Consider the following 55,491-nt stretch of genomic DNA (forward strand, 5'->3'; position numbering starts at 1 on the left):
TTCTTGGCCGGCGCGGCGGTCATGGACGCACCACCACGATGTCGGCCGCTTCCGGGAACTTCATGCCCAGGCGCACGCGCGCGACCTGGTCGATGCGCGTGGCTTCGGCCACGGTGGCCTGCTCCAGCTGCAGGCGACCAAATTCGACGTTCAGTTCGTCCCGCGCGCGCTCCAGCCGCGTCACCTCGTCGAACAGCACGCGATGGCGGTGGCGCGCGTACACCACCCCGATCGCGGAAGCGATGTTGGCCAGCACCAGGACGGCGAGCAGGAAGCGCGTCACGCCGCGGCCTCCAGCTTCTCGGCCACCCGCAGCACGGCGCTGCGGGCGCGCGGGTTGGTGGCCACTTCATCGGGCTCGCCCTTCTGGCCGCTGCCGATGGCGCGCAGCGTGGGCACGAACGTCTCGGCTACCGGCAGCCGGCGGTTCGCCGGCGGCGCCTTGGCGTGCTTGTTGATGAACTGCTTGACGATGCGGTCTTCCAGCGAGTGGAAGCTGATCACCGCCAGCCGGCCACCGGGCTTGAGTCAGGCCAATGCGGCGTCCAGGCCAAGCTCCAGGTCCGCGAGTTCGCGGTTGATGTGAATGCGGATGGCCTGGAAGCTGCGCGTGGCGGGATGGATCTTGTCGCCGCGCGGCATGACCGAGGCGATCACCGATGCCAGGTCGGCGGTGCGGGTGAACGGCTGGGTCGCGCGACGGGCAACGATGGCGCGCGCGATGCGGCGGCTCTGCTTCTCCTCGCCGTAGGTCCACAGCACATCGGCGATCTCGCGCTCTTCGGCACGCGCGATCCACTCGGCCGCGCTCTCGCCGGATTCCGGGTCCATGCGCATGTCCAGCGGACCGTCCTTGCCGAAGCTGAAGCCGCGCTCGGCCACGTCCAGCTGCGGCGAAGACACGCCCAGGTCGAGCAGCACGCCATCGAGCCCCGCGGCGGTTTCATCCCACTGAGCCATCGACGCGAAGCTGCCGCGACGGATCGCCACGCGCGCGTCGCCCGCGAACATCTGTTCGGCATGCGCGATCGCGTCGGGGTCCTTGTCCCTCAACAGCAGCCGGCCTCCCGGGCCGAGTCGTTGCAGCACGCCGCGCGCGTGGCCTCCGCGCCCGAAGGTGCCGTCCAGGTACGTTCCGTCCTCTTTCACCTGCAGCCCTTCCATGACCTGCGTGTACAACACCGGCAAGTGCAGCGCTGGGAGGTGACCGGCCGGCGCGGACTGCCGCTTGCCGTCACCCCGGCTCACAAGCGCAACTCGAGCATGTGTGCGCTCAGATCGTCGTCGGTGAGGGTCTGACGGATCTGCGCGTGGTGCGCCTGTTCGCTCCAGAGTTCGAATTTCTCGCCCATGCCGAGCAGCACGGCTTTCTTCTCGATGCCCACCGCGCTGCGGTGGCTGGCCGGGATGCTGATGCGGCCGTTGCCGTCCAGCTCCACCGGCGAAGCGGCGCCGACCAGCTTCAGCTGCAGGCTGCGATGCGCGCGCTGGGTGCTGGGCAGCTTGTTGACGTCGTCGCGGACCCGCTGCCAGACCTTTTCCGGGTACAGGTACAGGCTGCCGGCCTCGAAGGGGTTGTAGGTGATCACCAGGCGGTTGCCGCACTCGCGCGCGACCAGGTCGCGGTACGCGGTGGGCACCGCGAGCCGTCCCTTGTCGTCCACTGTGATGGCGGTCTCACCCTGAAACACGACGCTGCCTTCCCGACGCCCTGACGAGCGACCCATTGAACCACGAAAAACCACCAAAAACCCGGTTTTCCCTCTGTTGACCACGTTACCACCGCGCACAGGGTTGTCAACAGGAAAACGGGCGGGAAATCACTTGGCGGATCAATGGCTTGCGGCAAACTTCAGAGACTTGTTCAAGCCTTATCCACAAGTTGCTGTTTCGTCTCAAATTTTGAGATTGAGGAATGATTCAGTGAGGTGACCACGCCTTCACGCCGCCCGCCGTGGTTAGGCACCCGCGGGGGTGGAACTGCGCGAACCGGGGGTCCAGAATTCCCCCATGTGCCTGCTTGCGCTCGCCTGGAACGTGCATCCCCGCTGGCGCCTGCTGCTGGCCGGCAACCGCGACGAGTTCCATGCACGCCCGACGGCCCCGCTGGCCCCTTGGGCATCGGCGCCGCACGTCCTCGCCGGCCGCGACCTGCAATCCGGCGGCACCTGGGCGGGCGCGGACCGGCAGGGCCGGATGGCGGTGGTCACCAACGTGCGCGACCCGCGCATCCAGGTGCCGGGGGCTCCCTCACGGGGACAGCTGGCGGCCGGGTTCCTGCAATCGCCTGATGGCGCGGACCACCGCGCCTCGGGACTGCTGGCGGCTGCCGAGGCCTTCGCCCCCTTCAATCTGGTGCTGGTCGATGCGACGACCTGCGAGTACCTGAGCAACTACCCCACCCCGCGCCGGACCGCCCTCGCACCCGGCCTGCACGGCCTGTCCAACGGCGACCTGGACGAACCATGGCCCAAGACCCTGGCCCTGAAGGAGCGCCTGGCGGCCTGGGTGGCGTCGGGCGAGGACGACGTGTCGCCGCTGTGGGATGCCCTGGCCGACGAGACCCGCGCCGACGACACCCGACTCCCCGACACCGGCGTGGGGCTCGAACTGGAACGCATGCTGTCGGCAGCGTTCATCCGCGACGCCCGCTACGGCACCCGCGCCAGCACCCTGATCGCGATCGATCATGCCGGGCACGGCTGGATCAGCGAGCGCCGCTTCGGGCCGGAAGGCGTGTTCGAGGGCGAAACGACATTGCGGATCGGACCCGGCGCGTAGCCCAGCGCCATCGCCGCTGAGGGTTTGCGGTCGCGACTCACGTCGCTCCTACAGAGAGCGGTCGAAGCTCCGCCTTACCAGCCCCCTGAGTCAGGGGGCGATCCGCACCGCAGGTGCGAATGGGGGTATGGCAGCAAGGCTCGGGGCCCAAAGTTTGCTCCCGCAAACTTTGGGGGCTTTCCTACGCCTGCGCAGGAAAGCCAGCGGCGGAGCCGGCCGGTAAGCCGGGTTCTGTCGTGGACAGTCATTCCTCTAGGCGCAACGTCACCGTTACGCTCAAGCAACCTACCCGGAGACACTGCGGGCCGCAGCATAGCCTCCCTATTTGGTCTTGCTCCCGGTGGGGTTTGCCGTGCCGGTCCGTTGCCGGACTCGCGGTGCGCTCTTACCGCACCATTTCACCCTTGCCACGCATTCCGAAGACCCGTTCGGCGGTATCTTTCTGTTGCACTTTCCGTCGGCTCGCGCCGCCCAGGCGTTACCTGGCACCGTGCCCTGTGGAGCCCGGACTTTCCTCGGCATCGTTTCCGATGACGCGACTGTCTGGCCGGCTCCGCCGCATGCATTGTCGCACAGGGCCAGGGACTGGACGCGTTCAGCGCAGCGCAAGCGCCAGCATGCCGGCGATCGGCGCCGCCAGGACCAGCCATGCTGTCGGCACCCGCCATCGCACCAATGCCACGACGCCCACGATCACCACGATCAGGTCGGCGATTCCCCGTACCGCCGCTGCCCTCAGCGGACCGCACAGCGCCGCCAACAGCAGACCGACGACCGCGGCATTGATGCCCGCCAGCATGGCGCGCATGCGGGGCACTCCCGCGATGCGCTGCCAGAACGGCAGCACCCCGACCACCAACAGGAACGACGGCAGGAAGATCGCCACCAGCGCCAGTGCGCCGCCCACCCATCCGCCCCGACCCGCCTCCATCGCGGCACCGAGATAGCCGGCGAAGGTGAACATCGGCCCCGGTACCGCCTGCGCGGCGCCGTAGCCCGCCAGGAAGACCTCCTGCGTGACCCATCCCGGCGCCACCACGCCCTCCTGGAGCAGCGGCATGACCACGTGCCCGCCGCCGAAGACCAGCGACCCCGCGCGATAGAACAAGCCGAACACGTCCGGCATCGAGCCCGCGCCCGCCGCACGCCAGGGAATCACCAGCAGCGCCACGAACACCGACAGCGCGACGATCCCCGTCCGCCGTGATCCCGCCTGCCCGGTGCGCGCGAGCGTTGGCGGCGGCCCGCCCGCCGGCATGCCCAGGCCCGCCAGCGCGCCGAGCACGATCACGCCCACCTGCATCCATGTCGATGGCCAGATCAGCAGCAACGCGGCCGCCCCCAGCATCAGCCCCCAGGCGGCCGGCGTCCGACAGAACGCGCGCGCCATGCCCCATACGGCGTGGGTCACCACCACCACGGCCAGCAGCTTGAGGCCATGCAGCACACCGGGGGGCACCACGTCGCGCCAGTGCGAAAAACTGGCGCCCAGCGCCACCATCAACAGGGCCGACGGCGCGGTGAAACCGCACCATGCCGCGACGGCGCCGCGGATGCCTGCCTGCGACAGACCGATGGCCATGCCCACCTGGCTGCTGGCCGGACCGGGCAGGAACTGGCAAAGCGCGACAAGCTCAGCGTACGCACCGTCCGTCAGCCACTGGCGTCGTGTCACGAACGCATCGCGAAAATAGCCAAGATGGGCGATGGGGCCCCCGAACGACACCAGCCCAAGCCCAAGGAATACGCGGAATACCGTCCAGGCGCTGGCGCGTTGTCGCGGCTGCCCCGCCGTCGTCCCTCGCATGAGCATCACTCCCATCCCTTTTTACGCTATCGCGTCTTCCTCGACACCCCGATGATTCAAGCCAGCGCCACTGCACCATCGAGGACCTGCATGGGAAGCGGCCCCGACGCCAGGATGAAGTCGTTGTAGGCGCGCGTGTCGAACCGCGCCCCCAGGCGTTGCCGGGCCTTCTCTCGCGAAGCAACTATCTGCTGCTTGCCGACCATGAAGCTGCATGCCTGCCCCGGGTAGACGCAATAGCGGTCGATCTCGCGCTCGGCGGCGTCGCGATGTTCGCCGGCGTTGGCCACCATCCAGTCGATGGCCTGCTGGCGGGTCCAGCGCGCGTGGTGGAGGCCGGTATCGACGACGACGCGGCAGGCACGGAACAACTGGCCCTGCAGATAGCCGATGCGCCCGAACGGATCGCTTTCGAATGCACCCATCTCGTCCGCCAGCTGTTCGGCATACAGGGCCCAGCCCTCGGTCCACGCCGAGAAGCGCACCGTGCGCCGGAACAGCGACAGTCCACCCGCCTCGCTCAGGACGCTGTCCTGGAAATGGTGACCGGGTATCCCTTCGTGATGCAGCAGGGTCGGGATGCGCCACAGGGCGTTCTCCGCGACCGAGCGCAGGTTGAGGAAGATGGTCGAAGTCTGGGCGGGATCGCTGCTGGCGCTGTAGAAAGCGCCCGGCGCGCCGTCCTGGATCGCGGGCGAGATGCGCTGCACCTCGACCGGCCGATCCGGAATCACCCTGAAACCCCGCGGCAGCAGACCCTTGATCCGATCCAGGTGTGCGCTGGCGTAGTCGATGATCGCCTGGCGCCCCGCTTCCGTATCCGGCTTGAGGAAGCGCGGATCGCGATCCAGGGCGGCCATGCGCCCACCCACCGATCCGCGTGCCACGCCCTGCGCACGCAGCAGCTGATCGATCTCGGCCGACAGTTCTTCTACCCAGGCCAGGCCGAGTTGATGCAGCTCACCCGGCGCATAACTGGCCGTGGTGTTCGAATGCAGGGCCGACGCGTAGTAGGCCTCGCCGTCCGGCTTGGCCCAGATGCCCGCCCGATCGTCGGCGCGGGGCAGCAAGGCCGCGAGCGCCGCGCTCTGGCGTTGCAGGGCAGGCACGATACGCTCGACGAAGATTGCCGAGGCGCGAGGGTCCAGATCGGCAATCCCGGCATCGCGCGCACGCGCCAGGGCCGATGCCGTCAGTGCATTGCCGGTCGGCGCGGCATCGCGCAGGGTCGCGATCTGCCCCAAGGGCTTGGCCAGGATGAAATCCGGGGGGATGACGCCCAGGCCCGCATCGTGGCGGATCTGTTCGGTCTCCTGGTCCAGGGCCACGGCGAACTGGCCCAGCTTGTCCACGTAGCGGTCGGCGTCCGCGGCGTCCTTCATCGGTGAGCGTCCGCCGATGCCGTCCGGCAGCCAGAAATAGGCGCCGTTCATCTGGCTGACGACATACGGGCTGGGCCTCAGGTTGAGGTCCGAAAATCCGTAGCGCCCGTACTGGTCCGCCATGGCCTCGTAGACGAAGCGGGCCGTGTCGTAGTCCAGCGTCGCGGTAGCCGAAAGCGCGGCACGCTCGATACCGCCCAGTTCCGCCAGGCGCTGTAGCGTGGCCTGCCGGCGGCGCGCGCGTGCGGCCAGCGAATAGTCGGCCAGGCGGTCCAGCCCACCCTCCTCTGCCTTCAGGGCCTCGGCATGGCGTTGCAGCAAGCCCGCCAGACGGATGTCCTCGGCGGGCGCATTCCCCGTCATGTCAGAGACAGGATTCGAACCGGCCATGCGCGCGGCCAGGGGCCACGTCAGGCCGAGCGCCACGGCGCCGACCAGCAGTTCACGACGACGCATCAGGTTTACCTCCAAAACAAGGCGTCCGGAACCTTCCATGCCGAAAGGCCGCAACGCAGAATGCGATCACGCAGTATCTCCGAAGAAGAAGCGCGCCCAGGGCCTACTGCGCCGCCTCGCCCGACATCAGCCAGCGGTCGATCTTGGCTTCCAGCACGTCCAGCGGCAGGGCGCCGGTGTCCAGCACCTGGTCGTGGAAACGCCGGATGTCGAAATCCGCGCCCAGGCGCTCGGTCGCACGCCGCCGCAGTTCCTGGAACTTCAGCTCACCCACCTTGTAGGCGCAGGCCTGGCCCGGGTTGGTGATGTAGCGGTCGATCTCGACCGCCACGTCGCGCGGGGCCATGGAGGTGTTCGCCAGCATGTAGTCGATCGCGCGTTGACGATCCCATTGCAAGGCATGGATACCGGTGTCGACCACCAGGCGCACGGCACGCAGCATTTCCATGTCCAGGTGGCCGAACCATTGGTAGGGGTCGGAGAACATGCCCAGTTCCTGGCCCAGGGATTCGGCATACAGGCCCCAACCCTCGGTGTAGGCGGTGGCCGGCACCTGGCCGAAGCGCAGCAGGTCCGGCAGGCTCTCGTCCTCCTGAACCAATGAGATCTGGTAATGGTGGCCGGGCACGCCCTCGTGCAGTTGCAGGGTCTCCAGGGTCGGGATGGGGCGCGTGTTCAACATGGCCATGTTGAAGAACAGGACGCCGGGCTCCGAAGCGTCCGGCGGACCGGCGCGGTAGTAGCCCGGGCCCCTCTGGTCACCCAGCGCCGGCAGCGGACGCAGCTCGAATGCGGCACGCGGACGACGCGAGAACAGTTCGGGCATCCGCTCCCAGACCTTTTTCTCGATGCGTTCGAAGTGGCCGATGAGGTCTTCGGGTTTGGAGTAGTAGAACTCGGGCCCGGTGCGGACGTGTTCGAAGAAGGCCGGCAGGTCGCCGTCGAAGCTGGTCGCCTGGCGCGCCTGCTCCATCGCGGCGCGGATCCTGGCCACTTCGGACAGGCCGATCTGGTGGATCTGCTGCGCGCTCATCGTGGTGGTGGTGTGCTGGACCAGCAGGGACGCATAGACCCGCGCGCCGTCCTTCATCGCCCACAGGCCTGCGCCCTCGATGGCGACCGGCAGGTAGCGGTCGCGCAGGAACGTGCGCCAGCGCTCGTAGGCCGGCGTGGTGCGGCGCTCGATGATCCGGCGGTATGCGGCCGCCAGGCGGGCGCGGTCTGCCGCCCCGATGGTGTCGGGGAAACGCGTGACCGGGGAGTAGAAGGGATTCTCTTCGACTGGCAGCGTGAGGAAGGCCTCGACCTGCCCGAGGACGTTGTTCACCACCACCTTGGGCTGGTGGTAGCCCTGGGCCATGCCCTGCTCCAGGCGATCCACCGTACTGTCCATGTAGCCGGCGAAGCCCTCCAGCTGGGCCAACCCCCGTTCGTAGTCTTCGACCGTCTTGAAGCGGACGCCCGACAGGTAGTCGGGGAATTCGACGTGCAGGCCGAAGGAGGCGTTCAGCGGCACCAGGTTGCGGATCGCGTGGATGCCGTTGTCGATGTCGCCCAGCGCCTGCTCGGCCTGGGAGCGGAACGCGTCGTAGGCAATCTGGTCCTTCTCGCCCAGGGAGGCGCGGTCGATGCCGGCCAGCCCCGACAGTTCGGCGCGCTTGTTGGTCGCCAGCTGCCGGGCGAAGGCCTCGCTCTGCGGATCGACGAAGACGGCCCCGGTCGGGGGCAGGCCGCGCTCGGCAAGACGCAGCGGATGGAGCGCGTCGTCCGCCTTCTGGCTCTCCGCCCCCAGCAGGCCAAAACGCTCACGGGCGTCCGACGGGGTCCACGCCATCGCGGCGGGCGATGCCGCCACTAAGACCAGCATCGCCACGGCAGCCTTGAGCAGTTCACGCATTCCCATCCTCATCCCCTTTCACTCGAGGCTCGCCAACACGGCCCACTATCGCGCGCCATACAACTCCTTTCTCGGCGCGCCGGTGATCTCGGCAGCCAGCTTGGCCGCCGTCGACGGCGGCAGATGCTCGTTGAGCATCGCATAGACGCGGCGGCCCTCGGACAGGCGCGCCTCCACGTCGTCGCCGGCGCCCTGCACCATCACGACGAACTCGCCCTTGCGCTGGTTCTCGTCCGCGTCCACACGCGCCTGCAGGTCGGCCAGCGTGCCGTCGAGGACGGTCTCGAACAGTTTGGTCAGCTCGCGCGCCAGCACCGCCGGACGATCGTCGCCGAATGCAGCGCGCATGTCGGCCAGCGACTCCGCGATGCGGTGCGAGGATTCGTAGAACCCCAGCGTGCGGGCCTCGCCCGCCAGCCGCTGCAACTGGTCACGCCGCGCGGAGGCCTTGGCCGGCAGGAATCCCTCGAAGGCGAAGCGGTCGCTGGGCAGGCCTGCCACGCTGAGCGCCGCGATGGCCGCACAGGCGCCTGGCAGCGGGCTGACCCGGACGCCGGCCGCGCGCGCGGCACGCACCAGGCGGAAGCCGGGGTCGCTGACCAGGGGCGTCCCCGCGTCGCTGACCAGCGCCAGCGATTCACCCGCCAGCAGCCGGTCGACCACGCGCTGCGCCAGCGCATCCTCGTTGTGCTCATGAAAGGCCACCAGCGGGGTCGAAACGCCGAAGTGGGCAAGCAACTGCCCGCTGCGGCGCGTGTCCTCCGCGCAGATGGCCGCCACCGAACGCAGCACCTCCAGTGCGCGTGGGGTCAGGTCGCCCAGGTTGCCGATCGGGGTGGCGACGATGAACAGGGTTCCGGCAGGCATTCCAGTGGGGTCCGGTGGCTGGGGGTAGAATCGTAGCCGGTTCCCCTGCCCGAACACCGACGATGCCCCTGGATCCGCCTGTCGCACGCACGCTTTCCGCACGCCTCCGCCCCGCGCAACGCCTGGTGGCATTGCTGTTGGTCGCCCTGCTGGCGAGCTGCGCCACCACGCCTAGCGCGGGCCCGGCGACATCGGCGGTGCGGTTCGCCCCCGCCTTCGCGAACGCCGCCACGCTTGCCCGCCAGGACGCCGCCCTCAGCGGCCAGGCACGCACCGACAATGCGCGCGAGATCGACCGCCTGCTGGCCACGCTCGACGACGCCACCCTCGCGCGCGACGCCGCGGCATTGCCGTCGGGCGATCCACTGTACAACTTCGCCGGCCGCGCCCTGCAGCGCCGTGGCCTGCCGCTGCCGCGCCCGTTCGACCGCGGCGCCCAGTGGCGCTTCGATGCCGGCAACCGCCCGCCCGCCGACAGCGATGGCTACCGCCCCCCGGTGAAGCTGGCCGTGCTGCTGCCGCTGTCGGGCAACCTCGCCACGGCTGCCGCCCCCGTGCGCGACGGCCTGCTGGCCGGCTATTACGGGGAGCGCCGCCGGCGCCCGGAGATCCAGTTCTACGACCCCACCGGTACCGCCGCCGGCGCCACCGCGGCCTATGCGCGCGCGACCGCCGAAGGTGCGGACTTCGTGGTCGGGCCGCTGGGTCGCGACGAAGTGAGCGCGCTGTTCCAGCAACCCGAGCTCGCCACCCCCATGCTGGTGCTGAACCGTGGCACCGTTGCGCCCCCGGACGGCAAGGCCGGTTTTTCGCTGGCGCCGGAAGACGACGGCATCGCCGCCGCCGAATACGTGCTGGCCCGCGAGCGCAAGACCGCGCTGATCATCGAGGGCAGCGACGACAACGGACGCCGCGCCTCGCAGGCGTTCCGCGAGCGCTTCGCCGAACGCGGCGGCCGGGTGACGCGCGTGATCAGCGTGCCCGAGGCCCCCGGCGACCTGTCGGCGGTGCTGGCCACCGCGTCGCAGGAGGGCGCCGATGCCGTGTTCCTGGCCGTGCGCGGCAGCACCGCGCGCGCGCTGACGCCGCAGCTGGCGCTGGCCGGCCTGGGCGGCAAGACGCGCGTGGGCACCTCGCAGCTCACCTCCGGCACTGGCAAGCCGGAAGAGGACATGGCGCTTGATGGCATCGCCTTCCCCACCGAAGCCTGGACCTCGCGCGGCGTGCCGGCGCTGCCGGCCGCCAGCGTGACCGGCGAGCGCGTGCCGACCGCGCGCGGACCCGCCGCGCGCCTGTTCGCCTTCGGTTACGACGCCTGGCTGCTGCCCGCCTACCTGGAGAAGCTGGCCACGGGCATCAATACCGATCTGCAGGGCGCGACCGGCCGCCTGCAGCTCGACGGTTTCGGCAACGTGGTGCGCACGCCGTCCTGGTCCACCTTCGCCGGTGGCCGTCCCGCGCCGATCGCGGATGGCGGTTGACCGGCGCGCCCGCGGGCACGCCGTCGAAGTCGCTGCACGCGATCTGCTGCAGCGCGCAGGATTGACCGAGCTCGCCACCAACGCGAACTACCGTGGCGGTGAGCTCGACCTGGTGATGCAGGACGCCACCCGGTCCGGCACGCCGACGGTGGTGTTCGTCGAAGTGCGTTACCGCCAGTCGCAGGCCTTCGGCGGCGGCATGGCGTCGATCGACACCGGCAAGCGCCGCCGGCTGGTGCACGCGGCGCAGCGGTTCCTGCAGGACCATCCCGCGCTCGCCGACGCACCGTGCCGTTTCGACGTGGTCGATGCACAGGGCGATCCGGCCTCGCCGCGGCTCGACTGGATCCGGGACGCCTTCCGCGCGGACGAGGTCTGAGCGCGCGCCTACAATGGCGCCATGGACTCCAGCCTGCCGCGCGCGTTGCACGATGCCATGTCGACCCGGCTTGGGGACGGCTGGCTGACGGGCGAAGGACGGCGCCTCTACGGCGGCGACGATTCGCGCCGCTGGGCCATGCCTTCGGCCGTGGCGTTGCCGCGCACGCGTGAGGACGTGGTGGCACTGGTACGTGCCTGTCGCGAACATCGGGTGCCGCTGGTCGCGCGCGGCGCGGGCACCGGCACCACCGGCGCCGCCGTGCCCACGCAGGGGGGCGTGGTGGTGTCCTTCGCGCGCATGGACCGCATCCTGGAACTGCGCGCCGCCGATCGCTGCGTGGTGGTGGAACCCGGCGTGCTCAATGGCGGACTGCAGCAGACGCTTGCGCCTTACGGCCTGTTCTGGCCGCCGGACCCGTCCAGCGCGGACCTGTGCAGCGTGGGCGGCAACCTGGCCACAAACGCCGGCGGTCCGCGCGCGGTGAAGTACGGCACCACGCGCGACAACGTGCTCGGCCTGGTCGCCGTGACCGGCACGGGCGAACTGATCCGCTGCGGCGGCGCGTACACCAAGGACGCGACCGGCTACGACCTTACCCACCTGATCGTCGGCAGCGAAGGCACGCTCGCGCTGATCGTCGAAGCGACGCTCAAGCTCGCGCCGCGGCCGCACGCGCAAGCCGGCCTGCGCGTGCTCTATCGCGACGCGGCGACCGCAGCCGCTGCCGTGTCCCGCATCATGGCGCGGCCGACTACGCCCACGATGCTGGAGTTCATGGACCGCAGCGCCATCGCGCTGATCCGCCGCAACGGCAGCGACGTACCGGAAGCGGGCGCGATGCTGCTGGTCGAGGCCGATGGCGACGACGACACGCTGCCCTATGCGCTGCAGGCGCTTGCCGAGGCGGCGGAGGGCGACGGCATGATCGCGCTGGATGTCGCCACCGACGGCAGCGCACGCGATCGCCTGTGGGCCACGCGCCGTGCGCTGTCGCCGGCACTGCGCACCATCAGGCCGGGCAAGATCAACGAGGACGTGGTGGTGCCGGTGTCGCGCATTCCCGACCTGGTGGCGGCCATGGAGGCATTGTCGCTTGAGGCCGGCCTGCCCGTCGTCGTGTTCGGCCACGCGGGCAACGGCAATCTGCACGTCAACATCATGTACGACGACGCTGATGCCGCCGAGACGGCGCGCGCCCACGCCGCGCTGCCCCGCGTATTCGCGCAGGTGCTGGCGCTGGGCGGCACGCTGTCGGGCGAGCACGGCATCGGCCTGAGCAAGCGCGATTTCATGGCCGATGCATTCAGCGCCGCGACGCTCGACGCGATGCATGCCGTGAAGGCGGCGCTCGATCCCGACGGCATCCTCAATCCGGGCAAGGTATTGCCGCCGCGGGAACCCCTGTAGGAGCGACGTCAGTCGCGACCGCGCACCGTGCCCGACCAGGAATGCACCGACAGCATGTTGCCTCTCGCTCACCGGCCTGCTGAAGATCGACATGCACTGACGACATACGGTCACGACTCACGTCGCGCCTACAACAGCCTCAATGCTCCGCGAAGTGGTCGTAGCCGCGTCGCGGCGACAACCAGGGCTGGCTTTTGGCATCCACGGGATGCACTCCCTCGCCCGCCACGATGCGGCCGATACGCGTGAACCGCAGGCCGAGCTGTGCCGACACCGCGCCGATGTCGGCACCCGCATCGGCCGGCGCGGTGAAGCACAACTCGTAGTCATCGCCACCACTGGCCTGCAAGGCGATGCGATCTGCTTCTCCGAAGGCCTCCCGCAGCGCGGCCGACGCCGGCAGCGCGTCGACATCGATGTGGGCCGCGACGTGGCTGCGTGCACACACATGGCCCAGGTCAGCCAGCAGTCCATCGGAAACATCGACACAGGCGGTCGCGATGCCGGCCAGGACACGACCGGCGTCCACACGCGGCGTCGGCCGATCGAGCCGTGCGCGCAAGGCGGGGACAGGCTCGCGACCCAACAGCGCCAGACCGCCGGCCGCATCGCCCAGCGTGCCGGTCACCCAGACCTCGTCGCCGACCCGCGCACCATCACGACGCAGCGCGCGGCCCGGCTCCACCAGCCCCATCGCGGTGACCGCGATCGACAGCGGGCCGCGCGTGGTGTCGCCGCCGACCAGCGCGATACCATGCTGCCCGGCCAGATCGAGGAAGCCATCGAGGAAGCCCTCGATCCACGCCGGATCGGACTGCGGCAACGACAGCGACAGGGTGCACCACGCCGGCTCCGCCCCCATCGAAGCGAGGTCGGAGAGATTCACCGCCAGCGCCTTCCAGCCGACGTCCGCCGGCGATGTGCCGCGCGGGAAGTGGACGCCATCGTTCAGCGTATCTGCGGTGACGACGAGCTGCCGCCCCGGCGGTGGCGCCAGCAACGCGGCGTCGTCGCCGATGCCCAGCACCACGTCAGCGCGCGTCGCCACGCGTGCGCGGATGCGGGCGATCAGGTCGAATTCGCCGGCGCCCATCGCGTCAGGTCCTGGCGCGCGCCAGGTCGACGGCCGCCTGGATCGCCGCGCGTGCCTGCGGGCTGTTCTTCCAGCAGGTGGAGGCGGTCAGGCCGGCGGCACTGGCCACGATCTCGGACGGTTCGGCGGCGGCCAGTTGCCGCAGCGAGGCGATGCCCAACTGCTCGAGCCGCTGCACCACCGTGGGACCCACCCCCCTCACCGCGAGCAGCGCCTCGCGCTCTTCCGGAGGAAACCGTGCGTCGCCGCCCGACACGTCAGCGCCGCGCCTGCGCCTCGGCGGGCCGCCATTCGACGGCAGCGTGGTCGAGCACGCCATTGATGTACGTGTGCCCGTGTTCGGAACCGAAACGCTTGGCGGTTTCGATGGCTTCGTTCAGCACCACGCGGTACGGCACGTCGACGCGATGTGTCAGCTCATAGGCGGCGATGCGCAGCACGGCGCGCTCGATGGGGTCCACTTCTTCCACCGTGCGGTCGAGGAAGGGCAGCAACGCCTCGTCCAGCGAGGCGCGGTGCCTCACCACGCCCCGTACCAGGTCTTCGAAATACTCCAGGTCGGCGATCTCGTGCGCCTGCTCGTGCGCGAACTGGGCGATGACCTGGCCGACTTCGCCGCCCGACATCTGCCACGCGTACACGGCCTGCAAAGCGCGGCGGCGCGCGCGGGCGCGCGTGACCGGATCGATGCCGTCCTTGCGGGGGGGATGGGGATGTCGGCTCACGGCGGCTCCTGTGCTGCGTGTTCGTTGCGTACGGATGATCAGGCCAGCTGCGCCAGCAGGTGCGCCATCTCGATGGCGGCGAGCGCGGCTTCCTCGCCCTTGTTGCCATGGCTGCCGCCGGCACGGGCTTCGGCATCCTCGATGCGCTCCACCGCCAGCACGCCGTTGAGCACGGGCACGCCGGTATCCAGTTGCACGCGCATCAGGCCCTCGGCGCAGCGGTCGGCAACGTGCTCGTAGTGGCGGGTATCGCCGCGGATCACGCAGCCCAGGGCGATGATGGCTGCATGGTCGCCGGCCGCGGCCAGGCGCCCCGCCGCCAACGGGATCTCCCATGCGCCGGGCACGCGCACCACGTCGATCGCGTCCTCGCCTACGCCGTTGCCGGCCAGGCTCTGGCGCGCACCGGCCACCAGCACATCGGTGATGCGCGGGTTCCAGCGGCTGGCGATGATCGCGAAGCGGGCGCCGTCGGGCGCGCGCAGATCGCCTTCGTAGTGGGACATGGCGGGTTCCTTGGGGGTGGGGAAGTTTAGCAGGCAGGGCCGGGACGAACGGGAAACCGGGAATGGGGAATGGGGAATGACGCCCTCACTCGATCCGAAAGTGTTTTGGCCTTCGGTGGAAGGGAGGGTCCATTCCCCGTCCCCGGTTCCCCGCGTCGACTCACCCCGCCGCGACGTACTCGACCACGTCCAGGCCGAACCCGGCCAGGCCCACCTGGCGGCGTGGCGTGCCGAGCACGCGCAGGCGCCCCAGCCCCAGGTCGGCCAGGATCTGCGCGCCGGCGCCGTTGCGGCGCCACTGGCCGACGTCCTTGGCGTTGGCGCGTACCTCCGGTTGCTTGCGCAGCCGGGCCAGCAGGGCCTCGGCGTTGCGGGGCTCGGAGAGCACCACCATGACGCCCTGCCCTTCGGCCGCGATGGCGCGCAGGGCATCGGTGGCGTGCACGCCGAAATCGTCGCGCCGCCAGTGCAGCAGATCGCTCAGCGGGTTCTCCACCTGCACGCGCACCAGCGTGGGCGTGGTCCTGTCGGGCGTGCCGCGGACCAGAGCGAAGTGCAGCTCGTGGGCGATGCGGTCCCGGTAGGTCACCAACCGGAACGGACCGAACTCGGTGTCGATCTCGCGCTCGTCGATGCGCTCCACGGTGTGCTCGGTGGCCAACCGGTACGCGATCAGGTCGGCGATGGAGCCCATCTTCAGCCCATGCTCGCGTGCGAACACCTCCAACTGCGGCCGGCGCGCCATGGTGCCGTCCGGGTTCAGCACCTCGACCAGCACGCCCGCTGGTTCCAGCCCCGCGAGCAGCGGCAGGTCGCTGGCCGCTTCGGTATGGCCGGCACGGGTGAGCACGCCACCCGGCTGGGCGATCAGCGGGAAGATGTGGCCCGGCTGGCTGAGATCGGCGGGCTTGGCGTCGGGACGCACGGCGGTGCGGACGGTATGCGCGCGGTCGTAGGCGGAGATGCCGGTGGTGACGCCTTCGGCCGCCTCGATGCTGACGGTGAAATTGGTGTGGAACTGCGCGGTATTGGTCTGCACCATCGGCGCCAGCCCCAGCTGGGCGCAACGCTCGCGCGTCAGCGACAGGCAGACCAGGCCACGCGCGTGGGTGACCATGAAATTTATGTCCGACGGCTTGACCAGCTCGGCCGCCATGATCAGGTCGCCTTCGTTCTCGCGGTCCTCGTCGTCGACGATGACGACCATGCGGCCGTTGCGGATCTCTTCCAGCAGTTCGGGGATCGGGGCGAAGTTCATGCGCCGCTCCTTTCGCCCAGCAGGCGCTCGACATAGCGCGCGACCAGGTCGATTTCCAGGTTCACCGCATCGCCGACAGCCGTCTGCGAGAACGCGGTGTGCGAGACGGTGTGCGGGATCAGCGCGACCTCGAAGCCTTCGCCGTCCACCTCGTTGACCGTCAGGCTCACGCCGTCGACGCAGATCGAGCCCTTCTTCGCGATGTACTTCAACAGCGGTGCCGGCGCGGCGAAACGCCAGCGCTGCGCGCGCGCATCCTCGTGCACCGACAGCACGCGGCCGACGCCGTCCACGGGGCCGCTGACCAGATGGCCGCCGAGACGATCGGTCGGGCGCATGGCGCGCTCCAGGTTCACCAGCGCGCCGTCGCGTAGACGCCCGAGCGTGGTCAGCGAAAGCGTTTCGGTGGAGGCATCGGCCTGGAAGCTGGACGCATCGAACGCGACCACGGTCAGGCATACGCCATTGACCGCGATGCTCTCGCCCAGCTGCACGGCGTCGAAAGGCAGCGAACCCACGGCAACGGTCAGGCGGAGGTCGCCGCCCACGGGTTGCAGCGCGGCGATGCGGCCCACGCCCTCGATGATGCCGGTGAACATCAGCAGGCCGCCGGCAGGAAGACAGGGAAAGCGCTGGGAATCGTGGAAGGCATGGCACGTCTCTCGCGGAAGCAAAGCGGAGACGCCCCCGGGGCGCGAAGGCAGGCGCACGACACCGCGCTTGCGCGCGGTTCGGCGATGCCGTCTTCTTTCATCCGGACTATGACCGTCGGCTCCGGCATCTGACCGGATCTGCTGACCCTTCGGTGGCATTGGAAAGTCCGCACAGGGATGTGCGGGCTCTTGCGAGGGAATCGCATGCCGCCCAAGGCGCTCGCGGGCTCGTCGCTGGGCGACCTACCGCCGGTGGGGAGTTGCACCCCGCCCTGAAGACGTCGTTGGTGGTGTACCGGCGAACCGGCCCGCGCATTCTAACGCCTCGACGTGGCGACGGCCCTGAACGCAGCGTTCCGCGCCACTGTAAGGAGGGTTTGAGCCCCGGCGGGCATTTTTTAGCCCCAGGGCGGCGCTCGAAAGCCTCGGGGCCGAAGCCCCTCCTGCATGGGTGTTACACGGCCTTCCGGCGCAGGTGCAGGATCAGCGGCCAGCGCATCGTGCGCACCCGCTGCGGATCGCCCCAGACCTCGGCCAGCGCCGGGGTGTGCGCGTAGACCGGATCTTCCCCTGTCGCCGCCCGGTAGCTGCCGGTGGCGGACAGGCTGCCGAAATAGCCCAGCAGCGTGGGCAGGTCCCAGTCGGCGGTCAGCCACAGGCGCGGCGTGGGCAGGGCCTCGAACGGCCAGACGTAGTCGCCGTAGCCCATGTCCACGTCGGCGCGCTCCGGCGGCCAGTACGGGTCGATGTCGTCGCGGACCTTCTCGGCCACCTCGGCCAGGTCGTCCTCGAAAATGATGTCCTGGTAGGTCCAGGCGGCTAGCACGCCCCCGGGACGCAGCACCCGTTCGCAGGTGGCGAAGAAGCGATAGCGGTCGAACCAGTGCAGCGCCTGCGCCACCGCCACCAGATCGACGCTGGCGTCGTCCAGGGCGGTGCTTTCGGCGGGTTCGACCGCCAGACTGACCCTGGTATCGGCCTGGCCCTGCGCCCAGTGGCGCGCGATCTGCGCCGCGCTGGGGTCGGTGGCGTGCACGTGGGCGAAGCGCGCGGCCAGTCCGCGCGTGGCCTGGCCACTGCCCGCCCCCGGTTCCCACACCCTGGCATCGGCAGGCACGACGGCGGCGATCGCGTCGTAGAGCGCATCGGGGTAGGTCGGACGCGAGGCGAGATAGACGTCGGCGACGCTTGAGAAGTGATCCTTGAAAGCCACCATGGCGGGCGGTCAGCGGGCAGGTTGCAGCAGGAGGCGGTGATCTTCGCCAATCATGCGGCTGTCCACAATCTCCAGCTTCAACCGGTCCGCCATGGCCTGGATGCCCAATCCACCGAACAGTGGCCGGGCCTGGTCGCCAAGCAGCACCGGCGCGACGTACAGCAGCACCTCGTCCGCCAGGCCCGCCGCGATGAACGCACCGGCCAGCGTGGCGCCGGCCTCGGCGTGCACTTCATTGATGCCGCGCTCGGCCAGCAGTTCCAGCACCACTTTCAGGTCGAAATTGCTGCCCGTGGCAGGCGCCACCATCCGCTGCACGTTGGTACCGCGCGGCGGCTTGGCATCGGCGGTGGGGGCATACAGGGGAGGCGCTTCACCCCGGCGCCCGTTGCCGCGCGCCACGGGGGCGGGCCCCGGATCCAGCACTACCCGCAGCGGCGGTTCGAAGGCGGTGTCGTCGCCGAAGCGCACCGTCAGCGACGGGCCGCCCGCCAGCCCGGTACCCGCCCCGGTCAGGATGGCCCCGGCACGCGCGCGCCAGCGCATCACGTCACGACGCGACGCCTCGCCGCTGATCCACTTGGAATCCCCGTTGGCCATCGCGGTGCGGCCATCCAGGCTGGTGGCCAGCTTCACCCGCATCCATGGCCGGCCGCGCTCCACGCGCGACAGGAAACCCCGGTTCAGACGCCGCGCCTGCGCTTCCATCAACCCGGACTGCACGATGATGCCCGCCTCGCGCAGTCGATCGAAGCCGGCGCCATCGACCTGCGCGAACGGGTCGCGCATCGCCGCCACCACGCGCGCGACGCCGGCCTCCACCAGCGCCTCGGCGCAGGGCCCGGTGCGGCCGGTATGGGCACAGGGTTCCAGGGTGACATAGGCGGTCGCGCCCTTCGCGCGTTCGCCCGCGGCCTGCAGCGCGAATACCTCGGCGTGCGGCTCGCCCGCCTTCTGGTGCCAGCCTTCGCCGACGGTTTCCCCACCCTGCGTGATCACGCAGCCGACCATGGGGTTCGGCCGCGTGGTGTAAGCGCCACGCTCGGCCAGGCGCAGCGCACGCGCCATGCAGTGGTGGTCGAAGGCAGAGAAACGGGTTTCGGTCATGCGTCGTCCACGCGGTGCGGCGGAGCTTCAGTATGCGCCACGCGCTCCGCGGGCACGATCGACATGATCACCACCGGCGTGCCGTGCAGCGACGTGCGCTCCTCGACCTGCCAGCCGAGCGACGCGTAGAAGTCCTCGTGCCACAGGGTGAACAGCCGCAGCAGGGCCACGCCCTCCCGCGCGGCATGCGCGACGGCGGCATCCACCAGGATGCGTCCGCCGCCGCGACCGCGCGCGGCCGGCAACACGAACAGGCTGCCCAGCCAGGGGCTGCCGCGATCCTGCAGGGCGGGCGCGTCCTCGATCAGCAGGCTGACCGATCCCAGCAGATCCGCGCCGTCCATCAGCAGCAGCGTCGTGGGCAGCGACGTGCGCGTGGCATGGTCGGCCAGCTCGGACGCCGCCGCGTCCAGCGTCCAGTCGTCGTACAGGGCACCCCACTCGGCATGGTGCCAGGCAGCCAGTGCGGGGATGTGCTGTGGATGCCGGCCGATCCGGTCGATGCGCACGACTCAGCGCTTCTTGTTCTTGTCCGCGTGCTTGTCGAACGGCACCACGTCGCCGCCGAGCAGGGACAGCTGCCCGGCGCCGGGCGGCAGGTCGCGTTCGAGCTTTTCGATCTCCTCGCGGAAATCGGCCACGTCTTCGAAACTGCGGTAGACCGAGGCGAAGCGCACGTAGCCCACGTGGTCCAGCTTGCGCAGTTCGTTCATGACGAACTCGCCGATCCTGCGCGAAGCGATCTCGCGCTCGCCGCTCATGCGGATGGCATGGATCACCGCACGCACCGCCGCCTCGATCTGCTCTTCCGACACCGGCCGTTTCTGCAGCGCACGGTCGAAGCCGGCGCGCAGCTTGCGCGCATCGAACGTATCGCGCCTGCCGTCACTCTTGATGACCGCCGGCAGCTTGATCTCGATGTTCTCCAGCGTGGAGAACCGCTCCCCGCAGGCCTCGCACTCCCGCCGGCGGCGGATCGTCGCGCCGTCTTCGGAGACGCGCGAGTCGATCACGCGGGTATCGGTGTGCTGGCAGAAGGGGCAGTGCATAAGATCAGAAAAGAGTGGAAAGGAGTGAGGCGCGAGCGAATGCAGCGCCGCGGCGAGAAGTGGGAAGCAAGGCTTTCACTCGTTCCTCACTCCTCATCACTCACTCCTCGCTTTCAGCCGTAAACCGGATACTTCCGGCACTGCGCAGTAACGTTCTCGCGCACCTTCGCCAGCACGGCCTCGTCGCTGGGCGCATCCAGCACGTCGCAGATCCAGTTGGCCAGGTCGATGCAGTCCTGCTCGCCGTAGCCGCGCGTGGTGACGGCGGGGGTGCCGATGCGCAGGCCAGACGTGACGAAGGGCTTGCGCGGGTCGTTCGGCACGGAGTTCTTGTTGACGGTGATGTGCGCCTTGCCCAACGCTTCTTCCGCATCCTTGCCGCTGACGTCCTTGCCGATCATGTCCACCAGCATCAGGTGGTTCTCGGTACCGCCGGAGACGATCTTGTAACCGCGGGCGATGATCGTCTTCGCCATCGCCTGGGCGTTCTTCACCACCTGCGCCTGGTAGGCCTTGAATTCCGGCTCCAGCGCTTCCTTGAACGCGACGGCCTTGGCCGCGATCACATGCATCAGCGGACCGCCCTGGATACCGGGGAAGACGATGCTCTGCAGCTTCTTCTCGATCTCCTCACCGGCGCCCTTCGCCAGGATGATGCCGCCGCGCGGGCCGCGCAGCGTCTTGTGGGTGGTCGAGGTGACCACGTGCGCGTGCGGCAGCGGGTTCGGATAGACGCCGGCGGCGACCAGGCCCGCGACGTGCGCCATGTCGACGAACAGGTAGGCGCCCACCTTGTCGGCGATGGCGCGGAAGCGCGCCCAGTCCACCACCTGCGAATAGGCGGAGAAGCCGGCCACGACCATCTTCGGCTTGTGCTCCAGGGCCAGCCTTTCGACTTCGTCGTAATCGATCAGGCCCTGGTCGTTCACGCCGTACTGGACGGCGTTGAAGAGCTTGCCCGAGGCATTGACCTTGGCGCCGTGGGTCAGGTGGCCGCCGTGGGCCAGGCTCATGCCCAGGATGGTGTCGCCGGGGCTCAGCAGGGCGAAGTACACGGCCTGGTTGGCCTGCGAACCGGAATGCGGCTGCACATTGGCGTAGTCGGCGCCGAACAGCTGCTTCACGCGGTCGATCGCCAGCTGCTCGGCGATGTCCACGTACTCGCAGCCGCCGTAGTAGCGCTTGTGCGGGTAACCCTCGGCGTACTTGTTGGTCAGCACGCTGCCCTGGGCCTCCAGCACGCGGGGGCTAGCGTAGTTCTCGCTGGCGATCAGCTCGACGTGATCCTCCTGCCGGCGCGCCTCATGGGCGATGGCCTGTGCCAGTTCGGGATCGTAGGTTTCGATGCGGGCGTCGCGCGGGAACATCGGGTCTCCGGGGGCAAGAGCGGGCGGGATGGCCGATTGTAGCTCGCCCGGCCTCCGCCGACCCGGCCCCGGAAAGCGAAAAGCGCGCCGGAGCGCGCTTTTCTGGGCCTCGAGCCTGCTCAGTGGTGCAGCAGCAGGTCGGCGATGATGCCGGTGGCGATGGCCACCATCAGCAGGTTGCCGCGGTCGTCGCGGACCCAGTGGTAGCCACGGGGCGGACGGCGCACGTGGTAGTGGCCGTAGTCGTTCACCACGTAGACCGGGCCGCGGTAGTAGTCGCGGTAGCGCTGGCCGACGGCCCAGCGATGGTAGTGGGGGGCCGGACGGTAGACCACACGCGGCGGGGCGTAGTACCGGCGATCGTCATAGCGACGATCGTAGCGGCGATCATCCCGGCGCCCGTCGTGATAGCCGTGGCGATAGGCCTGGCGCTGGTCGCGGCGGTCGTGCCGGTCGTCCCGGCGGTCATCGCGCCAGTCGCGGCGGTCGTCCCGCCGGTCGTAATGGTGCGAGCGGCCCCGGTCGTGGCCGCGATCGTCGCGCGCCAGCACGGGAGCGGTGACGGCGAAGGCCAGGACGGCACAGGCGATGCCCTGGAAAAGACGCTTGGTGTTCATGGAAAGCCCTCTGTGTGGCACGTGAGCCCATCATGCCGATTGCATCTGAACCGATTCCCGCTGGAAAACGGTTACGGCCACGTCAAGGGCAGGTTAGCGGAACGTGTTCAGCCGCCGGTGGGCACGGCCGGAGCGGCTATAATCGCCGCCTTCCCTTCTGCCTCCCCGCCCGCCGCCAAACCGGCCGGGCGCCGGGGCCTGCGTACCGGAGCCTGCATGTCCTCGCAATACATCTACACCATGAACCGGGTCAGCAAGGTGGTCCCGCCCAAGCGGCAGATCATCAAGGACATCTCGCTGTCGTTCTTCCCGGGCGCGAAGATCGGCCTGTTGGGCCTGAACGGTGCCGGCAAGTCCACCGTTCTGAAGATCATGGCCGGCGTGGACAAGGACTTCGAAGGCGAGGCCCGCCCGCAGCCCGGCATCAAGGTCGGTTACCTGGCGCAGGAGCCGGAACTGAACCCGGAGCACACCGTCCGCCAGGCCGTCGAGGAAGGCGTGGGCGAAGTGCTGCAGGCGCAGGCCGCGCTGGAGGCGGTCTACGCCGCCTACGCCGAGGAAGGCGCCGACTTCGATGCCCTGGCCAAGGAGCAGGAACGCCTGGAAGCCATCCTGGCCGCCGGCGACGCGCACACGCTGGAGAACCAGCTGGACGTGGCCGCCGACGCGCTGCGCCTGCCGCCGTGGGATGCCGTCATCGGCAAGCTGTCCGGTGGCGAGAAGCGCCGCGTGGCGCTGTGCCGGCTGCTGCTGCAGAAGCCGGACATGCTGCTGCTCGACGAACCGACCAACCATCTGGACGCCGAATCGGTGGAGTGGCTGGAGCAGTTCCTGGCCCGCTACACCGGCACCGTGGTGGCCGTCACCCACGACCGCTACTTCCTCGACAACGCCGCCGAATGGATCCTGGAACTGGACCGTGGTCGCGGCATCCCGTGGAAGGGCAACTACACCGAGTGGCTGGTGCAGAAGGACGAACGCCTGAAGCAGGAAGAGAACCAGGAAAAGGCGCGCCAGAAGGCCATCCAGAAGGAACTGGAATGGTCGCGCCAGAACGCCAAGGGCGGCCGCTCGAAGGGCAAGGCCCGTCTGGCCCGCCTGGAAGAACTGCAGTCGGTCGACTATCAGAAGCGCAACGAGACCAACGAGATCTTCATTCCGCCGGGCGAGCGCCTGGGCAATTCGGTGATCGAGTTCAAGAACGTCTCCAAGAAGTTCGGCGACCGCCTGCTGATCGACAACCTGAGCTTCCTGGTGCCGGCCGGCGCCATCGTCGGCATCATCGGTCCCAACGGCGCGGGCAAGTCCACGCTGTTCAAGATGATCACCGGGCAGGAGAAGCCGGACTCGGGCGAGATCGTGATCGGCCCGAGCGTGAAGCTGGCCTACGTGGACCAGAGCCGCGACAAGCTGGAAGGCAACCAGACCGTGTTCCAGGAAGTGTCCGGCGGCCTGGACATCCTCAACATCAATGGCGTGGAAATCCAGTCGCGCGCGTACATCGGCCGCTTCAACTTCAAGGGCCAGGACCAGCAGAAGCTGGTCGGCTCGCTGTCCGGCGGCGAGCGCGGGCGCCTGCACATGGCCAAGACGCTGCTGCAGGGCGGCAACGTGCTGCTGCTCGACGAGCCCTCCAACGACCTGGACATCGAAACCCTGCGTGCGCTGGAAGATGCGCTGCTGGAATTCCCCGGCAACACCTTCGTCATCTCGCACGACCGCTGGTTCCTGGACCGCATCGCCACGCACATCCTCGCCTTCGAGGGCGACTCTCACGTGGAGTTCTTCCAGGGCAACTACCGTGAGTACGAGGAAGACAAGAAGCGTCGCCTGGGCGAAGAAGGCGCGCGTCCGCACCGCCTGCGGTTCAAGGCGCTGAAGTAGGCGTTCGCTCGCAAGCCTGACGACATGCCCGCCTCACGGCGGGCATGCTCGTTTCAGCCATGGTTGAACAGCAGGAACAGCGCGATGACGCCAGCGCCGACCATCAGGCTCTGGGCCACCATGAACATCCCGAGCCCCACCAGGGCCCGCAGCGCCGATGTCCACCCGGAGTGCCGGTCGAACAACTGGACGAGCGAGAAGACCGCGTAAACCACGACACAGGGCAAGGCCCATGCCTGCGCGCTCGGGATCCAGCGTTGCGCCACGATGGCGATCGCCATGAAGACAAAGGACTGCACGGTCAGGAACGCCGAGACGACCAGCCACTCGGGATAGTTCAATCCCCGCCCCTTGAAGGCCAGCCAGAAGGCGGCCGCCTCAAGCGGCAGGCACAGCAGGGTGAATGCGGTCATGTGGCCGTTGAGCCAGTCCTTCGCTGCGGCAAACGTCGCGGCCAGCGCAGTCGGGTCCAGACCCGCGCCCGCCTTCGGTCCGCCGCCGCCCGCGAAGCCCAGCTCCATCGCCGAACCGACGATATCCCCGTCCAGCAGGAGTTTCCCCAGCAGCAGCACAGTCGCCGCGGAGATCATCAGCAGCAGCAACGGCTTCACCTGCTTCGCACGGCGTCCCTCCAGGTAGCTGCGCATCAGATGCCCCGGCCGCAGCATCAGCTCCTTCAGCGAATACAGGATGCCGCGATCCATGTGGAGCACGCTGTGCTCCAGCTCGTGGCCGAGGAAATGCCAGTCGATGCGGTGCACCGGCGTGGGTTGGCCGCAGGCGGGACAGAACTTCTGCTCGGGATGGGCGACGGCCAGGCCGCAGTTGATGCACATGCTCGCGTCGCCCATTCCGGTCCCCTGTCGGTGGTCGGCGGATTCTAGGGAAGCCATGCGGACGCGTCCAACCTCATGCTTTCAGGCCCGCCCCATGGAGCGAAGAGTCCGCATTGCGGAAGGGCGGATCAAAACGAGGGCACCGCGCCGATAGCGCCTCGACGACGGGATCGATTACTGATACCAGATACGACGCTCAGGCCAGCCACACCTCGCCGTCGCGCACCTGCACCTGCACGGCGCGCAGGGCGTCGCCGCGACAGGGGCCGGCGATGCAATCGCCGCGGTCCAGTTCGAACGACGCGCCATGCGCGGCGCACACCAGGTGCCCGTCCTTGCTCTTCAGGAACTGGCCCGGCGCCCAGTCCAGCCGGCGCCCCGCATGCGGACAGACGTTCAGCCAGGCGCGCACTTCGTCCCCCAAGCGATAGAGAACCAAAGATTCCGCATCGCCATCGATCGTGGCCTCTACTTCGGCGAACCCGCCGTCGGCGATGTCATTCAGTGCACTGAGTCGCATGGCGCTTAACGAAGTCCTCACACGGTCACAGAACCGTCATCCGATACTGGGCGCATCGGCTCCGGCCGCATTCTGTCACGACGCACCGCCATGTACGCACGCCACTTCCAGTTCAACGCCTTCCGCAACGCCTTCGCGCCCCGCAAGCCGCGGCATCCGCTGCTGCGCCTGGGCATCGGCCTGCTGGGACTGGCCGTGCTGGCCGTACTGGTGTTCGTCAGCGTGTTCGTCGGCGCGGCCATGATCACCGGCGGCCTGCTGTACAGGCTGCTGCGCCAGCGCGGCAAGCCGGCCGCCCGCGACCACGCGATGGAAGGCGAATACCGGGTGGTCCGCAAGCAGGCCCTGCCGCTGCCGCGCTGAGCGCACTGCGCGGGAACGCGTTTCCCGCCTACACTCTGCGGCTTTCCGAGCATTGGATCGCCGCCATGGCCGACATCATTCCCCCCCCGCCGGTCCCTCGCGTCCCTGTTCGCGGTGGCGGCACGTTTCCCGTGCGCCGCATCTTCTGCGTGGGCCGCAATTTCGCCGACCACGCGCGCGAGATGGGGGCGGCCGCACCGGCGTCGAAAGCCGAACGCGGCACGCCCGTGTTCTTCCACAAGCCGGCCGATGCCATCGTCACCGACGGCGCGGACGTCCCCTATCCACCCGGCACGAACGACCTGCACCATGAGGTCGAACTGGTCGTGGCACTGGGCGCGGATGCGCCGGACGGCGAGCTGTCGCGCCACGCGGCGCAGGCGCTGGCCATTGCGTATGGCGTGGGCCTGGACCTGACCCGTCGCGACCTGCAGGGCGCCGCCAAGGCGAAGGGCCTGCCATGGGACACCGGCAAGGGATTCGATCATTCGGCCCCGATCAGTGAGCTGGTCCTCGCGGCGGATGTCGGGGGGCTGGAGGACCGCACGCTCACCCTGCGCGTGAACGGCGCTATCCGGCAGCACGGCGCGCTGCACGACCTGATCTGGGACGTGCCGGACATCCTGCACGAACTCTCCAGGCTCTATGCGCTGAAAGCCGGCGACCTGGTCTTCATGGGCACGCCGGCCGGCGTCGCCGCGCTGGTGCCGGGCGACACCTTCGTCGCGTCGCTGGATGGCGTGGTGGAACTGGGCGGCCGCATCACGGGCTGACCGCAGCTTGCTTCGTCGACGCGCGCGGTTATAGTCCACGCCAGTGGCGAATCGGCGCCGTTCATGGAGATCCCGCAATGGGCATGGTCAGCGAGTTCAAGGAATTCATCGCACGCGGCAACGTGGTCGATCTGGCCGTCGGCGTGGTGATCGGCGCTGCGTTCGGCAAGATCGTCACCGCCTTCGTCGACAAGATCATCATGCCGCCGATCGGGCTGCTGGTGGGCGGCGTGGATTTCTCCAAGTGGGCATGGACGTTGAAGGAAGCCACCGTGGACGCCGCCGGCAAGGAGGTGCCGGCCGTCGCGATCGGCATCGGCGAGTTCCTCAACACGGTCATCCAGTTCGTCATCGTGGCCTTCGCGATCTTCCTGCTGGTCAGGGCGGTGAACCGCCTGCACCGCAAGCCCGAAGCCGCACCGGCCGCGCCGCCCGAGGACGTGCTGCTGCTGCGCGAGATCCGCGATGCGCTGAAGAAGTGACGAAACGCGGCGTTCCGGATCGGCAACGCGGTCGACGGAAACACCGGGCCCCGGGCTGCTAAGCTCGGGGCCTTCGTTTTTCCGGGGTTCTCCATGCGTCTTGCTCCGTTGCTGCTCGCTCTTGCCGTCACCGCGCCCGCCCTCGCCGCTTCCCGCGAAACCCGTATTCCCGATGCCGCCCTCGCCACCGCCGCGCAGCTGCGCGAGCGGGCGCTCGCAGACCGGACCGGCTGGAACGTCGTCGAATCGCTGACCACCGAGATCGGGCCGCGCCTGGCCGGCAGCGACGCGGATGCGAAGGCCGTTGCGTGGGCACAGGCGAAGTTCAAGGCCCTCGGCTTCGACAAGGTGTGGATAGAGCCGGTGACGTTCCCCAAATGGGTGCGTCGCAGCGAGCGTGCCGCCGTGCTGGGCGAACATGCACAGCCGTTGACCGTCACCGCCCTGGGAGGCAGTCCGGCGGGCACGGTGGAAGCGGAGATCGTCCGCTTTGCCGACCTGGCCGCGCTGGAAGCGGCGCCCGCGGGATCGCTGGCCGGGAAGATCGCCTTCATCGACTACCAGATGACCTCCGCGCGCGACGGCAGCGATTACCGCAATGGCGGCGCGATCCGCTCGAAGGGCCCCTCGGCCGCGATCCGCAAGGGCGCGCTCGCCTTCCTGATGCGTTCGGCCGGCACCGACAACCACCGCGTCGCGCATACCGGCATCACCCGCTTCGACGAAGGCCTGACGCCGGTACCGTCCGCGTCGCTGACCATCCCCGATGCCGACCAGCTGGCCCGCCTGCTGCAGCGCGGCCCGGTGCGCGTGTCGCTGGCGCTGGATTGCGGCTGGGACGGCGAGTACACCTCGCACAACGTGATCGGCGAGATCACCGGGCGCAGCCAGCCGAACGAAGTCGTGGTGATCGGCGCGCACCTGGATTCGTGGGATCTGGGCACCGGTGCGATCGACGATGGCGCCGGCATCGGCATCACGATGGCCGCCGGCCACCTGATCGGCCAGCTGAAGCAGGCGCCGAAGCGCACCCTCCGCGTGATCGCCTTCGCCAACGAGGAGCAGGGCCTGCATGGCGGCAAGGCGTATGCGGCGAAGCACCTGGGCGACATCGCGCGCCACCAGATCGCGGCCGAGAGCGACTTCGGCGCCGGCCGCATCTACGCCTTCAACACCGGCGCCCCCGACCACGCACGCAAGGCCACCGAGCAGATCGCGCAGGCACTGGCGCCGCTGGGGATCGAGTACGCACCCGGCAAGGGCAGCGCGGGCCCCGACATCAGCCCGTTCGCGGCCAAGGGCATGGCGTGGGCCTGGCTGGCGCAGGACGGCAGCGACTATTTCGACCTGCACCACAACGCCGACGACACGCTGGACAAGATCGATCCCGCCGCGTTGGCGCAGAACGTGGCGGCGTATGCGGTGTTCGCCTATCTCGCTGCCGAAGCCGACGGCGACTTCGGCAGCCAGCTGAAGGAATAGGTCTCGCGACTCTGCCGAGCCGTTCCCTGTCTTTGTAGGAGCGGGCCATGCCCGCGGTGCGTTTCAGGTGACCGACAGAAGAGCAGCGCGCCCATGGGGCGCTCCTACAGGGGCCAGCAGCGGAGCAGGCTCCGCTCTACAGGCGCTGTTTCCACTGCGCCAAGAACCCCGCCGTCGCCGCCGCAACATTGAGGCTCTCGACCGCACCGCTGCCGGGAATCGACAGGCGCAGGTCGCAGGCCTCGGCCAGGCGCGCATCCATGCCCTCGCCCTCCGCCCCCATCACATAGACCAGCCGCGGCGGCAGCTTCGCTGCGAACAGGTCACTGCCGCCGCGCACGACGGTGGCAGCCAGCGAGAAACCTGCCTTGCGGAGCTGGGCGGCGGCGTTGTCGGCCTGTCCCATGCGCACCAGCGGCACCTGTTCTGCACCGCCCTCGGCCACGCGCGCCGCTGCGCCGGACAACGCCAGCGTCGACTCGCGCGGCAGCAGGATGCCCGCCACGCCAAAGTGCGCGGCCGAGCGCAGGATCGCACCGAAGTTGTGCGGATTGCCCACGCCGTCCAGCCATAGCGCCGCAACGGGCTTGCCTTCGGGCAACGTACGCACCCAGTCGGACATCGGCAGCGGCTCGACCTTCAGGACGTCCGCCACCACCCCTTCGTGATGCGTGCTGGCGGCCAGGCGGTCCAGGTCGCCCTCCTCCACCACGCGATAGCCGACACGCTGCTTGACGCACCACGCCAGCAATGGCTTCAACGCCGGAATGCGCGATTCGGTCAGGTAGACCTTGCGGATGGCCTCCGGGCGGCGCGAGAACACAGCATGCACGGCGTTGAGGCCGTACAGGCGCAACTCGCTGCGCGCGGCGCTGGCGACGCCTTCGTCCCGCGACGGCGGTTCACGCACGGAACGCTCGTCCTGCGTGCGCGGCGGCCGCCGCCGATCCGGGGCACCGGGCGGTCGCGGCGGACGGTTGTTCCAGGGATTGCTCACGTCAGGCCTGCTTCTTCCAGAAGTGGGCGTTGCGGATGCCCAGCGCCTCCGGATCGAACACCGGATCCACGCCCAGCTTCTTCTGCCGCTCGTAGTCGCGCAACGCGATCAGCGCGGGCTTCTGCAGGATCAGGATGGCGATGACGTTCAACCATGCCATCAGGCCCACGCCAATGTCGCCCAGCGTCCATGCCATCGCGGCGTTGTGGTACGCGCCGAACACCACCATGCCCACGATGCCCAGGCGCAGCAGCAGGGTCGCCAGGGGGTGGGTCTTCTTCACGCCGGCCAGGTAGGTCAGGTTGGTTTCGGCCATGTAGTAGTAGGCCATGATGGTGGTGAAGGCGAAGAAGAACAGCGCCAGCGCCACGAAGCCCGCGCCCCAACCCGGCAGCACCGATTCCACCGCCGCCTGGGTGAACTGCGCACCCTCGGAGGGCTGCAGGCCGGGCACGCCGGACACGATGGCGACCAGCGTGTCCTTGCCGTTCTCGGTGACGGTCCGGAAGGTGTTGTACATGCCCGTGGACAGCAGCAGGAACGCCGTCGAGGTGCACACCAGCATGGTGTCGAAGTAGATGGCGAAGGCCTGCACGTAACCCTGCTTGGCCGGGTGCGAGACCTCGGCGGCCGCCGCGGCGTGCGGGCCGGTGCCCTGGCCGGCCTCGTTGGCGTAGATGCCGCGCTTCACGCCCCAGGCGATGGCCTGGCCGATGATCGCACCGAAGGCCGCGTGCGCGCCGAACGCGCTGGAGAAGATGTCGGCGAACATCGCCGGCACCTTGCCGGCATTGGCGATCATGACCGTCACCGCCATCAGGATGAAGGCCAGCGCCATGAACGGCACCACGACCTCGGCGAAGGTGGCGATGCGCTTGATGCCGCCGAAGATGATCAGCGCCAGTACCGCCGCCACGCCCAGGCCGATCCACAGCTTCAACGCGCCGGCGCCGCCGACCGCCTCGCAGGCCCCGGCGCCGCACAGGACGTTGCTGGCGCTGTCGGCGATGGCGTTGGCCTGCACGCCCGGCAACAGCAGGCCGGTGGCGATGACCGTGGCCACGGCGAAGGTCACCGCGTACCACTTCAGGCCCATCGCCTTCTCGATGTAGTAGGCCGGACCGCCGCGGTAGCGCCCTTCGGCATCCTTTTCCTTGTAGATCTGCGCCAGGGTGCATTCGATGTACGAAGTCGACGCACCCAGGAAGCCCATCACCCACATCCAGAACACCGCGCCGGGGCCGCCGTAGGCGATCGCCGTGGCGACGCCGGCGATGTTGCCGATGCCCATTCGGCCGGCCATCGAGATGGCCAAGGCCTGGAACGAGGACACGCCGGCATCCGACTTCTGCCCGGTCACGGTCAGCCGGCACATCTCGGCGAAACCGCGCACCTGCATCACGCGGGTGCGGAGGGTGAACCACAGGCCGGCGCCCAGGCACAGCGCGATCAGCGCATTGCTCCAGATGATGCCGTTCAACCAGTTGAAAAGGGCTTCCACGGGGATGCGTCTCCGTCGTTCGTGCGTGCGCTGGGATACGGGAAGGCGGCGCAGACGCGCCACCGGGTCCCTGCAAGATAACCGCAACACGCGCCGCTGCGCAGTCCCCCGCGCACGTCTCAGCCGGGCCAGACCCGTCCGAACAGCCTCACGTCGTGCAGGCCATCCGGCTTGCGGATCGCGGCCCGCCGGCAGCCTTCCTCGACGAAGCCGTTCTTTTCCAGCACCCGCGCCGACGCCGGGTTGGTGTCCAGCACATTGGCCTCGACCCTGACCAGCTGGAGCGTGGGGACCACCCAGCCCAGGTAAGCGGCGACCACGCGCGTCATGTGGCCCCGGCCCCAGTGCTGGCGGCCCAGCCAGTAGCCCAGTTCCGCACCGTGCGCCCTCTCGCCCGCGTGGGGGCGCACCGCAATGCCGCCGCAGGCCTCGCCGTCGATCTCGATGGCGAACACGGGGTGACGGAAGTCGACCACGCGGCCGGCGAGGAACGCCTCGCCGTCGGCGCGCGTGTAGGGATGCGGGAAGCGGTCGCTCAGGCCACGCGGCACCTGCGGATCGTCGGCGTGGCGCAGCAGGGCCGCCAGATCCTCCTGCCGCCATGCGCGCAGCAGGAAGCCGTCGCCCGCGATGCGCACGTCCGCATGCGGGCGCGCACCGGCCTCAGCCATGACCACCGACGGAGGGCGTTTCCGCCTCCAGCTTGCCCAGTTCATGCGCCACCGCTTCCGGCGAACGCGTGAACGGAGCCAGCAGCGCGTAGAACGCCGGCACCACGTACAGCGAGAGCAGCGTGGAGAAGGTCACGCCGAAGATCACCACGATGCCGATGGTGGCGCGGCTGGCCGATCCCGGTCCGCCGGCCAGCACCAGCGGCACCGCACCGACCACGGTGGCGACCGAGGTCATCAGGATGGGGCGCAGGCGCACGCGGGCGGATTCGGCGATGGCCTGCGCCACGCTGGCGCCGTCGTCGCGCAACTGGTTGGCGAATTCCACGATCAGGATGCCGTTCTTCGCCGCCAGTCCGATCAGCATGACGATGCCGATCTGGCTGAAGAGGTTCAGCGTGCCGCCCGTCACCCACAGGCCGATCAGCGCACCCAGCACCGCCAGCGGCACGGTCAGCATGATCACCAGCGGATGGATGAAGCTCTCGAACTGGGCGGCCAGCACCAGGTAGACGATCAGCAGCGCCAGGGTGAAGGTCAGCAGGATCGCGCCACCGGCTTCCTGGTACTCGCGCGATTCGCCCTTCCAGTCGATCTGCGCGTAGTCGGGCAGTTCCTCGTCCACCACCTGCCGCGTCCACTCCAGCGCCTCGCCCATCGAATAGCCGGGGGCCAGGCCTGCGCTGATGGTGATGGCGCGCAGCCGGTTGAAGCGGTTGAAGGTGCCGGGCTCGGCGATCTCGCTGAGCGTCACCAGGTTGGACAGCGGGATGAGCGCATCGTCGCGGCCGCGCACATAGGTGTTCGCCAGGTCCTCGGGGTTGGCACGCTGCTCACGCCCGGCCTGCAGCATGACGTCGTATTCCTCGCCGCTGTCCACGTAGGTGGTCACCTGGCGCGAACCCATCATGGTTTCCAGCGTACGGCCGATCTCCTGCACCGACACGCCCAGGTCGGCGGCACGGTCGCGATCGATGTTCACCCGCATCTGCGGACGCGTTTCCTTGTAGTCCGAATCCGGATCCTGGATGCCGGGGTTGGATTCCATCCGCTGCAGGATGCGGTCGCGCCACTGCGCCAGCTCGGCGTAGTCCGGCCCACCCAGCACCAGCTGGTAGCGCTGGCCGCGGCTGCCGACCAGACCACCCGGCACGTTGGCGCGGGCCTGCACGCCGGGCAGCTTGGCGAATTCCCCGCGGAGCTGCTTCACCACGTCGTCAGTGGCGACGTCGCGCTCATGCCAGTCGTGCAGGAACACGATGACCTGGCCGGTGTGCATGTCCTCGCTGCCACCGAAACCGCGCGGCGTACGCGAGTTGGCGCGGTCGACGGGCTTGTCCTTGCCCACCTGGGCCAGCACGATCTTCTCGACCTGCTGCATCTGCCCGACCATGTAGTCGAAGCCGGCGCCTTCGGGGCCGTCCACCATCACGAAGAAGCGGCCGCGATCCTCCGCCGGCGCCAGCTCGCTGGGCACGCGCAGCCCCAGCGCGACGATCGCCACGCCGCACAACGCCATCGCCAGCAGCACCATGCCGAGGATGCGCCTGCCGCTCAGGCCCACCAGGCGCTCCACCTGCCGGCCATACCCGGTGCTGACGCGGTTGAGGATGCGGTTGGTCCACGCATTGAGCCCGCGCGGCTCGGTATGCGGGCGCACCAGCTTGGACGACATCATCGGGGTGAGCGTCAGGGCGACGAAGGCGGAGATGGCCACGGCCGCCGCCAGCGCCACCGACAGCTCGCGGAACAGGCGACCGGTGTTGCCTTCCATGAAGCCCACCGGCAGGAACACCGCCACCAGCACCGCGGTGGTGGCGATCACCGCGAACGCCACCTGCGCGGTACCGCGGCGCGCGGCGACCAGCGAGGGCTCGCCCAGATCGGCGCGCCGCTGCACGTTCTCCAGCACCACGATGGCATCGTCGACCACCAGGCCGATGCACAGCACCAGCGCCAGCAGCGTCAGCAGGTTGATCGAGAAGCCGAACGCATACAGCGCGATGAAGGCCGCCACCAGGCACACCGGCACGGTCACCGCCGGGATCAGCGCCGCGCGCAGGCTGCCGAGGAACAGCCAGATGACCAGGAACACCAGCACCATCGCCTCGCCCAGCGTCCAGTACACGCGCTCGATGGAGGCCTCGATGAAGGTGGTGCTGTCGTAGGCGATGAAGATCTCGGTGCCTTCGGGCAGGGTCTTCTGGATGACCTCCGCCTCGGCGCGCGCCGCGCGGGCGACATCCAGCGCATTGGCGGTGGACGTGCGCACGATGCCCAGCCCCACGTTGGGGACGCCGTTGCTGCGCAGGTAGGAACGGCGTTCTTCCGGGCCCAGTTCCACCTGCGCCACGTCGCCCAGCCGCACCACGTACCCGTCCGTACCCTTGCGCAACGGCAGCTGCGCAAACTGTTCCGGACGCTGGTAGCCGCGCTCCACGCGCAGGGTGAAGTCGCGGGTCCTGGATTCGATGCGGCCGGCCGGCAGTTCCACGTTCTGCGCACGCAGGGCGGCTTCCACGTCGCCGGTGGTCACCCCGCGCGCGGCCATCGCCTCGCGGTCCAGCCAGATGCGCATCGCATAGCGCTGGCCGCCGCCCAGCTGCACGCGCGCCACGCCGTCCAGCGCGGACAGGCGGTCCAGCACGTAGCGGTCGGCGTAATCGGTCAGCTCCATCGTGTCCATCACGGTGGAACGCATGTTCAGCCAGATGATCACGTCTGCGTCGGCTTCGACCTTGGAGATCTCGGGCGGGTCGGCCTCGTCGGGCATGCGGTCCATCACCCGGCTGACGCGGTCGCGCACATCGTTGGCGGCGGCCTCGATGTCGCGGCTGAGGTTGAACTCGATGGTCACGTCGGAGCGGCCGTTGCGGCTGCTCGACTGGATGGTCTTGATGCCCTCGATGCCGGACAGGCCGTCCTCGAGGATCTGGGTGATGCGCGTCTCCACCACGGCGGCGGACGCGCCGGGGTAGTTGACCTCCACCGACACGATGGGCGGGTCGATGTTGGGCAGTTCGCGCAGCGTCAGTCGCAGGAACGACATCACGCCCAGCACGACCAGCGGCAGGCTGATCACCGCCGCGAAGACGGGCCGCTTGATCGACAGGTCGGAGAGTTTCATGGCGCTCAGCCCTGGCCGTCGGCGGCCGGGGCATCCGGCTTCGCCGGGGCCGACGGCGCGGCATCGGCCACCTTCACGCCCGGCCGCAGCTTGCCGGTGCCGTCGATGACGATGCGCTCACCGGCGGCGATGCCCTCGACGATCTCGGCCTGGCCATCGCGGCGCACGCCCACGGTCACCGGCGCCTGTTCCACGCTGCCGTCGGCCTTCACCCGGTACACGAACGAATCGCGCCCGACCTGCACCACCGCGATCTCCGGAATCACCAGCGCCTGCCGCTCGGGACGGAACAGGCGCACGTCCATCAGCATGCCCGGGCGCAGCCTGCGATCTTCGTTCGGGAACACCGCGCGTACGGTCACCGCGCGGGTGGCCGGGTCGATGCGCGCATCAATCGTTTCGACCTCGCCCTGGAAGGTCTCGCCCGGGTAGGCGGTGGCCGTGGCGGTGACGGCATTGCCGGTGGCGACGGACGCGAGGGCCGCTTCCGGCACCTGGAAATCCACGTACATGCGCGAGACATCGTCCAGCGTGGCGATGGTGCTGTTGGCGGTGATCAGCGAGCCGGGGCTGACCTGGCGGATGCCCAGCACGCCGGCGAAGGGCGCGCGCACGCTGCGGTCGCCGATGTCGGCACGCGCCTGGCGCACGCGCGCAGCGGCGGCGTCGCGCAGCGCCAGCTGGGTATCCAACTGCGAGCGCGCGATCAGCTGCTGGTCGGCCAGCTCCTTCTGCCGGCGGTACAGACGCTCGGCTTCGGCATAGGTCGCCTCAGCCTGCACCAGCGCGGCCTGTGCGGCATCGCCCTTCAGCGTGACCAGTACCTGGCCCGCCCGCACCTGCTGGCCGCTTTCGAAGTGCACGTCCTGCACGATCTCGCTGACCTTGGCGGTCAGGGTGACGGATTCCCGCGCCTTCGCGGTACCCAGCGCCTGCAGCGTGTCGTTCCACGCCGACGGTTGCACCACGCGCGTGGTCACCGGAATCGGGCGCTCGGCCGCATTGCCGTTCGCCTTCGCCTGCGGCTCCTTCCCGCCGCACGCGGCGAGCAACAGGAACGGCAGGCAGGCTGCGAAGCAGCGGAATCCGGATCGGCTGAGCATGCATCATCCCGTAATCTTCGTTATCCACGCAGTTTAGCGAGCCTACGCAGCCCGCGCTGGTGCGGATGCGACGGTTCGTGCTGGAAACGCGCCGAAGGGCGTGCGGTGGACACACCCGAGCATGACCAATGACCCTTGCGGGCCCGCGCGGTCAGTCCAGTCCCAGATGAGCCAGCACCTGCAGCGCCATCGTTTCGGGATCGCCCGCGCCGGCATCCAGGTGCAGTTCGGGATGCTCCGGCGCTTCGTACGGGGAATCGATGCCGGTGAAATTGGGAATCAGGCCCGCCCTCGCCTTCCTGTACAGGCCCTTCACGTCGCGGGCTTCGGCCACGGCCAGCGGCACGTCGACGAACACCTCGACGAACTCGCCCGCGTCGAACCGCGCGCGCGCCATCCGGCGCTCGGCGCGGAACGGCGAGATGAAGCTCACCAGCACGATCAGGCCGGCGTCGGTCATTAGCTTGGCCACTTCGGCGACGCGGCGGATGTTCTCCACGCGATCCTCGTCGGTGAAGCCCAGGTCGCGGTTCAGCCCGTGGCGCACGTTGTCGCCGTCGAGCAGGAAACTGTGGTAGCCCAGCGCATGCAGGCGCTTGTCGACCAGGTTGGCGATGGTGGACTTGCCTGCGCCGGACAGGCCGGTGAACCACAGGACCTTGGGCACCTGCCCCTTCTGGCGCGCACGCGCGGCCTTGTCGACATCGACATGCTGCCAGTGCACGTTGCCCGCGCGCCGCAGGGCGAAGTCCAGCGTGCCTGCCGCTGCGGTACCGTTGTCGTAGCGGTCGATCAGGATGAAGCCGCCCAGCGTGCGGTTGCGTGCGTAGGCTTCGAAGGGAATGGGCTCATCCAGACTGAGATTGCAGTAGCCCACTTCGTTGAGTTCCAGCCGCTTGGCGGCCAGGTGCTCCTGGGTGTTCACGTCGATGCGGTGCTTGATCTCGGTGACCGTGGCGGACACGGTACGCGCGCCGATCTTCAGCCAGTAGGGCCGTCCCGGCAGCAGCGGCGCGTCGGACATCCACAGCAGGTGCGCGGCGAACTGGTCGGCCACTTCGGGCGGATCGCCCGCTGCGGCGATCACATCGCCGCGACTGATGTCGATCTCGTCGACCAAAGTCAGCGTCACCGCCTGCCCTGCGGTCGCGGACGCGACGTCGCCCTCGGCATCGAGCACGCGGCTCACGCGCGAACGGCGCGCCGACGGCAGCACGATGACCTCGTCGCCGGGCTTCACCTGGCCGGCCGCGAGGGTGCCGGCATAGCCACGGAAATTCTGGTGCGGACGGTTCACCCACTGCACGGGCAGGCGCAGGCTGCCGCCGCCCTCCTGGGCGTCCACCTGCACCTGTTCCAGGTGCTCCAGCAGCGCGGGCCCGTTGTACCAGGGCGTGCGCGTGGAGCGCGAGGACAGGTTGTCGCCTCCCAGCGCCGACAGCGGGATGCAGGTGACCTCGGCGATGCCCAGGCGCCGGGCCAGGGCGCGATAGTCGGTGGCGATGCGCGCGAACCCCGCTTCGTCGAAATCGACCAGGTCTATCTTGTTCACCGCCAGCACCACCTGGCGGATGCCGAGCAGCGAGACGATGTAGCTGTGGCGGTGCGTCTGCGTCAGCAGGCCCTTGCGCGCATCCACCAGCACCACCGCCAGGTCGGCGGGGGATGCACCGGTGGCCATGTTGCGCGTGTACTGCTCGTGCCCGGGGCAGTCGGCGACGATGAACTTGCGCTTGTCCGTGTCGAAGTAGCGGTAGGCCACGTCAATGGTGATGCCCTGCTCGCGTTCGGCGGCCAGACCATCCAGCAGCAGCGCGTAATCGATGCGCTCCCCCTGGGTGCCGTGCCTGCGGCTGTCCTTCTCCAGCGCGGCCAACTGATCGTCGAACAGCCGCTTGCTGTCGTACAGCAGGCGGCCGATCAGCGTGCTCTTGCCGTCGTCCACGCTGCCGCAGGTGATGAAGCGCAGCAGCGGCTTGGCTTCGTGCTGCTTGAGGTAATCCGAGATGTCAGACATGGTGGATTTCCTGTAGGAGCGCCCCTTGGGCGCGATGCTTTTCTCCACGCCGCGCAAACGCATCGCGGGCATGGCCCGCTCCTACAACGGCGATCACCGGGAACATCAGAAATACCCCTCCAGCTTCTTCTTCTCCATCGATGCGCCCGGATCGTGGTCGATCACCCGGCCCTGGCGTTCGGAGCTGGTGGTCACCAGCATCTCGGCGATGATCTTCTCCAGCGAGTCGGCGTCGGAGTCGATGGCACCGGTCAGCGGGTAGCAGCCCAGCGTGCGGAAGCGCACGCGCCGCTGCTGCGGCACTTCGCCCTCGTGCAGCGGCAGGCGTTCGTCGTCGACCATCAGCAATGCGCCGTCGCGTTCGACGACCGGCCGCTCGGCGGCGAAGTACAGCGGCACCACCGGGATGTGCTCGCGGTAGATGTAGAGCCAGATGTCCAGCTCGGTCCAGTTCGACAGCGGGAACACGCGCACGCTCTCGCCGGTGTTGATGCGGGCGTTGTAGAGGTTCCACAGTTCCGGCCGCTGGTTCTTCGGGTCCCAGCGGTGCTTGTCGTTGCGGAACGAGAACACGCGCTCCTTGGCGCGCGACTTCTCCTCGTCGCGGCGGGCGCCGCCGATGGCCGCATCGAAGCGGTAATGGTCCAGCGCCTGCTTCAGGCCCTGGGTCTTCATCACGTCGGTGTGCACGGTGGCGCCGTGGGTGATCGGACCGATGTCGCGGGCGATGCCGTCCGGGTTGATGTGCACGCGCAGGTCCACGCCGGTCTCGGCCGCGCGCCGGTCGCGGAAGGCGATCATCTCTCGGAACTTCCAGCGCGTGTCCACGTGCAGCAGCGGGATCGGCGGCCGGGCCGGCGCGAACGCCTTCAGCAGCAGGGGCAGCAGCACCGAACTGTCCTTGCCCACCGAATACAGCAACACCGGGTTGCGGAACTCGGCAGCGACTTCCCTGAGGATGTGGATGCTTTCCGCTTCCAGGCGGTCGAGGTGGGACAGGCGGTGTACGGCGGTCATCGAAGGGCGCGGCAGGGGTGGAATCCGGACGCGCTAGCCTAACAGGGCTTCGCTTGATGGCCGGGAGGGCCGCCAGTATTCGGCCGCGGGCGCATGCCGGCGAAATAAGCGGGCGACATAAGCCCATAACCAGGCGTCCTTTCTGCCCGCGGGAGCGGGTTCCTAACATCGACCATCCCAGTCGCGCCCGTGGGTCCTGCCGATGTCCGCCACCCAGCCTGTCCTTGCCCCCATCCCCCTTGCGGAGGAGCGGCGGGCGCTGCTGGCCCAGGCGGTGGCCGGCCTGGATGGCGCCAGCCTGTGGTGGGTCTCCGGCTACGCCGCCGGCCTGGCGCAGGCCCAGCTGGCACCGCAGGCTGCCTCGGCCACCACGTTGCCGAAAGCGATCGCCCCTGCCACCGGCACGCAGGCCGCGCAGCGCCTGACCATCGTCTACGGCAGTCAGACCGGCAATGCCCGCCGTGTCGCCGAGGCGCTGTCCCAGCAGGCCGAAGCCGCTGGCCTGTCGGTTCGCCTGCTCCGCGCCGACGCCTACCCGCAGCGCGAACTGGCCAGCGAGCGCCTGCTCTACCTCGTCATCAGCACCCAGGGCGAAGGCGACCCGCCGGACGACAGCATCGGCCTGGTCGAGTTCCTGCGCGGCAAGCGTGCACCCAAGCTGCCGGAGCTGAAGTACGCCGTACTCGGGCTGGGCGATTCCAGCTATGCCGACTTCTGCGGCATCGCCACCCGCCTGGACGCACGCCTGGCCGAACTCGGCGGCAGCCGGTTGTTCGCCGCCGGGCTGGCGGACCTCGACATCGAGACGGTCGCCACCCCTTGGCGCGAGCAGGCGCTGAACCACGCCCGCGACCTGCTGAAAACACCGGCCGCGGCCCCGGCCCCGTTGGCGACCGTCACCCCGCTGCGTCCGGGCCATGCCGGCGCGTGGTCGCACGAACACCCCTTCCCGGCCGAACTGCTGCTCAACCAGCGCATCAGTGGCCGCGACTTCAAGGGGCCGCGCTTCGGCCAGCATGGCGCTGCCGACAAGGACGTGCGCCATATCGAGCTGTCGCTGGACGGCAGCGGCCTGCAGTACGAACCCGGCGATGCGCTCGGCGTCCGCCACCGCAATCCGGCCGCACTGGTCGATGGCGTGCTGGAGGCGTTGAGACTCGATGGCGAGACCGCCGTCAGCGACGGCGGCGACACCCTGCCGCTGCGCGAGTGGCTGGCCGCGCGCCGCGAGCTGACCCGGCTGTCGCGCCCGTTCCTGGCCACGCATGCGGCGCATGCGCAGGCCGATGAACTGAACGCCCTGCTCGCGCCGGCACAGAATGCCGCGCTTGCACAGCTGTTCAACACGCACCAGCTGATCGACGTGCTGCGCCGCTGGCCGGCCGGCTGGTCCGCGCAGGAACTGGTCGCTGCGCTGCGCCCGCTCGCACCGCGCCTGTACTCCATCGCCTCCAGCCGCAAGCGCGTGGGCGAAGAAGCGCACCTGACCGTGGACGTGCTGGGCTACGACGCCTTCGGCCATGCGCCCGGCGGTGCCGCCAGCGGCTTCCTTGCCGCACGCGAGGAAGGCGACCAGGTGCCGGTGTACATCGAGGCCAACGAACGCTTCCGGGTGCCGGCCGACGGCAGCCGCGACATCCTGATGATCGGCCCCGGCACCGGCGTGGCGCCGTTCCGTGGTTTCGTGCAGGAGCGCGCCGAGACCGGCGCGCGCGGCCGCAACTGGCTGTTCTTCGGTGCCCCGCACTTCAACCACGGCTTCTTCTACCAGAGCGAATGGCAGGACGCGTTGCGCAGCGGCGAACTGCATCGCCTGGACTTGGCGTTCTCGCGCGACCAGGCCCGCAAGATCTACGTGCAGGACCGCCTGCGCGAGCGCGGCCGCGAGGTCTACGACTGGCTGCAGAACGGCGCGCACCTGTACGTCTGCGGCGCCATCGGCATGGGCAAGGACGTGCATGCGGCGCTGCAGTCCATCGTCGCCGAGCACGGCGGCCTGGATGAAGAGGCCGCGCACGAATACCTGGTGAACCTGCAGACGGAGGGGCGCTACGGGCGCGACGTGTACTGACGACCCCGCTGTTGTAGGAGCGACGTGAGTCGCGATCTGCAACTTTCCGGTCGCGACTCACGTCGCTCCTACAGTGGAATACCCATGAGCCACCACTCCGTCGAAGACATCAAATCCGAGAGCCACCGCCTGCGCGGCAGCCTGCTCGACAGCCTGGCCGATCCGGTCACCGGTGCGCTGCGCGAATCGGACCAGACCCTGATCAAGTACCACGGCAGCTACCAGCAGGACGACCGCGACCTGCGCGACGAGCGCCGCCGGCAGAAGCTGGAGCCGGCGTACCAGTTCATGATCCGCACGCGCACGCCCGGTGGCGTTGTCACGCCGGCGCAGTGGCTGAAGCTGGACGCTATCGCCACCCGGTACGCCAACCACTCGCTGCGCATCACCACGCGCCAGGCGTTCCAGTTCCATGGCGTGATCAAGCGTGAACTGAAGGCGACGATGCAGGCCATCAACGCCGCGCTGATCGACACGCTGGCGGCCTGCGGCGACGTCAACCGCAACGTGCTGGTCGCGGCCAATCCGCTGGAGTCGCGCGCGCACGCCGAGGTGCAGGCCTGGGCCGCGAAGCTGTCCGAACACCTGCTGCCCAACACCCGCGCCTACTACGAGATCTGGCTGGACGAGGAGCGCGTGGCCGGCAGTGGCGAGGAGGAGGAGCCCATCTACGGCGCCACCTACCTGCCGCGCAAGTTCAAGATCGGCTTCGCGGTCCCGCCGGTCAACGAGGTGGACGTGTTCGCCAACGACCTGGGCTTCATCGCCATTCTCGAAGACGGCGTGCTGGCAGGCTTCAACTTGGTGATCGGCGGCGGCATGGGCGCGACCCACGGCGACGCCGAAACCTACCCGCGTGTCGGCAACGTGGTCGGCTTCATCACCCCGGGCCAACTGATCGATGTGGCTACGGCCGTCGTCACCACCCAGCGCGACCTCGGCAACCGCGAGCAGCGCAAGCGCGCGCGCTTCAAGTACACCATCGACGACCATGGCCTGGACACGGTCGTCGGCGAGATCGAACGCCGCAGCGGCGTTACGCTGCAGCCGGTGCGCGCGTTCCGCTTCGAGCACAACGGCGACCGCTATGGCTGGGTGGAGGGCGAAGACGGCCGCTGGCACCTGACCCTGCACCTGTTCGCCGGCCGCATCGCCGATACCGCGCACGCCACGCACCTGACCGGCCTGCGCGAGATCGCCAACGTGCATCGGGGCGAATTCCGCATGACGGCGAACCAGAACCTGGTGATCGCCGGCGTGCCCGCCAGTGAACGCGAACGCATCGATGCGCTGGTGACGGCGCATGGACTGGATGCCGGTGAGCGCCTGGGTACCGCCCTGCAGCGCGCGGCCGTGGCCTGCGTGGCCTTGCCGACCTGCGGCCTGGCGATGGCCGAAGCCGAACGCTACCTGCCCGACTTCAGCGACCGCCTGCAACCGTTGCTGGAAAAGCACGGCCTGCGCGATGCCCCCATCCTGCTGCGCATCTCCGGCTGCCCGAACGGCTGCTCGCGCCCCTACCTCGCCGAGATCGCTCTCGTCGGCAAGGCGCCGGGGCGCTACAACCTGATGCTCGGCGGGGATGCCCGCGGCCAGCGGCTCAACACGCTGTACCGCGAGAACATCGACGAGGCCGCCATCCTCGACACCCTCGACGGCCTGTTCGCCCGCTACGCCGGCGAACGCGAAGGCGGCGAGGGCTTCGGCGACTTCCTCCACCGCAGTGGCGTGGTCGCCCTGCCGTCGTACCCCACCCATCGACAGATCGCACCGGACCTTTACGCATGAGCGCCCCTGCCCTTTCCCTGGACACCGACCAGATCGCCGAGCACAACGCCTGGCTGGAAACGCAGACGGCCGAGCAGCGCGTCGCCTGGGCGCTCAAGCACGGCCCGGCGGAAGCCGCGATGTCCTCCAGCTTCGGCGCGCAGGCGGCGGTGCTGCTGCATATGGTCACCCGGCAGAAGCCGGACATCCCGGTCGTGCTGATCGACACCGGGTACCTGTTCCCGGAGACCTACCGCTTCGCCGACGAACTGACCGAGCGACTGAAGCTCAACCTGCAGGTGTTCCGTCCGCTGGTCAGCCGCGCCTGGATGGAGGCCCGCCACGGCCGCCTGTGGGAACAGGGACTGGTCGGCATCGAGCAGTACAACAGCCTGCGCAAGGTGGAGCCGATGAAGCGCGCGTTGAAGGAACTGGGCGTCGGCACCTGGTTCACCGGCCTGCGCCGCACGCAATCCACCAGCCGGGCGAACGCCCCGGTGCTGCAGCAGCGCGAGGCCCGCTGGAAGGTCAATCCCATCGTCGACTGGACCGACCGCGACGTCTGGCAGTACATGAAGCAGCACGACCTGCCCTACCACCCGCTGTGGGAGCAGGGCTACGTATCGATCGGCGATTTCCACACCACGCGCCGCTGGGAGCCCGGCATGCGCGAGGAGGACACCCGCTTCAACGGCCTCAAGCGCGAGTGCGGCATCCACGTGGAAGTCTGATGGCGCGCCCGGGCGGCTGACGGATTCGCGCCGGAACCGCCCCGTTTCGTCGCCGCATCGCCGGCTCCGTCGCGGCCCCCCTTCCCTCCCGGGACGGGCCCGTTATCCTCCACGGCACTCCCGAAGCCGCGGTGTCCGACGTGTTTCCCAGCCTGCTCCTGATCGTCCGTATCCTGATCGCCTGGTTCGTCGCCGTGCTCATGGCGGGCTTCATCTGGAACGGCATCTTCGAACGGACCATGCTGTCGGGCGCGGCCGAGTGGCTCTTCAACCTCGCCTCGACCCTGGTGATGCTGTCGGTGCTGATCGGCCTGATCAGCCCCCTGCGCCGGATCTGGCTGATCACCGGGCGACTGGACAGCACCACGCTGGCGAGCCGCCAGCGCCGGCAGATCGAAGTGCCGCTGGACACCGCCGCGGCCTTTGCCCTGATCGAAGGCGCGCTGCGTGAGCTGCCACGCGCCGAAGACCCCGAGAGCGCGCCCGACAGCCTGCAGGTGCGGGTCAAGGTGCGCCGGATCGACAGCTTCGACGGCCCCAGCCAGCCCTCGCGCTTCAACATCATGGCGCGCTTCGCGGTGAAGCGCGACCTGGTGCAGGCCACGGTCACACCCGGCAACGGCACCAGCAGCATCACCCTGATGGTCGGCCCGGATGCGAGCGCCTGGCTCGACCTGTTCGTGCTGGACGACGGCGTGAACGTCGAGAACGTCGAAGCCGTCACCCGCGCCATCACCCGCCGCGTCGCCGACCAGCGCCGCCAGGAGCAGGCAGACGTGGAAAAGACCGTCAGCGAGAAGGAACTGACCGTGGCGCGCCTCAACCTGCTCAACGCGCAGGTGGAACCGCATTTCCTCTACAACACGCTGGCCAGTGCGCAGGTGCTGACGCGCACCGACCCGCCGCGCGCCGACGTGATGCTGGGTCACCTGATCCAGTACCTGCGCAGTTCGCTGCCGCGCACGGAAGACACGCTGTCCACGCTGGGCGAAGAACTGGAACGTCCCCAGGCCTATCGGGAGATCCTGAAGATCCGCAGGGGCAACCGCCTCAACGTGCAGGTCGACGTGCCGGACGCGCTGAAGGCCGTGCCGATGCCGTCCATGATGCTGCAGACGCTGGTCGAGAACGCGATCAAGCACGGCCTGGAGCCGAAGACCGGCGGCGGCACCATCTGGATCCTCGCCCGCAGGCACGACGACCACGCCACGCTCACCGTCGCCGACGACGGCCAGGGCTTCGGCGGCCAGAGCACCGGCACCGGCATCGGCCTGAAGAACCTGCGCGAACGCCTGCGCCTGACCTTCGGCAGCGAGGCCTCGTTCGCCATCGTCTCCAACTTCCCCAGTGGCGTCGCCGCCACGCTGACGCTGCCGCTGGACGGCAAGGCCGGTGCCGCATGAATTTCCGGGGCGTGATCGCCGAAGACGAGGAGCTGCTGCGCACCGCGCTCTCCTCGCTGCTGAAAGAGGCGTGGCCGCAGCTGCAGATCGTGGCCGAATGCGAGGACGGCGCCAGTGCGCTGGAATCCATCGCCGAACTGCAGCCGGATGTGGCCTTCCTCGACATCCGCATGCCGGGCCTGACCGGCATCGAAGTGGCGCGCGGCCTGGCCGATGCCAGCCCGCGCACGCAGGTGGTGTTCGTCACCGCCTACGACCAGTACGCGATCGATGCGTTCGAGCAGGGCGCGATCGACTACCTGCTGAAGCCGATCACGCGCGAACGGCTGTTGGCCACCGTGCAGCGCATCCAGGCGCGCGCGGCGGCCGGGCACCCCGACGGCGCCACGCTGGAAGCGCTGCTGCGCCACCTGTCCGCGCGCGAGATGCCGGCCTCCAAGCCGCCGCTGGTGTGGATCACCGCCAGCGCGGGCAAGGACACCCGGCTGATCATGGGGGACGACGTGGCCTACTTCCAGGCCGACAACAAGTACACCACGGTGATGACGGCCGAGGGCGAGTCGCTGCTGCGCACGCCGCTGCGCGAACTGCTGGACTCGCTGGACGCCGCCACCTTCAAGCAGATCCACCGTTCCACCATCGTCAACATGAAGGCCGTGGCCTCGGTCAGCCGCGACGACACCGGTCGCGGCCGGCTGAAGCTGAAGAACCGCCCGGAGACGCTGACCGTCAGCCAGCCCTTCATGAGCCTGTTCCGCAACATGTAGCGCCGACGTAAACCCCGCCGCCTATAGCGGCATCCAACGTGGCATCGCCGGCATGGCGCGCACGCGCCGTGGTGGGCATGCCCTTGCCGAATGGAACCCGAGGAACCGCCATGCGCATCATCACGTCCCTGATGTCCTGCCTGCTGGCCCTGGCAGGATGCAACGAGAAGCCCAGCGTCACCACCATCCACCACAGCAGCGCCAACGGCGTGGACACGCTCTTCAGCAAGACCACCTTGCGCGAGGGCGTCGCCACGTTCGAGTGCTTCGCCAGCGAGAGCGGGCAATGCCACTACCGCGTCTACACGGAGCGCTGCCCGGCGCCGGCACCGGGCGAAAATCCCGCTGCCTGCGAACGCACCACACTGGAGGACTTCGTGCTGTCGCCCGGCAAGACGCATGAGATCCGGGGGCTGCCCGACAGCTACCGCGAATGCGTGGCGCAACAGGCGGTCGACGGACGCTGCCCTTCGTGAGCGATCAGACGGCGGGCTTGCCCGCCATGTGCCGCTCCAGCAGGCACGCCAGCACGAAACCGATCAGGTAGGCGACCACGTCGAGCCAGTCCGGCGTGCTGCCCAGCACGATGCGCAGCACGGGCGAGGCCACCTGCCAGCCCATCTGCTGGTTGACGTACTGCACTGCCTCGATGGCCAGCCCAACGGCGAGCGCCAGCAGGGGACGCATGGGCGGACGCAGCCACACGGCACTGGCGAACAGGCCATGCAGCCAGAGGACGGCGAGCACGTCGCCCACGAAACTGCGTATCCACCCCAGTCCCGCACCGAGGGTCGCCAACAGCACGAGCAGCACGAACAGGCCCAGCGTCCACACCGCCGCGGCACGGTCGAACCGCCACCTCACGTGCCGCCGCAATGCGCGCCTTCCAGCGTCTTGCCGCCGCAGGCCAGGCATTTGCGGTACTTCTGCCGCTGCCGGTTGTAGCGCACCCGCGACATCATGCCGCCGCAGGCGCAGCGCAGTTCACGGCCACGCGCCCAGCGGTAGAGCCGCCAGGTGGAGTGCAGGGCCCAGGCGGTGCCCAGCAGGATGGCCAGCAGGAACGCCAGCGAGGCCAGGCGCTGTGGCGTGACGTCGCCGAAACTGCGCCCAGTGCGGGTGACGGCTTCGGCCGTGGCGAACCCGCTGGCGGCGATCACCGCCGCCGGCACGTACATGCGCACGACCATCCTGGAAATACGATTCATGGGGATGCCGACACATGCCCGGAAGAGTGCCATCAGCGTCGCGCGGGCGGCGGCGCGCGTCAATCACGCCAACGGGGGACCGCAGGGCCTAGCTGGTGATGGTCTGGGTGAGCGCCTGCCAGGTGGGCGGCGTGGGCCAGTCCGGATCCTGGTTGCCGTCGATCACCCGGCGCAGGTCGCGGCGATCGATCTGCGGTGCCAGCGCGCGCACCAGGTCCAGGGCGTAGTCGCGCAGCACACGTTCGCGCGGCAGCACGGCCCAGGCGATGCACTCCTTCACCTCCGCCGGCGCGGCCCATGCACGCAGGTCGGTGTCGGTCGCGCTGACCGCCATCTCGGCCAGCAGGCCCACGCCCAATCCGGCGCGGACATAGGTCTTGATCAGGTCGGCATCGAGCGCGGTCAGGGCGATGTCCGGTTCCAGTCCGACCTTGGCGAACGCGCGTTGCAGGGACGATCCCGGTCGCGTCGAGGACTCGTAGCTGATCAGCGGCTGCGCGGCCAGGTCGGCCATGCCCGGCACGCGGCCGAGCTGTTCCAGCGCATGTCCGCGCGGCACCAGCACCAGTCGTCGCCAACGATAGAGCGGCACGGCGATGCCGGCCTGCGGAGGGTCTCCGGCGGTACTCACTACCGCCATGTCGGCGTCGCCCTGGGTGAGCAGGTCGAGTGCCGTGCTTTCCGGCGCCTGCTGCAGGTGGACGCTGACCTGCGGGAAGTCGCGCTTGATCTGCGCGATGGCCGGCGGCAGCACGAAGCGCGCCTGTGTATGGGTGGTCACCAGCACCAGCTGGCCCTGGCTCTCGCGGCGCTGGTTGGCGGCATAGGTGCGGATGTTGTTGGCCTCGGCCAGCACCAGCCGCGCCCGTTCGATCACTTCCTGGCCGGCCGGCGTGACGCTCTCCAGGCTGCGACCCTTGCGCACGAACAGCAGGAAGCCCAGTTCATCCTCCAGCTGCTTGAGCTGCTTGGACAGGCCGGGCTGGGTGGCATGCACGCGCGCGGCTGCCAGCGTGATGTTCAGGTCGGCGTCAGCGATGGCCACCAGGTAGCGGAGTTGGGTCAGCGTCATCGGCGTAGGGCGCGCGTCGGCCCACCGGAAGGGGCCTTGGACTGTAGTGGATTTCCTCGGACCGTAGCCCCCGCCGCTTATAACCGCAAGGCATATGATGTTGTCGGGATGTCATTTCCGACAGGCATGACCCGGCAGTACGGTCATCAGCCCACTCCTGCCCGCCCTGCCCGTGACCGCTCCGCTGTTTCCCCTGTTCGCCGACCTGCAAGGCCGCCAGGTACTGGTCGTGGGCGGTGGCGCCGTCGCCGAGCGCAAGATCGAGGCGTTGCTCCACACCAGGGCGCGGGTGCGGGTCGTGGCCCCCACGCTGACCCCTGCACTGGCCGGCCTGCGGGCGGCGGGCCGGATCGAGTGGCTGCAGGCCGTGTTCGCCCCCGGGCAGTTGGACGATGCCTGGCTGGTGATCGCCGCCACCGGCGACCGCACCGTCAATCGTGCGGTGGCCACCGCCGCGGAGGCGCGCCGGATGCTGGCCAATGTGGTGGACGACGCCGCCCTGTCCAGCTTCCAGGTGCCCGCGATCGTCGAACGCGGCCCGTTGCAGGTCGCCATTTCCAGCGGGGGCGGCGCGCCGATGCTGGCGCGCCACCTGCGCCGACAGCTGGAGACCCTGCTGGACGATTCGTGGACCTCGCTGGCCGAGTTGTTCACCCGGCAGCGCCAGCGCATCCGTCAGCGCTTCCCGCGCCCCGCCGAACGCCGTCGCTTCTTCGAGAAAGTACTGGCCGGGCCGTTGCCGCGCCTGTTCCGCCAGCAGCTCCATGCGCAGGCCGAGCACCACTTCCTCGCCAGCCTGGATGAAGCCGCGCCCCAGCCCCGCACCGGTTCCGTGGCGGTGGTGGGCGCGGGCCCGGGAGACGCCGGCCTGCTGACGCTCAATGCGCTGCGGGCGATGAACGAGGCCGATGTGGTGCTGCACGACCGCCTGGTCAGCGAGGACGTGCTGCGACTCGGACGCCGTGATGCGACCTATATCGAAGTCGGCAAGTCGGCCAGCGGCCACAGCACGCGGCAGGACGACATCCACCGCCTGATGCTGAAACACGCACGCGCCGGCCACCGCGTGGTGCGACTGAAGGGCGGCGACCCGTTCGTGTTCGGCCGCGGCGGCGAGGAACTGGAATTCCTGCGCGCGCACGGCATTCCCTATGAAGTGGTGCCGGGGATCACCGCGGCGGTCGCGTGCGCGGCCTACGCGGGCATCCCGTTGACGCATCGCGACCATGCGCAGTCGGTCAAGCTGGTGACCGCGCACTGCAAGGACTCCTTCGACACCCTCGACTGGCAGTCGCTGGCGCAGGAACGGCAGACGCTGGCCGTGTACATGGGCGTGGCCGGGCTGGAAGGCCTTCGCGACCGTCTCATCGCGCACGGCCGCGCGGCGTCGACGCCGTTCGCGCTGGTGGAGAACGGCTCCCGCCGCGAACAACGCGTGCTGAACGGCACCCTGGCCGATCTGCCGGAAACGGCGCGTTCTCACCAGGTACGCTCGCCCGCCCTGCTGATCCTGGGCGAAGTGGCGGCCCTGGCCGGCACGCTGCACTGGTTCGGCGCACCACCGGTCGGCGCCACCGCACCCACACATTCCCGCAACCTTCCGGCGCCCACACTGCAGGCCGCCTGATCCACGCCACACGGAGACCCCATGGCCGTTTACGACAGCATCCTGGACACCATCGGCCACACGCCGGTCGTGAAACTGCAGCGCATCGCGCCCGAGCACGTCACCCTCTACGCCAAGGTGGAGTCGTTCAATCCCGGCGGCTCGGTGAAGGACCGTCTGGCCCTGGCGATCGTCCTGGATGCCGAAGCCAAGGGCCTGCTGAAACCCGGCGACACCATCATCGAGGCGACCTCGGGCAATACCGGCGTGGCGCTGGCGATGGTGGCCGCGGCGCGCGGCTACAAGTTCGTCGCCACGATGGTCGAGACCTTCTCGATCGAACGCCGCAAGCTGATGCGCGCCTATGGTGCCAAGGTCATCCTGACGCCCGCCGCCGAGCGCGGCAGCGGCATGGTGCGGCGCGCCGAGGAACTGGCGAAGCAGCACGGCTGGTTCCTCGCCCGCCAGTTCGCCAACCCGGCCAACCCGGCCTACCACCGGCAGACGACGGCGGCGGAGATCCTGCGCGATTTCGCCGGCCGCCGGCTCGACCATTTCGTCACCGGCTGGGGCACCGGCGGCACCCTTACCGGCGTGGGTGAAGTGCTCAAGGTCGCGCGTCCGGACGTGCGCATCACCGCCTCCGAACCGGCCGGCGCGTCGCTGCTGCAGGGCAAGGAATGGCAGCCCCACAAGATCCAGGGCTGGACGCCGGACTTCGTACCTGACGTGCTGAACCGCGAGGTCGCCGACGAGATCCTGCCGGTCACCGACGTGGAATCCATTGCCACCGCGCGCCGCCTGGCGGCCGAGGAAGGCATCTTCGTGGGCATTTCCGGCGGCGCCACCGTGGCGGCCGCGCTGCAGGTCGCGCAGAAGGCCAAGCCCGGCGACGTGCTGCTGGCGATGCTGCCGGACACCGGCGAGCGCTATTTCTCCACGCCGCTGTTCGAGGGCGTCAACGAAGGCTCGGACGACGAATGGCTGGCCTCGCTGGGCGAAGCCGCGCTGCCGTAACGCTCACTCCCTCGGCGGCGCGACGCAATCGCGCCGCCAGGTCCATTCCATCGCCTTGCCGTCGTCACGTCCGTCGTCCACGCGCGCGTGCAGCGTATCGGCGTCGGGCCGGGAATAGATCACCCGCTTCGGGAAATCGTGCGCGGGATTGGCGAACACCACGCGACCCCGCGCCATGTGCTCTGCGGGAAACGCCGTGACCGCACCGCCACCGGGTTGCGCCAGGAATACCCAGCGCCCCTCCTGTTGCGCGATGCGCATGAACTCGAAACCGATCGCCTTGCCCTCGCGCGTATCGCGATGCATGCCGACCAGCAGCCCGCCGCGCGGCGCCATCCAGGTTTCCTCGCTGAACGTCTTGCCACGCTGGCCACACCAATGGCCGGCCAGCCACTCCAGTTCTCCGGCGTATGCGCCGGATGCCAGCGCCAGCATCAGGCCGGCTATGCACAGGACGGATGGCTTCATGGCATTTCCTTCCTCAACGTAACGCCTCAGTACATCGGCTTGCCGTCGCTGTCGACCGTCACCGTGCAGATCTCCACGATGGTCCAGATGTACATGGGAATCCACAGCAGCCAGCACGACAGCACGCTGACCAGGATCTGCACCAGGCCCTTCTGGTTGTAGCCCGCATAGAAGTTGTGGATGCCCGGCAGGCCGATCAGACCAAGCAGTGCCCCGAACAGGATGAAGCTGGTGCGGCTCTTCCCCTGCGCGACCACCTGCGGAAAGTGGCCCGTCGCCACGCCACAGTGCGGGCACACGACCGCCTCGTCGACCAGTTGCTGGCCGCATTGCTTGCAGAACATTCCGACATCCCCCGGTGAATGGCCCGCACGTTAGCAGGCCGAAGCAGGCGAATCCACGTCCGTACGGAGTCCCGTAGGAGCGACGTCAGTCGCGACCGCATGTCGTCGGCCACGCATATCCTTGGTCAAGCCGGGCGCGGCAGGACGATGCGCTGTCTGCGAGATCCCGACATGGCTGGCGTGCGGTCGCGACTGACGTCGCTCCCACAGCGATAACACTATTGCTCGTAAAGCTCCAGCGGCAGGTCGTCCGGGTCGGCGAAGAAGGTGAAACGCCGGCCGGTGTACTCGTCCACGCGAACCGGCTCCGTAGCCACCTTCTGTGCGTGCAGGTGGGCGACGGCGGCGTCGAGATCGGCCACGCGCAGGGCGAGGTGGCGCAGTCCGCAGGCTTCGGGGCGCGAGACGCGCGGTGGCGGCGCCGGGAACGAGAACAGCTCGACCTGCGTGCCGTCCGGCAACGCGAGGTCCAGCTTCCAGGAATCGCGTTCCGCGCGATAGTGCTCGGCGACCACACGCAGGCCGAGCACCTCGGTGTAGAAGTGTTTCGACCGCGCATAGTCCGACGCGATGATCGCGACGTGGTGCAGGCCCTCGATCCGCATATCAGTGCGCCGCGGCGGCGTCGGCGCCCGCGTTGCCGCCGGACGGCGCCTTGCCACCCCGCATCAGCAGCACCAGCGGCATCGACACCAGCGTGAGCAGCATCATCAGCTTGAAGTCGTTGAGGTAGCCGATGGCCGCCGCCTGCCGGTTAACCTCGGCGTTGATCAGGGCCACGCCGGTGGCGGTGGACGGATTCATCGCCGCCGGCAGCAGCGTGGTCTCCGCGCCGAAGGCCGGGATGCGCGCGCCGATCTCGGCATGGTTCACCTGCATGGCGCGCGACAGCATTGTCATCACCACCGAGATGCCCACCGATGAACCGATGTTGCGCACCAGGCTGAAAAGGCCCGCCGCCTCGGTGCGCTGGTGCGGCTCCAGCGTGGCATAGGCGACCGTCGAGATCGGTACGAACACCAGGCCCAGGCCCATGCCCTGGATGACACCGAGCCAGATGATGGCGTGCATCGACGCATTCGGCCCGAACTGGGTCATGCCGTGCAGCGAGAACACCATCAACCCCATGCCGACCAGGATCGGCCAGCGCGCGTCGATGCGACCCAGCAGGCGGCCGACCACCATCATGCTGAACATCGTGCCCACGCCGCGCGGCGCCAGCACCAGGCCGATGGTCAGCACCGGATAGTTCATCAGCGTGCTCAGGTACGGCGGCAGCAGCGCCAGCGTGGCGAACAGCACGATGCCCACGACGAAGATCAGTGCACAGCCGACCGCGAAGTTCGCGTTCTTCAGCAGGCCCAGGTCGAGCAGCGCGCTGTCGCGCTTGCGCCACCACCACAGGCCGTAGGTGTACAGCGCCAGGAATGCGAGCGCGGCCTCGATCTGGATCTCGACGCTGCCGAACCAGTCCTCGCCCTGCCCGCGATCGAGGAACAGCTGCAACGCCCCGATACCCAGCGCCAACAGGCCCAGGCCGATGCCATCCAGCTTCCGTTCCTGCAGCACGTCCTTCTTCACGCTGGCCATGATGCCGACCAGCGCCAGGATGCCGATGGGCAGGTTGATCAGGAACACCCAGTGCCAGCTGTAGTTCTGGGTCAGGAAGCCACCCAGCGGCGGCCCGAGGATGGGCCCGACCATGATGCCCATGCCCCACATCGCCATCGCCGCGCCGTGCTTCTCCTTCGGGAAGGCATCGAGCAGCAGCGACTGCGAGATCGGCACCAGCGACGCGCCGAACACGCCCTGCAGGATGCGGAACAGCACCATCTCGCCGATGCCGGTGGCGATGCCGCACAGCAGCGAGGCCACGGTGAAACCGCTGACCGCGATGATCAGCAGGCGGCGGCGGCCCAGCCGGCCGGCCAGCCAGCCGGTGACCGGCGTCAGGATCGCGGCGGCGACGATGTAGCTGGTCAGCACCCACGACACCTGGTCCTGGGTGGCCGACAGCGAGCCCTGCATGTCCGGCAGCGCGACGTTGGCGATGGTGGTGTCCAGCGCCTGCATCAGCGTGGCCAGCATCACCGAGCCGACCAGCAGCGTGCGCTTGCCGGTGTCGTCCTGCGCGGTAGCCGCGGCAGCGGTGGAAGTGCTCATGGAGAAGTCCGGGAGGGATCGGCGCACATGACGTGCGGCGATCCAGAGGTCACCCGGGGCGCGGCGTCAGCGGGGCCGGGCCCCACCACAGTGCCCTCGCCCGCATCCGCGCACGCCCGGGATGACATGGAAACCAATGCCTCAGCGTGCCGCGGTGGCGCGGCTGGTGGCCGTATCGCGGTCGCGCAGCTCGACGTGCACGTCGGCGCTCATGCCGGCGCGCAGCTGCGGCGCATCGGCGGCAGCACTGTCGAGCTCGAGGCGCACCGGGATGCGCTGGACGATCTTCACCCAGTTGCCGGTGGCATTCTGCGGCGGCAGCACGCTGAACTCGGCACCGGAAGCGGGCGCGATGGAGGCCACGTGCGCCTTCCACTTCACGCCCGGATAGCTGTCCACTTCGATCGTCGCGGGCTGGCCGACCTTCATCTTCTCCAGCTCGGTTTCCTTGAAGTTGGCTTCCACCCAGATCGGCGAGGTGGCCACCAGCGGCATCGCCGTCTGGCCGACGTTGATGTATTCGCCCACCTGCAGGTCGTGCAGGCCGACGATGCCGTCCACCGGCGCGCGCACTTCGGCGTGCGCCAGGTCGAGCTTCGCCTTGGCGAGCATGGCGGCCGCGGCGCGGTACTCCGGCAGGTCCTGCGTGGGCGTGCCCGGGCTGCCGCTCAGCGACGCGGTGGCCTCGGACTGCGTTGCGATGGCGTCGGCCAGGTCGGTGCGGGCTTCGGCGACGGCATGACGCGCGTCGTCCAGCATCTTGCGCGAGACCAGCTGCTGGCCGGCGAGCTGCTGCATGCGCTGCAGGTCGCGCTGCGCCCACGTCAGCGTTTCGCGTGCGGCCTGGATCGAGGTGCCCGTGCCAACCCCTTGGCGCGGCTGGCGCTGGCGGAGTTCGCCATGCGCGCGACCAGCGCTTCGTTCTGCGCGACGGCGATCGTCAGCGGATCGGCATCGATGCGGAACAGCAGGTCGCCCTTCTTCACCGGCTGGTTCTGCTGCACGGCGACTTCGACCACGCGCCCGCCGACCTGCGGGGCGATCAGGATGCGCTCTGCCTTGATATAGGCATTGTCGGTGCTCACTTCGCGCTGCGAGGCGATGTATTCCCAGCCGAACAAGCCGGCCACGGCGAGCGGGCCGGCGACCCACAGCCACACGGGGACCCGGCGGCGCTTGGGAACGGGAACCTGTGCCGCCTTTTCCGCGGCTTCGTTGATCTTGCTGGTCATGGTGGAGGTCAGCTCTTGCGGAGGGAGGACTCGGCGCGGCTGGCGCGGTCGAGCCGGGAAAGGTTTTCGCGGATCTGGCCGAGCACCTTCAGGGTCGTCGCCAGCTCTTCGGCATCGACGCCGGCCAGGCAGTCCTCGCGCACGGAGACGGCGACGGCTTCGATGTCGTGCATCACCGCGTCGGATTGCGGCAGCAGGTGCAGGCGCCATACGCGGCGGTCGTCCGGATCGCTGCGGCGCTCGATGAAGCCGGCCTTCTGCAGGCGGTCCAGCACGCGGCCCACGGCGATGGGCTCCATGTCGAGCAGATCGGCCAGCTCGGACTGGGTGATGCCCTCGCTCTGGTGGATGCGCTTGAGCGCACGCCACTGCACGCGGGTCAGGCCCAGGTGCGCGGCACGCCGGTCGAACACGCGACCGAACAGCCGGCTCAGGTCCGCGATCAGGTAACCGATGGTGCTCTTGCCGTTTGTATGGCTCATGGGTGCCTATGATATAGCTGCTTAGGCAATAATGTTTAACGCAGGGAATCCTGTTCAGCCGCGCTTTCGGCAAGGGCCCCGCCCGTAAGGTTGGACGGGCCGACCGCGAGGACCCAGCGACTCTCGTCCCCGGATCCGTAGGCATCCGGGTGCCCGCCTGCGCGGCAACGACGGCGTGCAGGAACGGATGCCACCCTGGATTCCGGATTCAGGCCACCGGAAACGACGACGCCGGCACGAGGCCGGCGTCGCGATCACGCGGGGCGCGGAGGATTACCCCTCCCACTTGCCCAGCGCCGCAAGGCCGTTCTCCTTGGCGCGCTCGTAAACCACGGC

Annotated in this window: 55 protein-coding genes, 1 other RNA gene, 2 pseudogenes and 1 riboswitch (2 of these 59 running past the window's edge); of the genes and pseudogenes, 17 read left to right on the top strand and 41 right to left on the bottom strand. The window is 69.0% G+C overall.

The features are described 5' to 3' along the window. The 4 genes and pseudogenes from CSC76_RS02020 to mraZ all read right to left on the bottom strand — a co-directional run. A protein-coding gene (locus CSC76_RS02020; protein WP_162108394.1) for a peptidoglycan D,D-transpeptidase FtsI family protein crosses the window boundary here: on the bottom strand, window positions 1-23 show its start. It extends 1,825 nt beyond the left edge of the window; only the first 23 of its 1,848 coding nucleotides appear in the window; the start codon lies at window positions 21-23; its stop codon lies off the left edge, out of view. Further along, window positions 20-283, bottom strand: coding sequence for a cell division protein FtsL (gene ftsL, locus CSC76_RS02025; protein WP_162108395.1), 264 nt, complete (start codon window positions 281-283; stop codon window positions 20-22). Before ftsL ends, CSC76_RS02020 begins: the two co-directional genes overlap by 4 nt. After that, a pseudogene (gene rsmH, locus CSC76_RS02030) lies at window positions 280-1,248 on the bottom strand (16S rRNA (cytosine(1402)-N(4))-methyltransferase RsmH). The gene ftsL and the pseudogene rsmH overlap by 4 nt, the downstream one beginning before the upstream one ends. Beyond that, entirely contained in the window at window positions 1,245-1,727 is a 483-nt protein-coding gene (gene mraZ / locus CSC76_RS02035; RefSeq protein WP_187573348.1) for a division/cell wall cluster transcriptional repressor MraZ, read from the bottom strand. The pseudogene rsmH and the gene mraZ overlap by 4 nt, the downstream one beginning before the upstream one ends. Window positions 1,728-2,010: 283 nt before the next feature. Between mraZ and CSC76_RS02040 the strand changes: the two genes are divergently transcribed. After that, window positions 2,011-2,781 carry an NRDE family protein gene (locus tag CSC76_RS02040; protein ID WP_162108397.1) on the top strand — a complete coding sequence of 257 codons (771 nt, stop codon included), beginning with the start codon at window positions 2,011-2,013 and terminating at the stop codon, window positions 2,779-2,781. 204 nt (window positions 2,782-2,985) lie between these two features. On the opposite strand, the gene rnpB is transcribed toward CSC76_RS02040, so the two are convergent. The 5 genes from rnpB to rsmI all read right to left on the bottom strand — a co-directional run bounded on the left by rnpB (window position 2,986) and on the right by rsmI (window position 9,190). Further along, an RNA gene (gene rnpB / locus CSC76_RS02045) (RNase P RNA component class A) lies at window positions 2,986-3,336 on the bottom strand. A 40-nt stretch (window positions 3,337-3,376) separates the two neighbouring features. Further along, window positions 3,377-4,603, bottom strand: a complete 1,227-nt coding sequence (gene chrA, locus CSC76_RS02050) for a chromate efflux transporter (protein WP_338014923.1) — start codon at window positions 4,601-4,603, stop codon at window positions 3,377-3,379. Window positions 4,604-4,644: 41 nt separating this feature from the next. Next, the gene (locus CSC76_RS02055; protein ID WP_202923464.1) at window positions 4,645-6,426 is read right to left on the bottom strand and encodes a DUF885 domain-containing protein; all 1,782 of its coding nucleotides are present in this window, start codon (window positions 6,424-6,426) and stop codon (window positions 4,645-4,647) included. A 103-nt stretch (window positions 6,427-6,529) separates the two neighbouring features. Continuing rightward, window positions 6,530-8,323 carry a DUF885 domain-containing protein gene (locus CSC76_RS02060; protein ID WP_202923465.1) on the bottom strand — a complete coding sequence of 598 codons (1,794 nt, stop codon included), beginning with the start codon at window positions 8,321-8,323 and terminating at the stop codon, window positions 6,530-6,532. A 45-nt stretch (window positions 8,324-8,368) separates the two neighbouring features. After that, on the bottom strand, window positions 8,369-9,190 hold the full coding sequence (gene rsmI / locus CSC76_RS02065; RefSeq protein WP_162108400.1) for a 16S rRNA (cytidine(1402)-2'-O)-methyltransferase: 822 nt from the start codon (window positions 9,188-9,190) through the stop codon (window positions 8,369-8,371). A gap of 215 nt (window positions 9,191-9,405) precedes the next feature. Here rsmI and CSC76_RS02070 point away from each other — a divergent pair. The 3 genes and pseudogenes from CSC76_RS02070 to CSC76_RS02080 form a co-directional block, all read left to right on the top strand. After that, a pseudogene (locus CSC76_RS02070) lies at window positions 9,406-10,671 on the top strand (penicillin-binding protein activator); the annotation flags it as partial. Continuing rightward, a complete protein-coding gene (locus CSC76_RS02075) occupies window positions 10,661-11,050 on the top strand; it encodes a YraN family protein (protein ID WP_162108402.1) in 390 nt (129 codons plus the stop codon). The pseudogene CSC76_RS02070 and the gene CSC76_RS02075, both read left to right, overlap by 11 nt. 21 nt (window positions 11,051-11,071) lie before the next feature. Further along, on the top strand, window positions 11,072-12,460 hold the full coding sequence (locus tag CSC76_RS02080) for an FAD-binding oxidoreductase (RefSeq protein ID WP_162108403.1): 1,389 nt from the start codon (window positions 11,072-11,074) through the stop codon (window positions 12,458-12,460). 139 nt (window positions 12,461-12,599) lie between these two features. Here the strand turns inward: CSC76_RS02080 and thiL are convergent, their stop codons facing one another. The 12 genes from thiL to CSC76_RS02140 all read right to left on the bottom strand — a co-directional run bounded on the left by thiL (window position 12,600) and on the right by CSC76_RS02140 (window position 22,051). Next, on the bottom strand, window positions 12,600-13,553 hold the full coding sequence (thiL, locus tag CSC76_RS02085) for a thiamine-phosphate kinase (RefSeq protein ID WP_162108404.1): 954 nt from the start codon (window positions 13,551-13,553) through the stop codon (window positions 12,600-12,602). 4 nt (window positions 13,554-13,557) lie between these two features. Further along, entirely contained in the window at window positions 13,558-13,809 is a 252-nt protein-coding gene (locus CSC76_RS02090) for a helix-hairpin-helix domain-containing protein (protein ID WP_162108405.1), read from the bottom strand. 1 nt (window position 13,810) lies between these two features. Continuing rightward, the gene (gene nusB / locus CSC76_RS02095; protein ID WP_162108406.1) at window positions 13,811-14,278 is read right to left on the bottom strand and encodes a transcription antitermination factor NusB; all 468 of its coding nucleotides are present in this window, start codon (window positions 14,276-14,278) and stop codon (window positions 13,811-13,813) included. A gap of 38 nt (window positions 14,279-14,316) precedes the next feature. After that, window positions 14,317-14,784: a 6,7-dimethyl-8-ribityllumazine synthase gene (gene ribH, locus CSC76_RS02100; protein WP_162108407.1), complete on the bottom strand. Its 468-nt coding sequence runs from the start codon at window positions 14,782-14,784 to the stop codon at window positions 14,317-14,319. Between the two features lie 160 nt (window positions 14,785-14,944). Then, window positions 14,945-16,042, bottom strand: coding sequence for a 3,4-dihydroxy-2-butanone-4-phosphate synthase (gene ribB / locus CSC76_RS02105; RefSeq protein ID WP_162108408.1), 1,098 nt, complete (start codon window positions 16,040-16,042; stop codon window positions 14,945-14,947). Then, window positions 16,039-16,641 (bottom strand): riboflavin synthase, encoded by a 603-nt coding sequence (locus CSC76_RS02110; RefSeq protein ID WP_162108409.1) that lies wholly within the window; start codon window positions 16,639-16,641, stop codon window positions 16,039-16,041. Before CSC76_RS02110 ends, ribB begins: the two co-directional genes overlap by 4 nt. A 139-nt stretch (window positions 16,642-16,780) precedes the next feature. Continuing rightward, a riboswitch (FMN riboswitch) is annotated at window positions 16,781-16,979 on the bottom strand. A 170-nt stretch (window positions 16,980-17,149) separates the two neighbouring features. After that, window positions 17,150-17,911 (bottom strand): class I SAM-dependent methyltransferase, encoded by a 762-nt coding sequence (locus tag CSC76_RS02115; RefSeq protein WP_162108410.1) that lies wholly within the window; start codon window positions 17,909-17,911, stop codon window positions 17,150-17,152. Window positions 17,912-17,920: 9 nt separating this feature from the next. Then, window positions 17,921-19,018 carry a bifunctional diaminohydroxyphosphoribosylaminopyrimidine deaminase/5-amino-6-(5-phosphoribosylamino)uracil reductase RibD gene (ribD, locus tag CSC76_RS02120; protein WP_162108411.1) on the bottom strand — a complete coding sequence of 366 codons (1,098 nt, stop codon included), beginning with the start codon at window positions 19,016-19,018 and terminating at the stop codon, window positions 17,921-17,923. Then, on the bottom strand, window positions 19,015-19,527 hold the full coding sequence (locus CSC76_RS02125; RefSeq protein WP_162108412.1) for a GNAT family N-acetyltransferase: 513 nt from the start codon (window positions 19,525-19,527) through the stop codon (window positions 19,015-19,017). The genes ribD and CSC76_RS02125 overlap by 4 nt, the downstream gene beginning before the upstream one ends. A gap of 3 nt (window positions 19,528-19,530) precedes the next feature. Then, a complete protein-coding gene (gene nrdR, locus CSC76_RS02130) occupies window positions 19,531-20,067 on the bottom strand; it encodes a transcriptional regulator NrdR (RefSeq protein ID WP_162108413.1) in 537 nt (178 codons plus the stop codon). A gap of 113 nt (window positions 20,068-20,180) precedes the next feature. Next, on the bottom strand, window positions 20,181-21,434 hold the full coding sequence (glyA, locus tag CSC76_RS02135; RefSeq protein ID WP_162108414.1) for a serine hydroxymethyltransferase: 1,254 nt from the start codon (window positions 21,432-21,434) through the stop codon (window positions 20,181-20,183). 119 nt (window positions 21,435-21,553) lie between these two features. Then, the gene (locus CSC76_RS02140) at window positions 21,554-22,051 is read right to left on the bottom strand and encodes an RcnB family protein (protein WP_162108415.1); all 498 of its coding nucleotides are present in this window, start codon (window positions 22,049-22,051) and stop codon (window positions 21,554-21,556) included. A gap of 216 nt (window positions 22,052-22,267) precedes the next feature. On the opposite strand from CSC76_RS02140, the gene ettA reads away from it, so the two are divergent. Then, window positions 22,268-23,935, top strand: coding sequence for an energy-dependent translational throttle protein EttA (gene ettA, locus CSC76_RS02145; protein ID WP_162108416.1), 1,668 nt, complete (start codon window positions 22,268-22,270; stop codon window positions 23,933-23,935). 53 nt (window positions 23,936-23,988) lie between these two features. Here the strand turns inward: ettA and CSC76_RS02150 are convergent, their stop codons facing one another. Further along, window positions 23,989-24,786, bottom strand: coding sequence for a DUF3667 domain-containing protein (locus CSC76_RS02150; RefSeq protein WP_162108417.1), 798 nt, complete (start codon window positions 24,784-24,786; stop codon window positions 23,989-23,991). 181 nt (window positions 24,787-24,967) lie between these two features. Further along, window positions 24,968-25,291: a Rieske (2Fe-2S) protein gene (locus CSC76_RS02155; RefSeq protein WP_162108418.1), complete on the bottom strand. Its 324-nt coding sequence runs from the start codon at window positions 25,289-25,291 to the stop codon at window positions 24,968-24,970. Window positions 25,292-25,381: 90 nt separating this feature from the next. On the opposite strand from CSC76_RS02155, the gene CSC76_RS02160 reads away from it, so the two are divergent. The 4 genes from CSC76_RS02160 (at window position 25,382) to CSC76_RS02175 (ending at window position 28,391) form a co-directional block, all read left to right on the top strand. After that, window positions 25,382-25,654 (top strand): hypothetical protein, encoded by a 273-nt coding sequence (locus tag CSC76_RS02160; protein WP_162108419.1) that lies wholly within the window; start codon window positions 25,382-25,384, stop codon window positions 25,652-25,654. Window positions 25,655-25,719: 65 nt separating this feature from the next. After that, window positions 25,720-26,427, top strand: a complete 708-nt coding sequence (locus tag CSC76_RS02165; protein WP_162108420.1) for a fumarylacetoacetate hydrolase family protein — start codon at window positions 25,720-25,722, stop codon at window positions 26,425-26,427. 77 nt (window positions 26,428-26,504) lie between these two features. Further along, window positions 26,505-26,909, top strand: a complete 405-nt coding sequence (mscL, locus tag CSC76_RS02170; RefSeq protein WP_162108421.1) for a large-conductance mechanosensitive channel protein MscL — start codon at window positions 26,505-26,507, stop codon at window positions 26,907-26,909. A gap of 93 nt (window positions 26,910-27,002) precedes the next feature. Continuing rightward, complete coding sequence (locus CSC76_RS02175; protein ID WP_162108422.1) at window positions 27,003-28,391, top strand: M28 family peptidase; 1,389 nt, start codon at window positions 27,003-27,005, stop codon at window positions 28,389-28,391. 136 nt (window positions 28,392-28,527) lie between these two features. Here the strand turns inward: CSC76_RS02175 and CSC76_RS02180 are convergent, their stop codons facing one another. The 7 genes from CSC76_RS02180 to cysD all read right to left on the bottom strand — a co-directional run bounded on the left by CSC76_RS02180 (window position 28,528) and on the right by cysD (window position 38,824). Then, on the bottom strand, window positions 28,528-29,442 hold the full coding sequence (locus tag CSC76_RS02180; RefSeq protein WP_425500831.1) for a TrmH family RNA methyltransferase: 915 nt from the start codon (window positions 29,440-29,442) through the stop codon (window positions 28,528-28,530). Continuing rightward, a complete protein-coding gene (locus CSC76_RS02185; protein ID WP_162108424.1) occupies window positions 29,390-30,889 on the bottom strand; it encodes an alanine/glycine:cation symporter family protein in 1,500 nt (499 codons plus the stop codon). Before CSC76_RS02185 ends, CSC76_RS02180 begins: the two co-directional genes overlap by 53 nt. Before the next feature lie 119 nt (window positions 30,890-31,008). Beyond that, window positions 31,009-31,560: a GNAT family N-acetyltransferase gene (locus tag CSC76_RS02190; protein ID WP_162108425.1), complete on the bottom strand. Its 552-nt coding sequence runs from the start codon at window positions 31,558-31,560 to the stop codon at window positions 31,009-31,011. Then, window positions 31,553-34,687, bottom strand: coding sequence for an efflux RND transporter permease subunit (locus CSC76_RS02195; RefSeq protein WP_162108426.1), 3,135 nt, complete (start codon window positions 34,685-34,687; stop codon window positions 31,553-31,555). The genes CSC76_RS02190 and CSC76_RS02195 overlap by 8 nt, the downstream gene beginning before the upstream one ends. A gap of 5 nt (window positions 34,688-34,692) precedes the next feature. Further along, window positions 34,693-35,790 carry an efflux RND transporter periplasmic adaptor subunit gene (locus tag CSC76_RS02200; RefSeq protein WP_162108427.1) on the bottom strand — a complete coding sequence of 366 codons (1,098 nt, stop codon included), beginning with the start codon at window positions 35,788-35,790 and terminating at the stop codon, window positions 34,693-34,695. 151 nt (window positions 35,791-35,941) lie between these two features. Then, window positions 35,942-37,807, bottom strand: coding sequence for a sulfate adenylyltransferase subunit CysN (gene cysN, locus CSC76_RS02205; protein ID WP_202923466.1), 1,866 nt, complete (start codon window positions 37,805-37,807; stop codon window positions 35,942-35,944). Window positions 37,808-37,912: 105 nt separating this feature from the next. Next, window positions 37,913-38,824 carry a sulfate adenylyltransferase subunit CysD gene (gene cysD / locus CSC76_RS02210; protein ID WP_162108429.1) on the bottom strand — a complete coding sequence of 304 codons (912 nt, stop codon included), beginning with the start codon at window positions 38,822-38,824 and terminating at the stop codon, window positions 37,913-37,915. A 202-nt stretch (window positions 38,825-39,026) separates the two neighbouring features. On the opposite strand from cysD, the gene CSC76_RS02215 reads away from it, so the two are divergent. The 6 genes from CSC76_RS02215 (at window position 39,027) to CSC76_RS02240 (ending at window position 46,039) form a co-directional block, all read left to right on the top strand. Then, window positions 39,027-40,895 (top strand): assimilatory sulfite reductase (NADPH) flavoprotein subunit, encoded by a 1,869-nt coding sequence (locus tag CSC76_RS02215; protein ID WP_162108430.1) that lies wholly within the window; start codon window positions 39,027-39,029, stop codon window positions 40,893-40,895. 84 nt (window positions 40,896-40,979) lie between these two features. Next, on the top strand, window positions 40,980-42,683 hold the full coding sequence (cysI, locus tag CSC76_RS02220) for an assimilatory sulfite reductase (NADPH) hemoprotein subunit (RefSeq protein ID WP_162108431.1): 1,704 nt from the start codon (window positions 40,980-40,982) through the stop codon (window positions 42,681-42,683). Continuing rightward, window positions 42,680-43,393, top strand: coding sequence for a phosphoadenylyl-sulfate reductase (locus tag CSC76_RS02225; RefSeq protein WP_162108432.1), 714 nt, complete (start codon window positions 42,680-42,682; stop codon window positions 43,391-43,393). Before cysI ends, CSC76_RS02225 begins: the two co-directional genes overlap by 4 nt. A 140-nt stretch (window positions 43,394-43,533) precedes the next feature. Further along, window positions 43,534-44,796 (top strand): sensor histidine kinase, encoded by a 1,263-nt coding sequence (locus tag CSC76_RS02230; protein WP_162108466.1) that lies wholly within the window; start codon window positions 43,534-43,536, stop codon window positions 44,794-44,796. Beyond that, window positions 44,793-45,563 (top strand): LytR/AlgR family response regulator transcription factor, encoded by a 771-nt coding sequence (locus CSC76_RS02235; protein WP_162108433.1) that lies wholly within the window; start codon window positions 44,793-44,795, stop codon window positions 45,561-45,563. Before CSC76_RS02230 ends, CSC76_RS02235 begins: the two co-directional genes overlap by 4 nt. Before the next feature lie 110 nt (window positions 45,564-45,673). After that, window positions 45,674-46,039, top strand: a complete 366-nt coding sequence (locus CSC76_RS02240) for a hypothetical protein (protein ID WP_162108434.1) — start codon at window positions 45,674-45,676, stop codon at window positions 46,037-46,039. A 4-nt stretch (window positions 46,040-46,043) separates the two neighbouring features. Here the strand turns inward: CSC76_RS02240 and CSC76_RS02245 are convergent, their stop codons facing one another. The 3 genes from CSC76_RS02245 to CSC76_RS02255 all read right to left on the bottom strand — a co-directional run bounded on the left by CSC76_RS02245 (window position 46,044) and on the right by CSC76_RS02255 (window position 47,843). After that, a complete protein-coding gene (locus CSC76_RS02245; protein WP_202923467.1) occupies window positions 46,044-46,427 on the bottom strand; it encodes a ribosomal maturation YjgA family protein in 384 nt (127 codons plus the stop codon). After that, window positions 46,424-46,771, bottom strand: coding sequence for a hypothetical protein (locus CSC76_RS02250; RefSeq protein ID WP_162108436.1), 348 nt, complete (start codon window positions 46,769-46,771; stop codon window positions 46,424-46,426). The genes CSC76_RS02245 and CSC76_RS02250 overlap by 4 nt, the downstream gene beginning before the upstream one ends. A gap of 88 nt (window positions 46,772-46,859) precedes the next feature. Beyond that, window positions 46,860-47,843: a LysR family transcriptional regulator gene (locus CSC76_RS02255; protein ID WP_162108437.1), complete on the bottom strand. Its 984-nt coding sequence runs from the start codon at window positions 47,841-47,843 to the stop codon at window positions 46,860-46,862. Between the two features lie 172 nt (window positions 47,844-48,015). Between CSC76_RS02255 and cysG the strand changes: the two genes are divergently transcribed. Together cysG and cysK are read left to right on the top strand one after the other, a co-directional pair. Then, window positions 48,016-49,470 carry a siroheme synthase CysG gene (gene cysG / locus CSC76_RS02260; protein ID WP_162108438.1) on the top strand — a complete coding sequence of 485 codons (1,455 nt, stop codon included), beginning with the start codon at window positions 48,016-48,018 and terminating at the stop codon, window positions 49,468-49,470. Window positions 49,471-49,491: 21 nt separating this feature from the next. After that, window positions 49,492-50,466, top strand: coding sequence for a cysteine synthase A (gene cysK, locus CSC76_RS02265; RefSeq protein ID WP_162108439.1), 975 nt, complete (start codon window positions 49,492-49,494; stop codon window positions 50,464-50,466). Between the two features lie 3 nt (window positions 50,467-50,469). On the opposite strand, the gene CSC76_RS02270 is transcribed toward cysK, so the two are convergent. The 8 genes from CSC76_RS02270 to CSC76_RS02305 form a co-directional block, all read right to left on the bottom strand. Then, on the bottom strand, window positions 50,470-50,934 hold the full coding sequence (locus CSC76_RS02270; RefSeq protein ID WP_162108440.1) for a DUF6265 family protein: 465 nt from the start codon (window positions 50,932-50,934) through the stop codon (window positions 50,470-50,472). Window positions 50,935-50,960: 26 nt separating this feature from the next. After that, the gene (locus CSC76_RS02275; RefSeq protein WP_162108441.1) at window positions 50,961-51,278 is read right to left on the bottom strand and encodes a zinc-ribbon domain-containing protein; all 318 of its coding nucleotides are present in this window, start codon (window positions 51,276-51,278) and stop codon (window positions 50,961-50,963) included. A 218-nt stretch (window positions 51,279-51,496) separates the two neighbouring features. Further along, complete coding sequence (gloA2, locus tag CSC76_RS02280) at window positions 51,497-51,883, bottom strand: SMU1112c/YaeR family gloxylase I-like metalloprotein (RefSeq protein ID WP_162108442.1); 387 nt, start codon at window positions 51,881-51,883, stop codon at window positions 51,497-51,499. A 1-nt stretch (window position 51,884) separates the two neighbouring features. Next, complete coding sequence (locus CSC76_RS02285; RefSeq protein WP_162108443.1) at window positions 51,885-53,441, bottom strand: MDR family MFS transporter; 1,557 nt, start codon at window positions 53,439-53,441, stop codon at window positions 51,885-51,887. Between the two features lie 141 nt (window positions 53,442-53,582). After that, window positions 53,583-54,239 (bottom strand): HlyD family secretion protein, encoded by a 657-nt coding sequence (locus tag CSC76_RS02290; protein ID WP_162108444.1) that lies wholly within the window; start codon window positions 54,237-54,239, stop codon window positions 53,583-53,585. 26 nt (window positions 54,240-54,265) lie between these two features. Next, window positions 54,266-54,673 carry an HlyD family secretion protein gene (locus CSC76_RS02295; protein ID WP_162108445.1) on the bottom strand — a complete coding sequence of 136 codons (408 nt, stop codon included), beginning with the start codon at window positions 54,671-54,673 and terminating at the stop codon, window positions 54,266-54,268. A gap of 8 nt (window positions 54,674-54,681) precedes the next feature. Next, window positions 54,682-55,155, bottom strand: a complete 474-nt coding sequence (locus CSC76_RS02300) for a MarR family winged helix-turn-helix transcriptional regulator (protein WP_162108446.1) — start codon at window positions 55,153-55,155, stop codon at window positions 54,682-54,684. Window positions 55,156-55,428: 273 nt separating this feature from the next. Beyond that, window positions 55,429-55,491 carry the 3' end of a class I fructose-bisphosphate aldolase gene (locus tag CSC76_RS02305; protein ID WP_162108447.1) on the bottom strand. It continues 942 nt past the right edge of the window, so only the last 63 of its 1,005 coding nucleotides appear in the window; its start codon lies beyond the right edge, outside the window — the gene reads right to left on this strand; the stop codon is at window positions 55,429-55,431.

It is taken from the genome of Pseudoxanthomonas mexicana (assembly GCF_010093385.1).
Classification (GTDB): Bacteria; Pseudomonadota; Gammaproteobacteria; order Xanthomonadales; family Xanthomonadaceae; genus Pseudoxanthomonas_A; species Pseudoxanthomonas_A mexicana.

Coding starts and splice junctions, on each gene's coding strand:
- mraZ (WP_187573348.1), bottom strand. CDS start 1,727: ATGGGTCGCTCGTCAGGGCGTCGGGAAGGCAGCGTCGTGTTTCAGGGT.
- CSC76_RS02040 (WP_162108397.1), top strand. CDS start 2,011: ATGTGCCTGCTTGCGCTCGCCTGGAACGTGCATCCCCGCTGGCGCCTG.
- chrA (WP_338014923.1), bottom strand. CDS start 4,603: ATGGGAGTGATGCTCATGCGAGGGACGACGGCGGGGCAGCCGCGACAA.
- CSC76_RS02055 (WP_202923464.1), bottom strand. CDS start 6,426: ATGCGTCGTCGTGAACTGCTGGTCGGCGCCGTGGCGCTCGGCCTGACG.
- CSC76_RS02060 (WP_202923465.1), bottom strand. CDS start 8,323: ATGCGTGAACTGCTCAAGGCTGCCGTGGCGATGCTGGTCTTAGTGGCG.
- rsmI (WP_162108400.1), bottom strand. CDS start 9,190: ATGCCTGCCGGAACCCTGTTCATCGTCGCCACCCCGATCGGCAACCTG.
- CSC76_RS02075 (WP_162108402.1), top strand. CDS start 10,661: ATGGCGGTTGACCGGCGCGCCCGCGGGCACGCCGTCGAAGTCGCTGCA.
- CSC76_RS02080 (WP_162108403.1), top strand. CDS start 11,072: ATGGACTCCAGCCTGCCGCGCGCGTTGCACGATGCCATGTCGACCCGG.
- thiL (WP_162108404.1), bottom strand. CDS start 13,553: ATGGGCGCCGGCGAATTCGACCTGATCGCCCGCATCCGCGCACGCGTG.
- ribH (WP_162108407.1), bottom strand. CDS start 14,784: ATGTCCCACTACGAAGGCGATCTGCGCGCGCCCGACGGCGCCCGCTTC.
- ribB (WP_162108408.1), bottom strand. CDS start 16,042: ATGAACTTCGCCCCGATCCCCGAACTGCTGGAAGAGATCCGCAACGGC.
- CSC76_RS02110 (WP_162108409.1), bottom strand. CDS start 16,641: ATGTTCACCGGCATCATCGAGGGCGTGGGCCGCATCGCCGCGCTGCAA.
- CSC76_RS02115 (WP_162108410.1), bottom strand. CDS start 17,911: ATGGTGGCTTTCAAGGATCACTTCTCAAGCGTCGCCGACGTCTATCTC.
- ribD (WP_162108411.1), bottom strand. CDS start 19,018: ATGACCGAAACCCGTTTCTCTGCCTTCGACCACCACTGCATGGCGCGT.
- nrdR (WP_162108413.1), bottom strand. CDS start 20,067: ATGCACTGCCCCTTCTGCCAGCACACCGATACCCGCGTGATCGACTCG.
- glyA (WP_162108414.1), bottom strand. CDS start 21,434: ATGTTCCCGCGCGACGCCCGCATCGAAACCTACGATCCCGAACTGGCA.
- CSC76_RS02140 (WP_162108415.1), bottom strand. CDS start 22,051: ATGAACACCAAGCGTCTTTTCCAGGGCATCGCCTGTGCCGTCCTGGCC.
- ettA (WP_162108416.1), top strand. CDS start 22,268: ATGTCCTCGCAATACATCTACACCATGAACCGGGTCAGCAAGGTGGTC.
- CSC76_RS02150 (WP_162108417.1), bottom strand. CDS start 24,786: ATGGGCGACGCGAGCATGTGCATCAACTGCGGCCTGGCCGTCGCCCAT.
- CSC76_RS02155 (WP_162108418.1), bottom strand. CDS start 25,291: ATGCGACTCAGTGCACTGAATGACATCGCCGACGGCGGGTTCGCCGAA.
- CSC76_RS02160 (WP_162108419.1), top strand. CDS start 25,382: ATGTACGCACGCCACTTCCAGTTCAACGCCTTCCGCAACGCCTTCGCG.
- CSC76_RS02165 (WP_162108420.1), top strand. CDS start 25,720: ATGGCCGACATCATTCCCCCCCCGCCGGTCCCTCGCGTCCCTGTTCGC.
- mscL (WP_162108421.1), top strand. CDS start 26,505: ATGGGCATGGTCAGCGAGTTCAAGGAATTCATCGCACGCGGCAACGTG.
- CSC76_RS02175 (WP_162108422.1), top strand. CDS start 27,003: ATGCGTCTTGCTCCGTTGCTGCTCGCTCTTGCCGTCACCGCGCCCGCC.
- CSC76_RS02190 (WP_162108425.1), bottom strand. CDS start 31,560: ATGGCTGAGGCCGGTGCGCGCCCGCATGCGGACGTGCGCATCGCGGGC.
- CSC76_RS02195 (WP_162108426.1), bottom strand. CDS start 34,687: ATGAAACTCTCCGACCTGTCGATCAAGCGGCCCGTCTTCGCGGCGGTG.
- CSC76_RS02200 (WP_162108427.1), bottom strand. CDS start 35,790: ATGCTCAGCCGATCCGGATTCCGCTGCTTCGCAGCCTGCCTGCCGTTC.
- cysN (WP_202923466.1), bottom strand. CDS start 37,807: ATGTCTGACATCTCGGATTACCTCAAGCAGCACGAAGCCAAGCCGCTG.
- cysD (WP_162108429.1), bottom strand. CDS start 38,824: ATGACCGCCGTACACCGCCTGTCCCACCTCGACCGCCTGGAAGCGGAA.
- CSC76_RS02215 (WP_162108430.1), top strand. CDS start 39,027: ATGTCCGCCACCCAGCCTGTCCTTGCCCCCATCCCCCTTGCGGAGGAG.
- cysI (WP_162108431.1), top strand. CDS start 40,980: ATGAGCCACCACTCCGTCGAAGACATCAAATCCGAGAGCCACCGCCTG.
- CSC76_RS02225 (WP_162108432.1), top strand. CDS start 42,680: ATGAGCGCCCCTGCCCTTTCCCTGGACACCGACCAGATCGCCGAGCAC.
- CSC76_RS02235 (WP_162108433.1), top strand. CDS start 44,793: ATGAATTTCCGGGGCGTGATCGCCGAAGACGAGGAGCTGCTGCGCACC.
- CSC76_RS02240 (WP_162108434.1), top strand. CDS start 45,674: ATGCGCATCATCACGTCCCTGATGTCCTGCCTGCTGGCCCTGGCAGGA.
- CSC76_RS02250 (WP_162108436.1), bottom strand. CDS start 46,771: ATGAATCGTATTTCCAGGATGGTCGTGCGCATGTACGTGCCGGCGGCG.
- CSC76_RS02255 (WP_162108437.1), bottom strand. CDS start 47,843: ATGACGCTGACCCAACTCCGCTACCTGGTGGCCATCGCTGACGCCGAC.
- cysK (WP_162108439.1), top strand. CDS start 49,492: ATGGCCGTTTACGACAGCATCCTGGACACCATCGGCCACACGCCGGTC.
- CSC76_RS02270 (WP_162108440.1), bottom strand. CDS start 50,934: ATGAAGCCATCCGTCCTGTGCATAGCCGGCCTGATGCTGGCGCTGGCA.
- CSC76_RS02275 (WP_162108441.1), bottom strand. CDS start 51,278: ATGTTCTGCAAGCAATGCGGCCAGCAACTGGTCGACGAGGCGGTCGTG.
- gloA2 (WP_162108442.1), bottom strand. CDS start 51,883: ATGCGGATCGAGGGCCTGCACCACGTCGCGATCATCGCGTCGGACTAT.
- CSC76_RS02285 (WP_162108443.1), bottom strand. CDS start 53,441: ATGAGCACTTCCACCGCTGCCGCGGCTACCGCGCAGGACGACACCGGC.
- CSC76_RS02290 (WP_162108444.1), bottom strand. CDS start 54,239: ATGCAGCAGCTCGCCGGCCAGCAGCTGGTCTCGCGCAAGATGCTGGAC.
- CSC76_RS02295 (WP_162108445.1), bottom strand. CDS start 54,673: ATGACCAGCAAGATCAACGAAGCCGCGGAAAAGGCGGCACAGGTTCCC.
- CSC76_RS02300 (WP_162108446.1), bottom strand. CDS start 55,155: ATGAGCCATACAAACGGCAAGAGCACCATCGGTTACCTGATCGCGGAC.